The organism is Patiriisocius marinistellae (genome assembly GCF_009014635.1).
Lineage (GTDB): Bacteria > Bacteroidota > Bacteroidia > Flavobacteriales > Flavobacteriaceae > Patiriisocius > Patiriisocius marinistellae.
Genome location: NZ_BKCF01000007.1, coordinates 1 through 57,671 on the forward strand (window position 1 = coordinate 1; position 57,671 = coordinate 57,671).

Below are 57,671 nucleotides of genomic sequence, written 5' to 3' on the forward strand. Positions count from 1 at the left end.
AAAAGGCTTTAAGCAATATCTATAAAACGACAACCCCCGTTACAATATACTGTAGCGGGGGTTTTGTTTTAAGAGAAGAGCAATGAATACACTTCAATTTTTATGTAGCTCAAATTTCCGAAGAAAAATATAGGTAATTTATGTTGTTTGTTATTTTAAATAGCTTATTCGAAATTAATTTGCAATGATTAAGTAGCGACTTAAAAAGTTTTGGATGTTAAATTTAAGGGTGATTTAGTTCAAAAAATAAGGTTTGAATTTTCGATTGAAAATCCAAACCTTTAATTGATTCAGTCTTTAATTTTAATAAATAGTTATTGCTTTAAAGTGGTATATTTCGGAATAAAAAAACAATTTAAAATTTAAAGCCAAATGTTAATGCAGCATTACTGTAAATTGTATTGACTTTTATGGGAGTTGTTAATCCAGAAACACTTTCTAATTTGTCTTGTTCAGCTCTTGCGTAGGAAGCGTCAATGTTGTAACGACCCCAATTATAACCAAGTCCTAGTGAAAAACCGCTTAAACTACTCATAATGTCTTCATTAGCGTATGGGCTTTCTTCATATCTAAATCCACCTCGAAGACTAAAGTTTTTGACTCTATATTCACCACCTATTTTAATGGTTGAAGCTCCTTGAAGGTTGTTGTTTATTTGGGTATTTTGATTATTAAAAACGTTATCGTTAAATTCAGTGTCAAATTCTATATTTCCGTAGTCTTTGTAGGAGTAATCGATGCTAATAAGTCCTTTGTTTGAGAAAACATATCCAGCACTTGCTGATAAATTACCGGGGGTTCTTAGGTAATAGTCTTCAAAAATATTAATTATATTTGGATCGACTATAGTTAAAATATTTTCATTGTCTTCGAGTCTCGTTGAGCTAAGCCGTTGACTTGTTTCTTCGGAAATTTGATACCATGTAGGAGTATCGAATGTAAGACCAACTCTTAGGTTGTTAAATTTTCCAATAGCTCCAATTTGAGCTGAAAATCCTGATCCTAATACAGATAAATTATTTTCAAAACCTATGCGACTAATTGTGCTCCCTGTGTTAGAATTGCGTTCTCTAATTAGTGTGCTCTGATCATAGTCGATAACATGTGAATTAAGGTTAATACCAAAATAAAAATTATCTGTAAACTGAGTAGATAGATTGATTGTTAGTTTGCTGTTAACACCTTCAGAAAGAAATAAATATTCTTGTTGAACTGGTCCATTAGCAACATTTGATGAGTATGCTGTATTGTTTGAGTTTGTTGGATTAACAGGATCAAAAATAAAACCTTGATATCCAAGAAAAGCATTTTGTGCAGTGGTTCCTTCTGTGTTTCCTAAAAATGAATAAAGGCTTGAGATTGTTTCGTTGTTTTGTAATTCTAATAAATCTAACGAAACTCCATTTGCTTGATTTACAAAAAAGTTAGCAAGTGAGTTATTTCCTGTGCCATTTACAAAAATTTCATTATCATAATTCTTAGCTGCATTATAATTTAATCCAATAGTAAATTTTTTCCAATCAGATTCTTCGTTTCTATTTTTTATAACAAAGACTGCACCTGCTTGACCAAGATTGCCATCAGTCTCTACTGATTTTTGATTATTATTTAAAAAAGTGGTTGAATTTTCTTTATCATTCAATGCTAAAGTTGCCGCACCTTCAGATTTTAAAAACACAGAACTTCCAGCAGGGTTAGTGCTAATTGCACTAATGTCACCACCTAAAGCGCCAAATGCACCACTCATAGCTTGATACCTTGCTGTTCCAAAAATGCCATCTTGCGAATACCTAAGTGCATCATTTATATCTTGAGCGTTCATGAGGGTCATAGCAAATACCATCATGAATGAGAATAAAATTCTTTTCATAATTTATTTTTTAAAATAACTAATTAAATAAAGTTTAATTTCCTCTTCCGCCACCTCTACGACTACCGCCACTTCTTGACGTGCCGCTTGAGCGACTACTTCCACTTCTTGAACTTCTAGTTGATGAAGATCTTGTTGGTGATGAAGAACGTGAAGTATTTACTCTTGATCTTGAGGAACTACTTCTTCTAGACTGAACTGTAGGTCTCGTGCTTCTAGTAGTAGTATTTGGTCTATACGTACGTGTATTTCTTGATCTAGTTGATGATGCATTAGGACGAGTTCTAGAACTTTGGCTATTAGGTCGATATGTTGAAGTTCTTGAGCTTCTAGAAACATTGTTGTTTCTACTCTCTCTAGAAAATCTTGCGTTAGTTGTGTTTCTTCTTCCCCTTTCTGCCATATCTCTATTACTTCTTATCCCGTTATAATTTCGGGTGCTGTTTACTGTACGTCCGTTGTAATAATCTGAACTTCTTCTTCCTCTGGTGTAAGCATAACCATTGTATGCATTCCCGTAGTAAGGATTGTAATAATTGTTGTAATAACCTCCATTATAAATTGGGTATCCATAGCCGTAATATCCATAATAAGGGTATCCCCAGCCAAATCCAATACCATAGTAGGGACCACGCCAGTAACTTGAGTACCCCCATCCTGAACCATACCACCAGTAAGGCCTATTCCAGTAACCTCCATAATAACCGCTATTGTTATAAACATTAACAACAACTTCTCCCGAGTTTTCTCCCCAAGAAGCATAATCTTCATTATCAACTTCTTCAATAATAATTTCTCCCTCTTTATTTATTGATTCGGTAGTGTGATAAGCATCTATATCTGTGAATATTGCACCTTCGTCAGGCAAATCTTCATAAGAATCTGTTTTTGAGTTAAAATATTGTTTATAGTAAGAATCTTTTGATGTATTATCATCAGATTTGCTAGAAAATTGATTGTCGCTATTATAAATACCATCGTTAGCATTATAATCGCTATCTTGATGTGTTCCGCAGGATACAAAAAGTAGAGCGGATAACCCTATCGCAAATGAGGGGGTTGTTTTCTTTAGAATGGATAAAATGAGTTGCATAACGGTGCTGTTTTAATTGTTGAAACGTATAAAAATAATTAGTTTTGTCGAAACATACTAACATATAAATAGGTCGCAACATTTGTGCCAAACTTACAGCTTATGGCGAAGAACTTAACAAGTAGAGAAGATGATTATTCTAAATGGTACAATGAACTTGTCATAAAAGCTGACCTTGCAGAAAACAGTGGGGTTAGAGGGTGTATGGTGATAAAACCATATGGGTATGCAATATGGGAAATGATGCAAGCTGAATTGGACCGAAAATTTAAGGAGACTGGTCACCAAAATGCATATTTTCCACTTTTTATTCCAAAATCTTATTTTAGTAAAGAAGCTAGTCACGTTGATGGATTTGCAAAAGAATGTGCTGTTGTAACACATTACAGATTAAAAACGGCAGATGATGGGAGTGTAATAGTGGATGAAGATGCTAAGCTTGAAGAAGAGCTAATTGTTCGTCCAACTTCTGAAACTATTATTTGGGATACTTATAGAAAATGGATTCAGTCTTATAGGGATTTACCTTTGTTAATTAATCAATGGGCAAATGTAGTACGTTGGGAAATGCGTACGCGCTTATTTTTAAGAACAGCGGAGTTTCTTTGGCAAGAAGGACATACAGCTCATGCTACTGAAAAGGAGGCAATAGCTGAAGCAGAACAGATGATGAATGTTTATGCTGAATTTGTAGAAACTCATATGGCAGTGCCTGTTGTAAAAGGATTAAAAACCGAAAGCGAGCGTTTTGCGGGTGCTTTGGAAACATATTGTATTGAAGCGTTAATGCAAGACGGAAAAGCATTACAGGCAGGTACATCGCATTTTTTAGGACAGAATTTTGCTAAAGCTTTTGATGTAAAATTTGCTTCAAAAGAAGGAAAACAAGAACATGTGTGGGCGACATCTTGGGGTGTGTCTACACGATTAATGGGGGCGCTTATTATGACTCATAGTGATGATAACGGTCTTGTATTACCGCCTAAGCTTGCTCCACATCAAGTTGTAATTGTACCTATTTACAGAGGCGAAGAGCAATTAGAGCAAATTAGTGAAGTTGCAAATGGTTTAATGAAAGACCTGCGTGCAAAAGGACTAAGAGTAAAATATGATAACAGAGATACTCAAAAGCCGGGCTGGAAATTTAATCAATACGAGCTACAGGGTGTACCTGTAAGAATAGCTATTGGGCCTAGAGATATAGAAAATGGAACTTTTGAAGTAGCTAGGAGGGATACATTGAGTAAAGAAGTTATGCCTAAAGAGGCAATTGTGGAGAATATCACAGCTCTAATGGATGAAATTCAAAATAATTTATTTGATAAGGCTATTAACCATAGAAAAGAAAATACTACAACTGTAGAGACCTACGATGAGTTTAAAAAGGTAATTAAAGGAAAAGGGGGCTTTGTGCTTGCTCATTGGGATGGTACCACTGAGACAGAGGACAGAATTAAAAATGAGACTAAAGCAACGATAAGATGTATTCCTTTAGATGGGGACAATGAGTCAGGAACCTGTATTTTTACAGGAAAACCATCTGCAAGAAAAGTGCTTTTTGCAAAAGCTTATTAATTTTTTTTAAAAAAAAGTTATTTTGAGTTTGGAGCATTCAAAAAAGACTGTATCTTTGCAACCGCAAATAGCAAAAACTGGTCCGTTCGTCTAGGGGTTAGGACGCATGGTTTTCATCCATGTAACAGGGGTTCGATTCCCCTACGGACTACAAATTAAAGTAAACAAAATAAAATTATGGCGAATCATAAGTCAGCATTAAAGAGAATTAGAAGTAACGAAACAAAACGTTTACGTAATCGTTACCAGCACAAGACTGCTCGTAATGCAATGAAGCGTTTTCAAGAATTAGAAGACAAGAAAGAAGCAGAAAAAATGTTAGGTTCTGTAGAGTCTATGATTGACAGACTTGCTAAGAAAAACATTATTCATAGCAATAAAGCTGCTAACTTAAAGTCAAATATGGCTAAACATGTAGCTGCGCTATAAGTTATTGTTGTTTAAAAAAAAAACGCTTCTAGGAAACTAGAAGCGTTTTTTTTATATAATAATATGTAATTAGTGTTGAAGTAGCTTTAGTAAATTAGGTGATATTAAATAGGGAGAGAAAATTAATAAATAGTTCTCTAGATTTTAATTTTAATTACTGAGGCACAAGTGCACTGTAATCTCCTTGGTTTCTCGCAATATCTCTTACAATTGATGAAGATATATAAGAGTATTCTGGACTAGCGATTAAAAACAAACTATCCACGCCATTCACTTTTTCATTTGCTTGAGCAATAGTTTGCTCATAGGTAAAATCTGTTGGATTTCTTAATCCTCTTAAAATAAACTGTGCATTTTGCTCCTTACAGAAATTTGCTGTTAAACCCTCATAAGTTGCAACTCTGATTTTTGATTGCCCTTTAAAAGCATTTGTAATAAATTTCATTCGTTCCTCAAGTGAAAACATATGTTTTTTTGAAGCATTTGTTCCAATTGCAACAATAATTTCATCAAATAGGGGCAATGCTCTTTTAATAATATCAACGTGTCCTAAGGTAATAGGATCAAATGAACCCGGGAATACAGCTTTTTTCATAGTCTAAATGTAATTATTTTTTTGCCAAGGCATTTTCAATTAGCATACCAAAGAAGTCTTGTAGTGAAATACCTGCATCAGCGGTTTGTTTGGGGATAATACTTTCTTTTGAAAGTCCAGGGGTTGTATTGGTTTCAATAAAATATGGAATTCCGTTTTGAATAATAAATTCGCTTCTTGTAACTCCTTTCATATTTAAAATTTTATAAATCTTTAAGGCTTCATTCTTTACATTTTTTGTTTCGGAAGCCGAAATTCTTGCGGGAGTAATTTCTTGCGATTTGCCTAGATATTTTGCTTCGTAATCAAAAAACTCATTTTCAGAAACTATTTCTGTGGGGTTTAAAACATTTAAGCCTTCTGGGCTTTCATAAACTCCTATAGAAACCTCTGTGCCTACTAGAGCACTTTCTATAATAATCTCTGTGTCTTCTTTAAATGCATTTTCTATTGCCGGTAATAAGGCTTCAGTTGTGTTAATTTTTGAAATACCAAAACTAGAACCAGCTCTGTTGGGTTTAACAAAACAAGGTAATCCTACTTTTGCTATGATAATTTCTGGGTCTATCGCGTCACCTTTATTAATATAAAAAGAAGTTGCGCAATGAACCCCAAAATTCTTTAAAACAGATAGGCAGTCTCGTTTGTTAAAGCTTAAGGCAGCTTGATAAAATCCTGTACTCGTTTGTGGAATGTTCAATATTTCAAGATATGCCGCAAGGTATCCATCTTCGCCAGGTGTACCGTGAATGGTATTAAATACAACATGTGGAATGATGGTCTCATTTCCGAAGGTAAAGCCAAATGTACTTTTATCTATTAAAACATGTTCGCCGTTAGGCAATACACATTTCCAGTTATTTTTTAAAATATGGTAGTGATATATGTTGTATTTATTCTTGTCAAGTGACTCTGCTACGACGTTACCACTTTTTAGCGAAATTTCAAACTCGCTAGAATAGCCGCCCATGGCAATCGCTATATTTTTTTTACTCATAACAATTTGCGTATTATTTCGTTTTAACACTGTCTTTCTTCGGAAATTTTAAACTACAAAAATATTCTATAAAGGTAGAAAGATACTAACTTTAGGTTTCATATTTTTGCATCTTAATCCTTTACTATGTCTTTTTTTAAATTTTTGTTTACCAAAGCATTTTTGAAGCAGTTACTCTACGCATTAGTTGTTTTAATTGCCTTGACATTTTTGCTTTTATGGTGGTTAAAATTCACTACAAATCATGGGCAGTCTATTGAAGTTCCTAACTTGTCAAAAATGACGCTGGATAAAGTTGAAGAGGTGCTAGATGATTCTGATTTACGTTATGAAATCATGGACTCTGCTAATTATAATCCAGATTTTCCACGCTACTCGGTAATTGAGCAGGTGCCAAAGGCTGGTCATCTAGTTAAAGAAAATAGAAAGATTTATTTAGCTTTAAATCCATCGGGTTATGCTAAAATAGGTATCCCACAGGTTAAGGGGAAGACGTTGCGCCAAGCAGAGCCTACATTGTTGGCAATGGGGTTTAAAATTGGTAAAATTTCAAAACGTCCACACATTAGCGACCAGGTTTTAGAGTTGCGTCACAATGGTTCAAAAATTGAAGTTGGAGATGCGATTGAGAAAACATCAGAAATAGATATCATCGTAGGTGATGGTTCATTGAATAGAGTGCAGGAAGATGAAAATATTGATGAAAATTAAAAAATGATAGAAGAAACTCAAGGGCCAGAAAACCAAGATACGGGGAATGATGATTTGTATGAGCATTTTAAGTTTGTAGCAGATAAGGGGCAGCAGCCGCTACGCATTGATAAATATTTAATGAATAAAGTAGAGAATGCTACCCGTAATCGCATTCAAAAAGCTGCAAAAGATGGTAATATTCATGTTAATGATGTTGCTGTAAAATCTAGTTATAAAGTAAAAGCTAATGATGTAATTAAAGTGCTTTTTGAACATCCACCTTATGAGTTGTTGTTAACACCTCAAGACATACCAATTGATATTGTATATGAAGATGATGATGTACTTGTTGTAAATAAGGAGCCGGGAATGGTTGTGCATCCAGGACATGGAAATTATAGCGGAACTCTTATCAACGCATTAGTATACCATTTTGACAATTTACCTAACAATAGCAGCAATCGCCCAGGATTAGTTCATCGTATAGATAAAGATACAAGTGGTTTACTTGTGGTAGCTAAGACAGAAGCAGCAATGACTCACTTATCAAAACAGTTTTTTAATAAAACTACAGAGCGAGAATATGTTGCATTGGTTTGGGGTGCGGTAGCAGAAGAGGAAGGTACGATAGAAGGTAATATAGGGCGTCATCCTAAAAATAGATTACAAAATACAGTGTATCTTGATGATGAAGATCTAGAACGTAGCAAACCTGCTATAACACATTATAAAGTATTAGAACAACTAGGTTATGTTACGTTAGTTTCTTGTAGATTAGAAACAGGCCGAACACATCAAATACGTGTTCACATGAAGCACATAGGTCACACACTTTTTAATGATGAACGTTATGGGGGTGAACGTATATTAAAAGGAACTACGTTTTCAAAGTACAAACAGTTTGTAGATAATTGTTTTAAAGTATTACCGCGACAAGCACTACATGCACGTACCTTAGGATTTGTGCATCCCACTACAGGAAAGACACTGCGTTTTGAAAGTAAAATTCCAGATGATATAGAACAATGCCTCGAAAAATGGCGAAATTATTCCAAGAATAGTGTAGAATAAAAAATCCCGAAGTGATGAGCTTCGGGATTTTTTTGTGGTGTTTAATAGTTGTCTATTTTTTAATCCATTTTGCGGTATATGAAGATGAGCCATTCTCTACGGTAATAAAATAAATTCCGTTTGTGAATGCATTAAATTCATATTCTAATGGATTGTTTTTTTGAATGTTTGCAGTTTCAGTAAATAATAATTTACCACTAATGCTATGTACTTTTATTGCTGCATTATTGATGTCAAAAGGTACTGAAAGTTGAACAACACCTGTTGAAGGGTTAGGGGCAATAGTAAGGTTAGAGTTAATATCATTCTCAGAAATCCCTAAAAGTGCTTCGTGTAATAAACCGTCACGCAAATTACTTCCTTTGTAACCATTGCTTAAAATCTTACTCTCATCATAAGGAATGTTTAAGTTAAATGTATTAACAAATGTTGAGTCTACTGTTACACCAAAATTAAGTTTGTAAGAATTAGCCGTTAAATCCATCATTCCATCATTATCAACGTCCCCAAGAACTGCTCCATTAAGAAATGTAAACCCAGGAGTGCGTAGAGGGAATCCGTCAATTTCACCACTTCCATCAACTGAGTATGCATGAAGAAACCCCATGCCATCAGCATCTGTTATTACGCTTGAAAATATAACTTCAGGCACATCGTCTTCATTGATGTCTGCTATAGTAATTACACCTTCATTTCCACCATAATTCTCAACTGGAAAATTGGCTAAGTTTGAAGCATCTGGTGCTTGTCCATAGATAGTGGGTAATGGAGTTCCATCATTACTAGTGTTCCTATTTCCGAAGAATAACTCAAACGTTCCATCATCTTCTAAGTCAACTACAGTAGGAGTAGAGTAAGTCCATTCGTCAATAACAATTGGCCATCCGGGAGCATATGTTGCATCAGAATTTAATACATAAAAGCCAGGAGAGTCTCCATGATTAGCACCAATGATTTCAAGTGTTTCATTTCCGTCAAGGTCAACTAGCATAGGTGATTGGTATGAATATCTTTTTGTTGCATCAACTAATGGAAAACCAGGTAAGATAGCTCCGCTACTGTCAAAAGCATACATGCCCGCTGAGGATGCTGCAATAACGACATCCATATCTCCATCATTGTCAATGTCTCCTATTGATGGTGTAAATGCAGGTGTTGCAGGAAGCGAAACAGGCCAACCTGCATTAATCTCGTTTCCATCAATATTTAATGCGTGTACAAATCCTTGTGTTGAACCAAAACGTTCTCCGGTTACAATGTCTAACGTTCCATCTCCATCAACATCTGCGATAGCTGGCGCGTTAATCATCCATTTATCATTAAAATTTACAGGCCATCCAGGAAGTGGCTCCCCAGTATTATCCATTACATATACACGACCTACGGTTGTGGGATATCCAGTGTTAAAAATAATTTCTGGAGTTCCATCATCGTCTAAATCTGCAATACTTGGTGGTAATAAAATGGGCCCTTCAACTGGTTTTTCAAAAAAGATTGTACCATCTCCATTTAAAGCAAATAGCGTAGTATCAATACCGTATAAAATTTCGTCCACTCCGTCGCCGTTTAAATCTGCAAGCGTAACACCTCTAGAGTTTTTAATTCCTTGGTTTGCTGGTTTACCAAAAGAGAATAATAAGTCTGCAGCAACTCTATTTTTTTCTTGTGCTGGCAAAACAATATCAGTTGTAGTAATAGTGCCATCTTCAAGTAAAGTAGCTCTTTTACCCATTCTCTCTTGAGCGACTAACGGAAATATTGAAAGAATTGCACCAAAAGAAATTAGTAGTTTTTTAATTTTCATAATAGGAAGTTTAAATGTTTTTGCTAAAATTCTTAAATTTATCTTAACAGAAGTGTTAGATATCTGTTAAATTATGAGTTTTGTTTTATTGATGATGGTAGTAATTTTTGTTGTCGTAGATTCAGTTTTCTTTATAATTAGATAAATTACCTCGATATAAATTTTTGGTTACTTTCAAATTGTGACAGTATCTTTACTTACATAAATTGATGGTTTTTTTCTTCGGAAATTTTAATAAATCAATAGCTTTTATTCAATAAAAGAGTGTGAAAAGGTGTTATATTTCCGAAGCATTTGAAATATATTTAATAAGGAACATTCCAAAACAGAAAAATGAAAATAGTAGTATCACCAGCTAAGTCATTAGATTACGAAAGTAAATTGCCTACAACAAGAGGCACTCAGCCTAAATTTTTAGAACAAGCTGAAAAGCTTAATGCAAAGCTTGAAAGAAAATCAAAAAAAGCTGTGGGTGAGTTGATGCATATTAGTGATAAACTTGCTGAGTTAAATTATCAACGCTATAAGGATTTCAATGTGCCTTTTACTAAAAGTAATGCTAGGCCAGCTGCATTTGCATTTGCAGGTGATGTTTACACGGGACTCGATGCATATACTATTAAGGAAGAAAAAATTGACACCTTGCAAAATACGCTCCGTATTCTTAGCGGAATGTATGGAGTGCTTAGACCATTAGATTTAATGCAACCCTACCGTCTTGAAATGGGCACAAACTTGAGTATTAATAGAAAGAAAAATCTTTATGAGTTTTGGGGTGATAAAGTCACTGAGAGCTTAAATGAAGAATTAGAAGAAGACGAACTTTTTGTAAACCTAGCAAGTCAAGAATATTTTAAAGTGATAAACCCTAAACTTCTTAAAAATCAAGTTATTTCACCTGTCTTTAAAGATTTTAAAAATGGGAAACTTAAAATTATTTCATTTTTTGCTAAAAAAGCAAGAGGGAGTATGGCTCGTTATATCATAGATACAAATGCAAAAACACTAGAGGATATTAAAGGCTTTGATTATGATGAGTATCGTTACAGTGAGGAATACACAGAGAGTCCAAATGCGCCTGTTTTTATAAGATAATTATCTTTCATCATAAACATCCATATCCGCCATTTATTAATGAGGCTGCTACAAAATTAATTGTAGGTACGTTGCCTCCTCCACGATTTACGACAGGGGATTTAAAAGAACGTGATGTCAATTTTTGCTACGGAAGTCGAGACGGTCAATTATGGCCTATACTTGATGCTATTTTTAATTTGGATTTAAAATTTGAAACTACGCAATATGCCATTGACCAGCGTAAGGATTTTTTACTCAGAGAAAATATTGGTATTTGTGACATTGTAGCGTCTGCAATGCGAGAAAAAATTGACGCCAGTGATGTAGGAATGCAGGATGTTGAATTTAGGGATGTAGTTTCTGTTCTTCGGAAATTTCCAAAGATTGACACTTTGTTATTTACTGGGGGCAATAGTAAAAATGGACCAGAATATTTTTTTAGAAGACATTTAAAATTATATAATCTAAAACTAGAGCTTGTTGATAATAAGGTGCCACGAATTCATCAATTTAAACTTCCAGATTCAAATAGAGTTATTAAAACGGTTTCATTAACGGCACCTTCGGGAGCTGCAAATAGAGCTGTGGGTAGTTTGCTTGCTTATAAAGAAATGAAACAAAAATTTCCGAAGAAAAACACAATAGATTTCCGAATTGAACAATATCGACCTTTCTTTTTGGTCTGATTGTTATGTTATTGTAAACTTTCATCGATAATATTCAATGAGTTTATTAGAAAGGTTTAAATATTCTTAGTTTTGTTTTTATAATTTAAAAATATAATTATGAGACAAATTTTTACACTACTATTATTATGTGCATTTACGGTTTCCTTTGGGCAAGTCCTCAATGAAACATTTGATGATGCAACTGGATTTACAACATCTTCAGGTTTTTTTTCTGACGGAAATGGTGATTACCTTGGTATTGCTGGAGGAGTTGATGATTATGGTACAGGGACTGTTCCTAGTGCTTTAAAAGCATATACAGGATTTACAGGAGGTTTTTTAACAGGAATGGACCTTGATGGTGAAGGTGCTACTTTGCCTATTACTGTTCAGTGGACGGGACTTGATATAGCAGGATTAACAGATTTAAATTTTTCAGGTGCATTTGCTGAGTTTTTTGATTCCCCTGGAGATATTGACGAGGCAGATTTTATTTTATTTGAATATCAAATTGATGGTGGCGGTTATCAAAATCTTATATCATTTGTAGGAGCAGACTTTTCAAGTGGAACAAATAATGGTTTTTTTAGAGAAGATACTAATTTTGATGGTACAGGTGATGGTGGATTAATGGGTGATGCTGCAGCTACATTTTTAAAAACGATGACAGGAACTGGCTCATTGCTTGATGTAAGAGTGAGTATTAATTTAAATTCTGGTGATGAGGATTTTGCTATGGATGATATTGTTATTACAGGAACATCATCAATAGATACAACACCTCCAGTTATAACCTGTCCTACTAATATAATGATGGATAATGATGCAGGTCTCTGTGATGCAATTGTATCATTTATGGATGCAACAGCAACAGATGATACTGATCCTAATCCAACAGTAACTCAAACTGCAGGACCTGCTAGTGGAAGTACTTTTTCATTAGGTGATACAGATATTACGTTCACGGCAACAGATGCGGCAGGAAACATGAGTATGTGTACATTTACTGTAACTGTACTAGATGCTGAGGCACCAGTTGTTGTATGTGCAGCAAATATAAATGTTGATAATGAAGCAGGACTTTGTGGAGCTGTGGTTACTTATGATCCAATTATTTTTTCTGACAATTGTCCAGAGCCTACCATAACTGAAACAACAATAACAACGGGCTTTTTAGGTGGAAATGGATTTCATGGAAATATGTTTGATATAAATGCATTAAATAATATTACAATAAAATCTTTTGATGTAAACTTAACTTCAGCAAGTGGAGATTTTGAGGTATATTTTAAAACAGGATCTTATGCAGGGTCTGAACAAAATCCAGGAGACTGGACGTTAGTGGGTTCTGTTGCTGGTGTTACTTCTAATGGTCCAGATGTCGCAACGCCTCTTGATCTAGATTTAATGGTATCTCTTGAAGCTGGAATGACGTATGCATTTTATGTAACAAGTACCGGTGCAGACGTAAGCTATACAAATGGTGTGACGGAAGGTGCGGTATTAGTTTCTAATACAGATTTAGAAGTGTTAGAAGGTAGAGGTAATGAATATCCTTTTTTAGATAATTTCTCACCACGAAATTTTAATGGAAATATAATTTATACTACAGGAGGTTTTGGAGTTGCTCTAACATCTGGTTTGCCAAGTGGTTCTGAGTTTCCTGTAGGAACAACAACAGTTACTTATGAAGTTACTGATGCTGTAGGAAATGTAGGTTCATGCTCATTTGACGTTACAGTAAATGATGTAGAAGATCCTGTTGTTACATGTCCTGTAGAGCAAATGGTAGATGGAGATGCTAATGATATGTATGAAATTCCTAACTATGATGATAACGGTTTAGTGGTTGTTACTGATAATTGCCAAGGCTCAACAATATCACAAACTCCTGCTGCAGGAACTATGGTAGGTCTAGGAACAACGCAAGTTATAATTACTGCGACAGATGCAGCTGGGAATGTTGTTACGTGTAATTTTGATGTTATAGTTAACGAGCTTTTAGGAATAGGAACAAATAGCTTATCCAATGTGTCAATGTATCCTAATCCATCTTCGGGTATTGTTAATGTATCAACAAATGTGACTAAGTTAAAAGTTTTAAATTTACTTGGTCAAATAGTGCTAACAACTACAGAAAATAAATTTGATGTTAGTAGTTTAAAAACAGGGAATTATTTAGTTGAAATAACTACCAATGAAGGGACCGCAACTAAAAAATTGATAGTGCAATAATTAGTACTCACTCAGTAAGAAAAAGCCATCTTTATTAAAATAAGGTGGCTTTTTTTATTGCTGAAATTTCAGTCAAATTACTAAATCTTTACTGTAAAACTATATATTGCCTTAATTGCATTCTTTTAAACAGAAAATTTACGTTGTTTGTCTAAAAAATCATCAAATTGAAGATAAAACATTGCTATACTATTTATTTTGTTTAAATTAACACATTATTAACTTTTATACTTTATTAACTTAATTAATTGATTTATGAAAAAAATTACATTTATTTTAATTGCGCTCATGGTAACCACATTTTGTTGGACTATAAGTGCTCAAACGTATTCTGGAGCAGGAACACCTGTTGCTTTAGGCCCTAATTCAGGAGATGTTGGTTCTTCAGCAGCAACTGTGCCACTTACTGGTGTAGTGGGGCCAGGATCTGGAGAATTTACTCTAGATAATATAACATTAAGCCTTACTCATTCATTTGCAGGAGATATGGAAATTGTTTTAGTTTCTCCAGCAGGGACTAGAGTTGCTTTATGTACTGATAATGGTAGTTTTAACGGTACTGATACTAATCCTACATCACTTGTTTTTAATGATGCTTCTGCTAATGATGTCACAGGTTGGGATGGTGGCGCTCCAATGGTAGATTATCGTGCAGAAGGTGGAGCTAACATTTTTAATGTAGGCTTTGGTGACGGTCCAGGAGTAGATATGAATACCGAGTTTGCTGGAGAGACAGTAACTGGTGACTGGGTTCTAGAAATAAATGATGATGCTGGCGGAGATGGCGGTTCATTATTTAGTTATGAAATAACATTTGCAGCTCCTCCTGTAGGTTCACCCCCAGTAATCAACTGCCCAATGGGTGGAATGGCTAATACAGATGCGGGTGTTTGTGGTGCAGTAGTAAACTTTACAGCTGCTGTAGCAATTGACCCAGAGGATGGTGCAATCGCAACAACGCAAACAATGGGACCTGCAAGTGGAACAGTTTTTCCAGTTGGAGATACAACTATTGAGTTTTCTGCAACAGATTCTGATGGAAACACAGTTACATGTGAGACTACATATACTGTAATGGATATGGAAGCTCCTATGGCAATGTGTCAAGATGTAACTCTAGAATTAGATTTAATGGGTGTGGCTACAATTACTGCTGCAGATATTGATGCAGGTTCTTCTGATAACTGTGCTGTTGCTAGTGTTGTAGCTAGTCAAACAACTTTTGGTTGTGGTGACTTAGGTGCTAATATGGTAACATTAACTGTAACAGATGATAGTGGAAACGAATCTACTTGTATGGCTACAGTAACAATTACAGATACTACTGCACCAGTTATTACATGTATTGGTCAGCCAGGATTGGTTTCTGTATTAGAAGACTTTGAAGGAGCTACAATCCCAACGGGATGGACAACAGTAATTGAATCTGGTGGACCAGCTGATTGGATATTTGGTACAGGGGATATGCCTATAGGAGCAGATTTTCCAACTAATGCAGCAATATTTGATGATGATGGTGCTGGTTCAGCTCAAGTAGGAGAGGCAACTTTGTTTTCGCCAATATATGATTTAACTGGAGTAGCATCTGCTAGTATTTCTTTTGATTATGCTTTGCAAGACTTCGCTGGTGGAGGTGAAATTTTTGCTGAAGTTTGGGACGGATCTGCGTGGCAAGTTATTTTAACTGAAACTGAAGATCAAGACCCAATCAATTCTGGTGTTATCGATGTTCTAGCTTTCGCAAATGATGCATTTCAATTTAGATTTCGTTATGATGATAATGATACATTTGCATGGGGAGCTGGTCTTGATAACTTTATGTTGACCTATGATTCACCTGCTGCACCACTTGTACTTGATCTTGATGCTATGGGAATGGCAACTATAGATCCAAGTGACTTACTTTTATCTGTTGAAGATGCTTGTAGTGTAACAATTGAAGCAGGTGGAAACACAGGTGGTGGAATTCCAGCTGAACTTAATGTTGGACTTGCTGGAGGTAATGGACTTAACCCTGGTGGTAACTTTTTTGATATTAACGTTTTAAACGATGTTTCTTTTCAGTCATTTGACATGAATTTAGATGCCGGTTCAGGTAATGTTGAAGTATACTTTAAGACAGGAACGTGGGTAGGGTTTGAAAGTGATCCAGCAGCTTGGACACTAGTTGCTACTACAGCAGTAACATCTGCAGGTGAGAACTTACCATCACCACTCAATTTAGATTTAGATATTGATGTTGCCGCTGGTGAAACTGTTGCTTTTTATGTTGCTACACTTGACCTAGGAATAAATTATACTAATGGACCTGCTGGGAGCATGGTTGGGGATATATTAGTAAGTGATACTAATATTGAGCATCTTCAAGGTGGTGGAAAAACGTCACTAGCTGCAGGAACTCTATTCTCACCAAGAAACTTTAATGGAATCGTTCGTTATGAAACTCCAGATCCAACTTCTGGATTAGTATTTACATGTGATGATTTAGGTTCAAATTCAGTTGATGTGACAGTGACTGATGCAAGTGGAAACGTTTCAATGTGTACTGCAACTGTTATTGTTCGTGATGTTACAGCTCCAGAATTAGTTTGTATGGATGCTACAATTGAATTAGGTGCAGATGGTACGGTAACTTTAGACCCAATGACACTTATTGATATGGGAGCAACTGTTGAAGCATGTGGTATAATGTCTGCAGCAGCAGATATCACTGAATTCGACTGTGATGACATAGGCACTCCAGTTATGGTTACTCTTTTTGTGAATGATGCAGGTGGTAACTTAGCTTCTTGTAGTGCAATGGTAACTGTTGTTGATATGCTTGGACCAGTAATTACTTGTCCTGCTGATATTACGGTTGATCCAGGTGCTGGAAATGTGAACTATGAAGTTCCAGATTATTTCGCAACTGGTGAAGCTACAGCTGTAGATAACTGTACAGATCCTGTAACAATTACTTCACAAGACCCTGCAGCAGGTTCTTTCTTACCTGATGGAACTTATCCAATTACATTAACTGGTACTGACGAGTATGGTAATGAAGGTACATGTACTTTTATGTTGACTGTAGAAAGTGTTCTTGGAGCTAATGACAACATCCTTGCTGATGGAATATCATTATACCCTAATCCTGCTAATAATGTTGTAACAATTCAAAATTCTTCAACACAAGTTTTAGAAAATGCAATTGTTCATGATATTAATGGAAGAGTGGTTATGAATGTTAACTTAAAAGGTGCACAAGGAGATCAAACAATCGATGTTTCTGCGTTATCTGCTGGAGTTTATACAGTTCAATTAACTAGTAATGTTGCTAGCGTTGTAAAAAGACTTATTAAAAAATAAGCTTTATAGCAATTAGCAATAATAAAAGAACCCCTTCACTTTTAAAGTGAAGGGGTTTTTATTTAGTCAGGTTTTAAAGCTCCTTTAATGTTTCGAGGTTTTGTTTTAAACTTTCCTCGCTTGGGTCTTAATTTTCCATAAGAGCTAATATTGATCTTTCCTTTTTTGGTCTTCTTGTCACCCTTTCCCATTACTTTTTATTTTGTTGTTCCTTGATAGTTTTTTTATCAATGTCAAACTTATTTGTAGGTTGATTTGTATTCCCTGTAGGGTTTGTTGGGTTTGTTTGTTCGGTTTTTCTTCTGAATTTCTTATCCATAATATTAATTTTTAATTCATTTTTCAGTTCATCACTAAAGTATAAAAAATGAATCTTAATTTTTATTAAGAAATTACTAAACCTTAGTTAAACCTAACGAATTGATTTAATGAATTTTTTAATGCCCTTAAAACCTTCGTTAGATAACATTTTTATAAATGCACTACCTATAATTGCTCCTTTTGCATATTTTGTTGCAGAGTTAAAAGTGTCTGCATTACTGATTCCAAAGCCTAAAATCTGGGGGTTATTAAGCTTCATTTCAGAAATACGTTTAAAATAATCTTTAGTGCTTTTTCCAAAACCATGAGTTCCACCAGTCACACTGGCACTGCTCACCATGTAAATGAATCCATTTGAAACTGAATCTATTTCTTTTATACGATCATTACTTGTTTGTGGTGTGATTAAAAATACATTGATTAGGCCATAGTTTTCAAAAATTTCTTGATAATGTTCTTTATATTCAGCGACGGGTAAGTCTGGTAAGATCAAACCATCAATTCCTATTTCTTGACATTTTTTGCAAAAGTCTTCAACGCCATATTGTAATACAGGATTAAAATAGCCCATTAAGACTAATGGAATATCTATTTTTTTTCGAATATCCTTTAATTGATTAAAAAGTAGTTGAGTAGTCATTCCATTTTTTAATGCTTGCGTTGAGCTAGCTTGAATTGTAGGTCCATCTGCAAGTGGGTCGCTAAAAGGCAGCCCAATTTCAACCATATCAACACCACTTTCTTGTAATGCTTCTAGCACGGAAACTGTGTCATCAATTGAAGGATAGCCAGCTGTGAAATAAATGGATAGTATTTTTTTATTTTCTTTTAATTTTTCTGAAATTCTATTCATTGTATAGATTTTAAACACGTGATTTCCTATTGCTATATTTTAAAAAAAGATTCCGATAGTAGTCAAACGTACCTTTGTTTTAAATTTTAAAATATTATAAATTAAAATAATCAATGTAGGTATTTAAGTCTTTATCGCCACGACCACTTAAATTAACGACAACAATATCACTAGGTTTAAATTTTCTAGTTTCAAAAATGGCAAGGGCGTGACTTGTTTCAATTGCTGGTATAATGCCTTCGAGTTTGCTTAATTGTATTCCAGCATTCATTGCATCATCATCAGTGACCGAAATAAACTCCCCACGACCACTAGCAAATAAATGGGCATGCATTGGGCCAACTCCTGGATAGTCTAATCCAGCCGAAATTGAATAAGGCTCAGTAATTTGCCCATCCGGGGTTTGCATCAATAATGTTTTGCTTCCGTGAATAATCCCTATTTTACCTAGCGCTGAGGTTGCAGCGCTTTCTCCAGAGTTAACTCCTTTACCAGCTGCTTCGACTGCTATTATTCCTACTTCTGGAGTATCTAAATAATGATAATAAGCACCTGCGGCATTACTTCCACCACCTACACATGCAATAATAAAGTCCGGATTTTCATGCCCTTCTTTTTCTAGTAATTGACTCTTAATTTCAGAAGAAATAACACTTTGAAACCTCGCAACCATATCTGGATAGGGATGAGGTCCTACGACGCTACCTATAATATAATGTGTGTCTGCTGGGTTATTTATCCAGTCTCTAATAGCTTCGTTCGTTGCGTCTTTTAAAGTTTTGCTACCGCTAATGGCTGGAACTACTTTTGCGCCCAGCATTTTCATTCTTGCTACATTAGGCGCTTGTCGCTCGATATCAATCGCGCCCATATATACAATACATTCTAACCCCATTAAAGCACAGACAGTTGCAGTTGCAACACCGTGTTGTCCTGCTCCAGTTTCGGCAATAATTCGTTTTTTGCCTAAACGTTGCGCCATTAAAATTTGTCCTATAGTATTATTTACTTTATGCGCTCCAGTGTGACATAAATCTTCTCGCTTTAAGTAGATTTTTGTATTATGTTTTTCTGAAAGCCTCTTGGCAAAATAAAGGGGTGTAGGGCGCCCCACATATTCTTTTAATAAAGCATTAAACTCTTTTTGAAAAGAAGGTTCTTGCATAATTGAGATGTACTGCTGGCGTAACTCCTCCACATTAGGGTATAGCATTTCGGGGATGTAAGCACCACCAAATTCGCCATAATAGCCTTTATCGTTTACATTGTATTTCATAGCTTTTTATTATACTTCAATAAATTTAAGTTGACAAAGTATCCTAATCATTATAAATTTTACCGAAGAATTATTTAAGTTCTTCTATTAATTTTTTTAAGGCCAAAATGTCTTTTAACCCAGGTTTTAATTCAAATTTACTATTCACATCAATCCCATAAATGGGTAATGAGGATTTCTGAATTTTTTTTACTTCCGAAATTTCTGCTAACCCTATTCCACCACTTAAAATAAAAGGTGTTGTTGACGGATAATTTTCTAAAACAGACCAGTCAAAAGTAACTCCATTTCCACCTTTTTCTTTTCCTTTAGTATCAAACAAAAATTTTGAAACTAGATTTTCAAAACTTTCTAAAACCGAAAAGTCAAAAGTGTTTTTTATTGAAAACACCTTCCATATTTCTACCTCTTCTTTTTCAATTTTTTTCAAATTTAAATTAAGCAACGCCACAAATTTATTAGTTTGATTTCCGTGTAGTTGAATAATATCAAAATTAAATTTGTGCGCAAGTTCAATGATTTCCGTGACAGATTGATCAACAAAAACTCCCACTTTTTTTATTCCTTTTGATAGTTTTATTACTTCAGACTCATTGTAATTTCTAGGACTATTTCCGTAGAAAATGAATCCTAAATAATCAGGATGTAATGCTGCTATTTCAGCAACATTGTGTTTCATACCACATATTTTAATTTTTAAATCAATCATAATTGTTTGATGAATTTCAATGCGCTTTGACCAGGATTTTCAGTTTTCATAAAATTTTCTCCTATCAAAAAACCTTGAAAGCCATATTGTTTTAATTCATTAATAGTATCAACACTAGAAATTCCACTTTCAGAAACCTTGACAAAATCGGTAGGGATTTTTGAAGAAAGTTCTTTACTAATATCTATTGAAACTTTAAAAGTTTTTAAATTTCTATTATTAACTCCAAGCATATCTACAGTTGGAATGATTGATTTATTTAATTCTTCTTCATTATGGACTTCTAATAAAACATCTAGTGAAAGTGACTTTGCAATTGCTGAGTATTCTTTTAATTGACTTTCTGTTAAGGCGGCTGCAATTAAAAGTATTGCATCAGCACCATATGCTTTTGCTTCATAGATTTGATATGCGTCCACGATAAATTCTTTTCTCAATAATGGAAACTCAACTACATTACGGGCAACTAAAAGATCATCTAATGAGCCGCCAAAAAAATTAGTATCGGTTAAAATAGACATTCCACTTACTCCAGCATTTTGATATCCTTGAGCAACATCTGTAATTAATACTTTATCATTTATTACAGATTTGCTGGGCGAGCGTCTTTTATGTTCAGCAATTATTCCAGAACTAGAAGTTTTTAATGCCTCTGCTAGTGATTTAGTTTCTCTCAAAAAAAGAGCTGATTGTTTTAATACTGAAATAGGGAATGTAGCTTTCTTTGCTTTTACTTCTTTATGCTTGTAAGCAATAATTTTATCTAATATTGTCATTTGTTATTAACTTAACGCGATTAATGTATTAAGTGATTTTAAAGCACTACCAGAATGTAAAGATTTTTTCGCTTTTTCAATCCCATCACTTAGGTCGCACTTTTCGACTATTGATATGGCTGTGCCTGCATTAGCAAAAACTACATTGTTTTGTTCTTTTGTGCCGTTTCCTTTTAAAATATTCATAAAAATTTTAGCAGATTCAGCGACGGTTTCACCTCCATAAATGTCAGACTGTTTTTGTTTTTCAACTCCAAAATTTTCAGGGTGCAGTACCATTTCAGAAGAATTTGAAAGTATTTTTACATCACCTGTTAATGAAATTTCATCATAGCCATCCATAGCGTGCACTATGCCGTAATTTTTATCACTTTTTTGATAGAGATAGCCATACATACGCGCCAACTCTAAGTCGAAAACACCAACTAATTGATTTTTAGGAAATGCTGGGTTTACCATTGGCCCAAGCATGTTAAAAAATGTTTTCACTCCCAACTCACGACGAATAGGAGCCACGTTTTTCATGGCAGGATGGAAAAGAGGTGCGTGCAAAACACAGATGCCAGCTTTGTCTAAACTCCTTTTTAGAAAGTCCGAATCATTGCTAAATTTAATGCCTAAGTGTTCCATTACGTTACTGCTACCGCTAATGGAAGAAACTCCATAATTTCCATGCTTTGTAACTTTAATACCAGCGCCAGCGGTAACAAATGATGATACGGTAGATATGTTAAAAGTGTTTTTTCCATCACCGCCTGTACCACATAAGTCAATAGTGTTATATTGGTCAAGATCAACTTTGAGACATAAATCTAGCAATGCATCTCTAAATCCTTCAAGTTCCTCTAGCGTAACACTTCGCATCATATATACAGTTAAAAATGCGGCTATTTGTGAATTGTTATACTTTCCTTCGCTAATTGAAACAAGTATTTCTCTTGCTTCCTTTTTGTCAAGATGTTCGTGATTTATGAGTCTGTTTAATATTTGTTTCATTATTTAATGCTGTTTGTAATACTGTTTTATTTTTAGTCTACACAACGCAGGTTTCTTTAACCGCATAGGCTATTCTCAAATTAATTGCTTAGTTTTCCACTAATGCTCAACTTGAAAAATTTTATAACTTAACCCAATTTTTAATCATCAATTTTCCTTGCGGTGTTAAAACGCTTTCTGGATGAAATTGTACACCTCGTATATCAAACTCACGATGGCGTATTGACATTATTTGTCCGTTTTCGTCAATTGATGTTATTTCTAAAGCTGGTGGAAAACCCTCTTGACTGATAACCCATGAATGATAACGGCCTATTTCAAACGTTGTATCGATATCATTAAAAAGCGCTTCGTCTATTACAAGCTGAGTTGCTTGTGTAGAAACACCATGAAATACCTCGCTGAGATTTGAGAGTGTGCCACCAAAAACTTCGCCAATAGCTTGTTGTCCTAAACAGACACCTAAAATAGGTTTTTTGCCAGCATACATTTTTATTACTTCTTTTAAAAGTCCAGCTTCATCAGGAATACCTGGACCAGGAGACAGTACAATTTTATCGTATTGTTCTGGTAGCTCAATGTCAAATTTGTCATTACGAATTACATGCACTTCGCAATCAAATTCTTCTAAATAATGAACAAGGTTGTACACAAAACTATCGTAGTTATCTATTACTAATATTTTCATCTTTAATGCCCGTATTGAAGGGTGATTTTAATTTTGCGCGAAGGCGAATATTTTTACTTGCTAGGTGTATAATGTTTAAATTGTTTCTGCTAATTCTAATGCCTTTGTTAATGCTCCTAGCTTATTGTACACTTCTTGAAGTTCGTTTTCTGGTTTACTATCATTTACAACTCCAGCACCAGCTTGCCAATGTAACGTGTGATTTTTACTTACAAATGAGCGAATAATAATAGCGTGGTTATAATTGCCTTTAAAGTCCATAAACCCAATGGCTCCACCATAAAACTCCCTATTTATATTTTCATATTTTTCTAACAATTGTAGTGCTTTATGTTTAGGTGCTCCACTTAACGTTCCTGCAGGAAAAGTATCTGCAACAACTTGCATTGTGGGCGTATTTTTATTTTTTGTTGCTGTGACTTTGCTCACTAAGTGTATTACATGTGAAAAAAACTGAACTTCTCTGTAAGTGTCTACAGTTACATTAGTTCCATGACGGCTAAGGTCATTTCTGGCAAGATCTACTAGCATTACATGTTCACTGTTTTCTTTCTCGTCAACTGAAAGCTGCTTGGCTAGTTCAGCGTCTTGTAAATCGTTTCCTGTTCTTTTAAATGTGCCTGCAATAGGGTGGATTTCTGCAGTATCTCCTTTTACAACTAATTGTGCTTCTGGTGAACTTCCAAAGATTTTGAAATTTCCGTAATCAAAATAGAATAAATATGGGGAAGGATTTACGCTGCGTAATGCTCTATACACATTAAATTCATCACCCATAAATGGTTGAGAAAACCTTTTGCTCGGTACAATCTGGAATACATCACCACGAGCACAATGTGCTTTGCATTTTACAACTAAGTCTTTAAATTCTTCGTCTTTTAAATTTGTTGTTGGTTCTCCGTTTCTGGAAAAAGGGTATTCTGCAAAGTTTTTTGAATTTATAAGTTGTTCTATTTGCTCAATATTACTTTCTGTATTGTAATTATGAGAAAAAATATAAGCTTCATTGTTAAAATGATTGATAGCAATTATGTTTTGATATACCGCATAGTACATATCTGGTATTCCTAATATAGATTTGCTTTTGTCTATTTCAACACTTTCAAAATAGCGTACTGCATCATAACTTGTATAGCCAAAAAGTCCATTATTTATAAACTTTAAATTAGTCTCTTGTGCTGTAAATGACTCAGAAAATTTTTGGATGATGGCGGGCACATTAGGTGCTGGTTGTTGAGACGACGACAATTGTATTGTAGTTACGTTTCCGCAGGGAAAATGTTGTGTGATTTCCTCATTTGCTACTTTTATTGACGCGATAGGATTACAACAGATATAGCTAAAGCTGTTATCGTTAGCATGATAATCACTACTTTCAAGGAGTAAACTATTAGGGAATTTATCTCGCAAACGTAAGTAAACTGAGACAGGGGTGAGGGTGTCTGCAAGTAATTTTTTTGAATGCGTTTTTAGTTTGTAATTCATTGTTTGTTTTTTCTCTTGTTACTTTAATCCTGCATTTGCGGAAATAAAAAAAGCCTGTCTCGTGAAAGACAGGCTTATATGTTATATATAATGATGACCTAGTTCACGGACGTTGTCTGTAAATTATTCCACCACCAATTGTTTTGTGTTGTTCTCATTATTGCTTCAAAGATAGAAAAGTTATCCAATATTGAAAACATAACTTTTTTTTAATTTAAAACTTTAACGTTACATTAAGGTCAAAATTATCACTAATAGTATTGTCTCCTAAGTTATCGAAAAAACTACCAGAACCGTAACGAACTCCGTATTTTGTACGGTCAATTTTTAGTGATGTTGTTGCTTGATTATCTTCCATCTTTAAATCAAAAGTTATAGGCTCAGTAGTTTCTTTAATAGTCATATTTCCAGTTACTTTATAACCTCCATTCATCGCTTTAACACTAGTAAATACTAAAGTTGCAGTTGGGTGATTATCTGTGCCAAAAAAGTCTTCACTCTTTAAATGGCCTTCTAATTTTTCTTTTCCTTCTCCAGCTTTTAAATCTGTTACATTAATGCTGGTCATATCTACGACAAACATTCCTCCAGTTAATGTTGATCCTTCCATTTCTAAGGAGCCTTCCTTTAAATTTATAGTTCCTGTGTGAGATCCTAATACTTTTTTACCGGTCCACTCGATTGTGCTTTCTGAAACACTTATTTTTTTCATAGTATTGTTTGTAAATGCAGTTGCTCCCACGGCTACTGCTAAGATTAAAATTGATTTTACTGCTGTTTTCATAGTTTTAATTTTTAAAAGTCCTTAGTTTATCTAATAGGTTATTAAGTTGCTCGAGTTCATTAGCGTCAAGCGCGCTGGTAATTTTTTCGTTATTATTTTGAGTAATAGGATCTAGGGTTGTTAAAAGAGAAAGACCTTCTTTAGTAATAAAAAGCTCAATTTTTCTTCTATTAGATGCGCAAACCCTCCTTGTGACAAGATCTTTTTTAATTAGTTTGTCAATCAAGCGAGTAGTATTACTATTCCTATCAACCATGCGTTCTTGAATGGTTGATAGGTTTGCGGGGTTTCCTTTTTGTCCTCTTAAAATTCGTAGAACATTAAATTGTTGTGGAGTTATATCATGTGGTTTTAATATTTCTAAAAAAGATTCTTCCATAATACGACTTGTATACGCCACATTTATTGCCGTTTTTGTGGCAATGTTCATTTTGTGATTTGTCTGTATTGCTTGTTCTATATTCATAATATTGTATGTACAATAGTTGTATGTACAAATGTATGTTTATTTTATTTGTTTGAAATTTATTTTAACAAATATTTAATGGATGTCAGTTCGTTATTTACGTTATTAGTTATAACATTGTTTATCATTATAGGTTTATTTAGACATTTAAATTACAGCTTGTTAGTTTTTTAGCTAAAGCCGAAATATGCAGTTAATCACTTATAATACTGTATTTTACAGTTAAGGGGTAGGGTAGGATAACAACTAAATTTTATAGAACTAATGAAATTATATAGTATTATTATTTTTTGTTTTTTATTAAGTTTTAGCTCATGTACAAATACTAAAAAGAAACAAAGTAGTGTAAATGAGTTGGAAGATGTTTCAGATATTGAAATTTCCGAAGTAAAAAAAAGTCGTGTGCCTTCTTATAATTTTGAAGAACTTTCAAGGTTTTTAACTAAACAGAATGACACTACATATGTTATTAATTTTTGGGCTACGTGGTGTAAACCATGTATCGCCGAGCTACCAGCATTTGAGAAATTAAATGCAGAGGCAGCTTCAAGAAAAGTAAAAGTACTATTAGTGAGTCTAGACTTTCCTGAAAAAGTTGAAAATCAAGTTATTCCATTTCTTGATAGAAATGGGATTAAAAGTGATGTTATTTTACTTGATGATGCAGATGCAAATAGCTGGATACCTAAAGTTGACTCAACATGGAGTGGTGCAATTCCTGCCACTCTAATATATAAAAAAAATACGCGTAAATTTTATGAGCAATCATTTAACTACGAAGAATTAAAAACAGAAGTAGAAACATTTAATAAATAGAAATTATGATTAAAAAAACAAATATTTTTTTGAAATTGGCTGTTGTAGCAGTTACAGTTTCAACACTATTAGCCTGTAACAATCAAACTAAAGACGTCTCAAAAGAAGTTACTTTAGATAAAGTTGTTTTAAAAGAATCAACTTCAAAAGATTTAAGCATGCAAGTGCGAGACGGTAAAATCATCAAAGGTTATAAAGTGGGAGATGTTGCTACAGATTTTAAGTTGAAGGATGTTGATGGAGAAATGGTGTCGATGGCAGATTATAAAGATGCCAAAGGCTATATTGTTATATTTACGTGCAATACATGTCCATTTGCTGTAGCTAGTGAAGATCGAATTAATGCATTAGATAAAAAGTATAAAGTACTAGGTTATCCTGTAATCGCAGTGAATCCTAATGACCCAAAAGTACAACCAGATGATACTTATGAGTTAATGCAAGCAAAAGCGAAAGATAAAGGATTTACATTCCCGTATTTATATGATGCCAACGATAAAGTATATGCAACATATGGAGCTACAAAAACGCCACATGTGTACTTGCTTAAAAAAGAAGATAATGGTAACGTTGTAAAGTATATAGGAGCAATTGATGATAATGTGCGTAATGCATCCTCTGTAAAAGAAACTTTTTTAGCAAATGCAGTTGATGAGTTGTTAGCTGGTAAAGATGTAACTGTAAAAGAAACTAAAGCGATAGGTTGCTCAATTAAAGCTTAAAAAAAAATTTAATTATTTTTAAACCGAACACTTATAATAAGTGTTCGGTTTTTTTATGAAATTTTAATTCGATTGATTAATTTTACTTAAATTTTAAGAAACACATAATATGGCAGATTTAACACAACAACAATGGCGTGAGCAATTAGAAAAAGATGATAATGCAATTATCCTAGACGTTCGCACGGAAGCCGAAGTAGAAGAAGGGTATATTCCTAATGCAAAACATCTAGATATTATGAATGCGGGTAGTTTTATGGATGGTGCTAAAGAACTTGACCCTTCAAAAAATTATTATGTGTATTGTAAAGCAGGAGGGCGAAGTGCCCAAGCATGCATGATATTAAACTCAATAGGATATAATAATACATTCAATTTAATGGGAGGATTTTCTCAATGGAATGGAGAAACAACAATGTAATGAAAAGTTTTTTAAAATTAATAATAGCACTTTTCCTTTGCGTAGGAATAATTTCTTGTAATAATAAAAATGCTTCTAAAAATGCAGATGGCAATACGGTACAGGGAGGTAAAATTGTAAAAGTGCTTGCTCCCCAGGCAATGCATGACGTTTTAAAAGATAACCCAAATGCTCAGTTAGTTGATGTTCGAACCACAGACGAATTCAAGGTGAGTCATTTAAAAGATGCACAAAACATTTGTGTTACAGACAATGATTTTAAAGAAAAAGCTGAAAATTTAGATAGAAATAAACCCGTTTATGTGTATTGTAAAAGAGGTGGGCGTAGTGCTCGCGCAGCAAAAATTTTACAAGAGATGGGATTTAAGGAAATCTATGATCTAGATGGCGGAATTACTAAGTGGGAGGGAGAGGATTTTGACGTAGAACAATAGTTTAATTTCCCCCCAAAAAAAGACCTTATAATATTAAATAAATATTATAAGGTCTTTTTGTATATAGTATTGTGGGTAATTATAGCTAATTATTTGCATTAACAAACATTTCTATAGTGTTTAAAGTTTCTTGACCTCCCCAGATAAATTGTAACATCATACCAAAATGCCCTTTTTTCTGTTTTATAAATTGTACATCTGGTTGAAATTCTTTTAATTTATTTACAAAATCATTATTTGTTTTTGCGATACTTTCAATAGTTTTAGTGCCTTGAAAAATCAAAAATGGAGGGTTTTCTTCGGAAATGAAATAGATGGGAGATGCGTCTTTCCATATTTCTGGATCATTAGTAAATGTACTTTGATAGTCATAAAAACCCCCTTTTTTAGGTGGGTTAATTGTATTAAGCCAAAACATATCTAAACCAGCCGCATCATTCAAAATAATTCCTGAAATACTTTTTTGATCAATACCATATTTAGGGTTTATTACAGAAAGTGCAGATAGATGCCCTCCCGCTGAGTGGCCATTCATAAATATCTTATTAGGATCACCGCCATATTGTACAATATTTTCTTTTGTCCATTGAATACAAGCAGCAATTTGTTGCGCTTGGTGGTCATAGGTTACATTTGGACTTAAGGTGTATTCTGGAACAACGAGAATGATATTTCTTTTAGCAATATCTTTTCCATAAAAGGCATAAGTGTCTTTGTCTCCACGATTCCAATTACCACCATGTGCAAAGATGATTACAGGCATTGCAGTCTCGGGTTTTTCTTTTAGAGTGAAGATGTTGAGTTTGGGGTTGCTGTCTTTAGTAAGTAATTCGGTAGGTAGATAATCTAAATTCTTAATACGTTTGACTGGTGAGCAGCTGGTAGTAAAAAGTATTAGAATTAAGAGTAAAATACTGTGTAGTAACCTCATATTCAAATTTGTTAAATACAATTAGTTGATATTTTGGTAATTGGAGATTCGGTGAGATAACTTAAAAATATGTAATCTCTATGATTATAAAAACGCCATCACTTTTATCTTAGGTGATATGTTTTGACTTTTATCACTAAGAGTAGATTCGGTCTTAATAATAAATTTTTTACCTATGTAATTACCGTTTTCAAAATTTTCATCCTGAAGTAATTCATTATGGTGTTCACTAAGTTGAATAGCTTTGCCTGTGTTTGAAGTGAAAAAGTAGTGTTCGCCTTCATGGCCGTCAAAAGTGATTTCAATATTATTTGGTATAACCTCTTTAGAATTATTGTTAAAAAATAACCCTAGTGACATTGTTGTTAAAAGCAGGAAGGTTTTCATAATACTTCATTTAAGATGAAAGATGCAAATGCATCGTATTATAAAAATAAGGACTTTAAGAGTTTAGAAAATTAACTTTAGGAGGAGTTTGTGATTGATGGTTAATAAAATGCCAAATATTAAATTTAATATTTGGCATTTATTACTTTAAAAATTATTTATGCTGTCAATCTTCCTTTGAGTCTTTTCTCAATTTTCTTCTTTTTTTCTGTTAGACGCTTCATAGTGTCCATTAATTGAGAATCTTTTGTTTTTTTGTAAATCTCATTGATTGCTAAAATAAGCCTTTTCGCTTCTCTCGATGCCGTAACACGGTCACTCATAGACATATGGCTCATTTTTTCTTCTTCAAATATTGCAGCTTCTTGTAGGATATCCATTGCTTCAGAATTTTGTTTGTTAACAATTTTTCCAATATAATTAAACAAATGGCATTGAGCAAAATATTTAAGAATACTTTAGGGTTTAAGTGGTGCAAATTTTAATCGCAGCAAATTTCCGAAGTGAGAAAATATATTGATAAACAGGATTTGAAAACTTTGATTCTCCTATTCTATTTCTGAAATTTTAGTTTCATCATCAATTATAGTTTCTGTAAAATCATCAATTGGTGGAGGAACTAGAGGGTCTAGCATCTCGATAGCTTTTTGTAATACTAATGAATTAGGGAAAGAAATGTACTCGTTATTATCAGTTCGCATATAAACGAAGAATGCGGTGATATCTTTTACAACACCCACCCATTCATAATCCTTATCCACTATACGTATACGATCACCAATACGTACTGGATGATTGAAAAATAGTATAATGCTTGAAGTCAAATTTGACAATATGGACCATTGTGCAAAAAAACCCACGCCTAATACTGCAAGAATTGAGGAGATGAAAAAGATAAAGTCTTTAAGGCCTATCCCCCAAATAAATATAAGAACAATACAGGTTATTAAGAAAAACAGGATATAACTTAAATTGAGAATAACTTTTTTGCGATTGGGGTCAATTGCTTTTTTCTTAACAAAACGTTTGATAACGCGCTTTGCAAGTTGACTTACAAAAAGTAATATTACTATGGCAATTAGGGTGCCTAAAAGTTGTTTTGGGTAGTTAATCATTTAAATATATGCTTATGACTGTAATAGGCAAATGTCATAAATACTTTTCACTACGCCAAGCTATAAGAAACAGTTATTTTATCAAATAAATCTTCTTTGTTTACGGGCTTTGAAATGTATTCATTCATTCCTAATTCAAATACCCGTTGTCTTGTTTTCTCAGTAGCATCTGCGGTAATCGCAATTATGGGGATGTTCAATTTATCTGCGCCTACTTCGCCATTTCTAATTTTCATTGTGGCTTCATATCCATCCATCAATGGCATTTGTAAATCCATTAAAACAATATCATAATTTATGAGTTTCAATGTATCAAGTGCTTCTTGGCCATTACTAACTACGTCAAACGAGATGTTTATATTGCTAGAAAGCATTTTCTTCATAACCATTTGATTTAGCTTATTATCTTCAACCACTAAAATATGAAAATTAAGATTTTTAAGTGCGTCTGTAGCATTTACTTTTTTAGGCTCTTCTAGTATTTTTAGAGGTATATCTAGACACACTTTAGTTCCATCATTTACTTTACTTTCAATTTTTAATTTCCCATTAAACAATGTTATTAAATTTTGAACAATTGATAAACCTAGTCCAATACCGCCAAATTTTCTATCATGCTTTAGTCGCATTTGACTATAGCTATTAAAAACATTGCGTTTACTGTTTTCATCCATTCCTATACCGGTGTCTAATAACTCAAACGAAAACATACAAATTTTGTCTGGTTTAATTAAACATTTTAGTTTTAGATTAATAAAACCCTCATGTGTAAACTTAACAGCATTGCTTAGTATGTTGTTAATTATTTGTCCAAAACGTTCAGCATCACCATATACAAGTTTAGGAGTGTTGTCGTCTATCAAAGCAGTGTAGTTAAGTCCTTTGTTTTTTGCTTCTAATTCCCAATTACTAGAAATTTGATTTAAAAGAACTAAGGGATTGAACTCAGAAGGTCTTAGGACAAGCTCATTTTTTTCAATACGTTCAAAATCAATAATATCGTTAACATTACTTAATAAGCTAAAAGATGCGTTTTTAATGATGTTGAAAGATTCTCTTTGGTCAGAATCAAAATTTTCTTTGAAAAGTTGGTCGTCAACAATTCCTAAAATAGCATTAATTGGAGTGCGTAGTTCATGGCTTAGGTTTGACATAAAATAAGATTTAAGCTCACTAACTTCTTCAGATTTTTGAAGTGCTAATTCTTGCGATTTTTCTTTTTCTAAACGCAATGTTCTAATCAAGTTAGTCATAGAGAGTGATAAAAATATTACCTCAAATGCTGAACCAAATTTAGCGCTATTCAAAGTATAAAAATTATTAGGTAATAAGCTAAGGTTATTCATTACAAAACCTAATAGACCTATAACAAGAAAGAAAATACCAATGGAGAAATATATGTCTACTTTAAAACGCTTATATCGTAGTGTGAATAACGATGCGAGTATTAATATTAAACTAAATAATCCATTAAGATTGCTTATAGGATAGGTAAGTGCAAGTGTGTTTTTATTGATAAAAATAGCAAGGAATAATACACCAATGATACCGTAAGCAACATTATAAAATTTCTTAAACATTTTTAAATCTTGAGCGATATTTAAAAAGTGCTCACAATATTTTAATAAAAAGTAATTGGAAAATAGAGCAGTGATAAGCACTAATCTGCTATTAAAATACCCACCACCAGTAAACACATATTTATATAAAAAACCATCGAGTGCAGCTTGCATAAGTGCAATGGATAAAACATAAAAACCATAATAAAAGAAAGACCTTTCTTTTAGACTGGTATAAAAAAACAAATACATGAGGCCAGCAAAGACAAGGATACCATAAAATAAACCAAAGAAAAGTTGTTGTTTACTATTTGACTCATAAAACTCTTCGCTTCTCTTTAAATTAAGAGGTACATTAACAGTTTCTCCATCACTTTTTATTTTGAGATAGAAATCTTGTGTATCGTTTTTAGGTATAGTTATTTTGAAAACGGTTTGACGTTGACTTTGAGATCTATCCTCAAATAATAATTGATCTCCACTATTAAAAACTTTTATCAAATCTTCATCAATCTGGTATAGGTTAACGACATCTGTCACAGGTCTAGCTGTCTCTAAATAATAACTTTGTTTTTCTTTTGAGCTATTTTTAAGACTAAATTTTACCCAATAAAAATCTGTTGTAAAACCTAGACTATGATTTTCATTTAAAATAGAATCGTATTTTAAATACTTATTTTCAATTACATCGTTTATTGAATAATCATTTTCTCCAGCATTTGTAAATTGAGCATATTCAAACAATTGACCTTTGTCAACTTCTGGATCAAATGGAAGATTTTGTGAAAAAAAATTCCAAGTACTTAAAAATAAAAAGAAGTGTAAAACTTTCAATGCATAAATAGGTTGATGGAGCTAATATACAAGAAAAAGATAGTTGAGGTTAGATCATCTTGTTAAAAATGCAAAAAAACGATATTTTAACTTATTAGAGTAGGTTATATCCTACTTTTAAAGTGCAGCGTATTTACAAATTAATTAAGATTTCCGAAGCCATAAAAATAAAATAGTAATTTCTCTACTGTAAAATGTAATTAATACTTTTTTTCTAAAAATACGCCCCTTTTTATGCCCCCATTAAAATAAAACCCCGTAAACATTGGGTTTACGAGGTTAAAAGTGGAGCCGGAGGGATTCGAACCCTCGTCCAAACGTGCACTATTACAGCTTTCTACATGTTTAGTTTTTATTTAAATTTTCGTGAGCTTGCCGGTCAAAAACTACCAACGCACCCCTTATTCTAAATTAAGTGTCTCAAGGATGTCTAGACACCACCCTCAATAGGTTTACTTTTACGAAGTCACTATATCGATTGCCGTAAACCAAGGCTCTCGAGTGACTTCCTGCTTGTCTACCTTGTAGACCGAGGCGTAATCTTACTATGATTCAGATTATGCAGCTAGGGCGTAGTTATTCTCGCCGTTTAAAAAGTGTGAAAAATGAGATTTAAGAGCTGTTTCCCAGCGCTCTACATGCTTACTATACTAGTTGACTCGCTGTCAAAACCAGTCGGCCCCTTTTTTTAGTATTCAGTTTTCAAAAGTAATACTCAGTGTAAACTGGTAAATAGCTTTATCAATACTGAGATTATTTGAGCGTGTCTTTTTTTCGCCTATAGCTCAAAAAAGTCGGGCTATTCGCTTTATCTTTTATACCCTAAAGAGGTATAAAAGGATGCCGCTGCTATCCCTCACGCAGCCTTTGCGCGCATACCTTCAAGTTGAAAAACCTTGTAGGATTCCCGCAATGGGTTCGCAAAGATACAAGTTTATAAGTATCTTTGATTCATAATAAAAACACAAAATCTATACCAAATGCCAATCACTTTTGCTATCATTAAAGAGCGTAAAAATCCGCCAGACCGTCGTGTCGTATTCTCACCATTAAAACTGAAAGAAGCTGCAGCCCAATTTCCTGAGGCCAAGTTTATTGTAGAGTCAAGCGATGTGCGTATTTTTAATGATGAACAATATAGAGACGCAGGATTTGAAGTAAAAGAGGATGTAAGTGAAGCAGATGTAATGCTTGGAGTCAAAGAAGTTCCTGTAGAAGCATTAATCCCTAATAAAAAATATTTTTATTTCAGTCATACCATTAAAAAGCAACCCTATAATAGAAAATTATTGGTGGCAATGCTTGAGAAAAACATTGAGATGTACGACCACGAAACAATTGTTAAACAAAGTGGAGCACGTTTAATAGGTTTTGGAAGGTATGCAGGATTAGTTGGCGCTTACAATGGATTTAGAGCATTAGGAATAAGAGATGGACTTTTCAATCTCCCAAAAGTTGAAAACTTACCAGACCTTGATGCTGTTAAAGCCCAACTTGATAAGATTAAACTTCCAGCAATAAAAATTTTATTGACAGGAACAGGCAAAGTAGCAAAAGGAGCAAAAGAAATACTAGACCATCTAAAAATTAAACAAATTAGTGACGCGCTGTATCTCACCGCAACATTTACAGAGCCTGTTTATTGCATAGCAGATGTTATGGAATACAATAAACGTAAAGATGGTAAAGTAGGTGATAAATTTGCATTTTATAAAGATCCCACTCCCTATGAAAGTAACTTTATGCCATATGCAGCACAAACAGATTATTTTATTGCTGGACATTTTTATGGTAATAATGCACCTTATTTATTTACTAGGGATAATGCAAAACAAGAAGATTTTAAAATTAACTTGATTGCAGATATTTCTTGTGACATTGACGGGCCAGTGGCTGCAACCATAAAACCATCAACTATTGCAGATCCTTTTTACGGCTACGACCCACAAACAGAAAAAGAAGTGGCAATGGATGCTAAAGGGGCAATCACCATGATGGCAGTAGATAATTTACCTTGCGAATTGCCTAAAGATGCAAGCGAAGGTTTTGGAGAGATGTTTTTAGAAAATGTTATCCCTGCTTTTTTTAATAATGATGAACGTGGCATTTTAAAAAGAGCAAAAATGACTACAAAAGAAGGGACGCTAACTGAACGTTTTAATTATTTAAAAGACTATATAGCGTAATGATAATTAAGTCATAATGTATTTTATCGATGTTAATTGCGTAAAGACAGTCATTTTTGCCCTTCGTCGAATTTATTTGTTTTAAGGTAAGATTTTTTCTTACATTGCATAGTCATATCGATAAATCCCCACATTTATCTGTAAATACTACTTATGAAAGTTAAACTACTTCTTTTAATAATTATGTTCCCTCTTGGGCTTTTGTCACAAGTGGGGATTAATACAGATAATCCACAAGCAGATTTAGATGTTAATGGATCTATGCGTATTGGCAAGCGAGTTATGGAAAACATACAGGCTAAAAAATTATTAGGTGTTGATGAAAATGGGATGATCATTGAATTAGAATTAGATGATAATATTTACATTGATGGAAACAAAGTTAGATCTGACTCTCGAAGGTCAGGTATTTATAGATTGCCACTAATTAATTTATCATCGTTGCATGACACTGGAGGTATAGTTTGGCCAGGTGGTACAGGAGAAGATAGAACTGTAATTCGTATTGAAAATCTTTCTGGAGACTTATTAATGACTGGTATTGATATGTCAGTATTCTCAACATTAATGGATGCTCATGGTTATACAATGTCTTTATATAATGTGAGTGGTGAACTTACTTTGAAAAGTGAGGATTCAAACTCATTAAATCAAAATCAATTTATTTTAGGGGATGGAAATGATGTAAGTTTGAAACAATATGAAATGGTTAAAATTATGTATGATGCATTCTTAGAACGTTGGGTAGTGATGAGTAAGCATTAATGCTTATGTGTATTTAGAACAAAAAAAGTACGATTATTTAATCGTACTTTTTTTGTTCTAACAAGTTTTACTAAATCTAGGTTTACTAGTTACAAAAAAATTATAATCTTAAAAGTAAGTTCACGTATCCATATGGATAGGTTGAAAGATTTCTTAGTTGCAATATTATTTATTTTTTTTAATAAATAGTTGTCGATTTTAACCCCAAAAGTAAACACATTTAATAATCTACATATTTCTATAATGAACACATTTATGTTATTAATTTATAAATAATAGTTCACAGAGGAATTCTATTAATAATTTTAGGTATTCTATTTATAGCATATTAAGGGTAGCAAGTATTTAAGATTAATTCAGCCAGAAAGAAGTTTGCACAATCTTAGAGTAAAAGACCAATTTGAGATGGAGCTTTTTTAAAAAGTAAGCACTGTTATTACTTAAATATAATTAGTGATGAAAAATTAAGCGAGTATATAAAAAATAAAATAAAGTAATGTGATATTTCACTTAATACTAACTAGTTATATTTATTTTTAGAGAAGCTTCTCAAACCTTGCGTATATTATAGTTACTAATAATTGACATGAAATTTCAAAATTACCGAGCATTATAAATTATACCAAAAAGAAATTAGATATTTTTTGTTATAAACAAGTTGATATTTGAAATACGCAACTCATTTTAAGAAAAGCATTTACTTCTTATTTTAAAAGTTTAATTAAGGTGTTTAATTAGTGTTGAAAGAAATAAATCAATAGAATATGGTTTAATTATAACACCATTCATCAAATTAAAAGAATGATCTCCTACTACTTTTTCTTTTTCAACTGCTGTTAAAGCTAATATAGGAACTGTTTTATTAAATTTTCGTATAGCTTCTGTTGCCTCAAAACCATTCATTTCTGGCATATTAATATCCATTAAAACTAAATCAATATTATTATCGGTTTCTTCTAAACTTATTATTGATTCCTTTCCGCTTCCTACTGTTAAAACATCAGCTCCGTATTTTTCAATAAACTTTTTAGTTACGATTTGATTTATTTTATTATCATCAACAACAAGTATTCGGTATCTTTTTAATAATAAAGAATTTGGTTTAATTTGATTTGTTTTATTTTTTATAGGAAGTAAATTTTCCAATTTGAATTCAAGATTGAAACTGATAGTTGTTCCTTGGCCAGATTCACTATTGATATTTATATTGGAGTTTTTTTCATCAAGTAATTTTTTCACAATAGGTAATCCAAGTCCTGTACCCATAAAATCTTGACTTTGTGATGATGGTTTTAAGCGGTCAAATAAATGCATTTTTTCTTTTGGACTAATACCTGGACCATTATCTTTAATATGAAAAGAAATCTCTATTGTATTGTCTTTTTGTTTAATTTTTTCTAGAGTTATATTAATTAAACCATCATTCGTGAATTTGCTAGCATTATTAATGAGGTTTATTAAAATTTGAGCTAAAGTAGCTCTATCACCAATTAACACATCTGGTATATCTTCATCAATTAAAATTGAATATTCATTAGGGTTTAGCTCGCTTAACGGTTTGGAGGATTCAACAATATTCTCAATTAAATTGCGTACTTTAATTTTCTCATTTTTTGTTATATTGATTTCGTTATTCTCAATTTGATTAAATTGAAGAATATTATTTACAAGTGTCAATAAATATTCGGCTGAAAATCGCAATGATTTTATATTGTCATTTTTATCTTTAAATTGATTTTCCTCTAATAAAATATCTGAAATTCCTATAATGCCATACATAGGAGTTCTTAATTCATGAGTAATATTTGAAAATAATAAACTTTTTGCTTTTGAAAGTTCATCACTTCGATCCTTTTCTTCAAGGTATTGTTTGTTTTTAATAATAAGATTAGCTAATAGTTTTCTCCTTTTAAGATAGGAATAGAGTAGAATTAATGAAAAAACAAGCAAAATACTAGATGCAATCTTTATCCATAAAACAGAAGTTTCTTGTTTTGCATTCTCAGCTTTAATTTCACTTAAATATATTTCTTTTGCAAGCTGATCTTTAATTTCATTTACTTTAAATTTAGTTGTAACATTTTGAATTGCCTCTAATTTATCCTTCTCATACTTTTCTAATTCTAGAGTGTCTAATTTTGTTTGATAAGTATAAGCCTCCTCATAAAATTTAAATTTTACAGCATTTTCAATTATATTTTCGTAGACAGCAATTATACCATCGGTAAAATTAATATCTTCTAGAATTAAAAGACTTTCTTTAAAATTATCTTTTGCTTTTTCATAGTTTCCTGTTAAACTATAATATCTTCCTTTACTAAGTTTAAAACCTCCTATAAAACCAACAAAAGTATTATCAGTGATATTATTTTCAAAATTGTCTAAATATACCTTGGCGTTTTCGGGCTCATTGAGGTCTAAATAAAAATTGGAAATATTTGCGTTTAACGTCTGTAACTTATTGGTGTTTTTAATTTTTTTGGCTAAAGGAATTAAATTTTTATAAAGTTTAATTGCTTCTCTTTTAGAATCGTCACTTTCTTTTGATGCTATATAAGTAGCAAAATCTAATTGAGTAGCAATGATTCCTACAGTATCTTTGTTTTTTTTTGAAATTTGTATTCCTTCATAGAATATATCTTTAGCCATAACAGTATCCTCTATGGCCAAATAAGAGTTTCCTAAATAGGTTGAGATTTGATGATATTTATTATAATAATCATTCTCTTTAGAAAGTTTTCTAGCAAGTTCCCCATATTCTATAGAATTAGCGTAGTTTCTAGAAAAGTATTGTTTTGAAACATATTTTACTAATGTATCAATTCGTGAAGTTTGTATTGTGTCATTAGCTTTCTCAATACTCGATTGAGAGTATAAAGCAATAGGGAAAAATAAGAAAATACACGTTTTTGTGAAATTCATCAAACAAATGTATCTATAACAATTGATATAAATAAGTTAAAATTTAACATTAATCGGTTTAAATGCATCTTTTAATATAAACCATAAATTTTAAAAAATTCTAAAGCGTCTTATTAATGGTCTTTGAATTTTAATTTTTTTTAGATTTAATCTCAATTTTTGCGACAAAAACGCTTTTAATCGGATTTATGTGTATTTCATAGAAATTTTTAGTTTATTTGTTTCAATATTAATGAATTAAAATTTCAGAATGAAAAACGACTACTCGGTTAATGTTCTTTTTGTATTATTATTCTCTTTATCAAGTCTTATCTTAAATGCTACTACTAATAATGTAGCATTTAGTGAAACTTTTAGTGATATAGAAGATTGCAATATTAGCATAACCTGCCCCCCGAATCAAACTGAATCTGCAACGCCTAGTTGTACATTTCAAATACCAGATTATACTGGTTTAGCCACAGTAAATGATGCATGCGCATCACCTACATTTACACAGAATCCACCTGCCGGTACTATGGTATCATTGGGTGCTTATACAATAACAATATCTGCAGATGACGGTACGAATTCTGTAAATTGTGATTTTGATATTTTGGTTATTGATACTACATCTCCAACATTAACATGTCCCATTGACCAAGTTGAAATTTTTGATGAAAATTGCCAATTTGTATTGCTTGATTATACTTCCTTGGGGAGCGCTACAGATTCTTGTAGCCCAGGTAGTATACCTATTACACAAACACCACTCCCTGGAACTGTAGTATCTGGAACTACTACAATTTTTTTGTTTGCAACAGATCAGGCTGGAAATACCGGTGCTTGTACGTTTGATATTATAGCGAGTGACATAACACCACCAACAATTATTTGTCCAGCAGACAGAGATGAAAGCGCAAATTTAAATTGTGAATTTGTAATACCAGATTATTCTGGACTTGCTACTGCAAATGATAATTGTGGAACACCTACTTTTTCGCAAATTCCTATACCAGGAACTATTGTGGGACTAGGCGTTACATTAATAACAATGTCTGCGACGGATGGAGTTAATAGTTCACCTTGTACTTTTAATATTACAGTCAATGATAATAGTCCACCAATAGTTGTTTGTCCAGAAAATCAACTTGAAGATTTTGATATTAATTGCGAATTTATTCTTCCAGACTATACTAATATGGCTGTAGTTACAGATGCGTGTCACCCTGGTCCATATATTTTAAGTCAAACTCCACCAGAAGGAACGGTTATTTATGGAAATACAGTTGTAACAATATTTGCAGAAGATAATGTAGGTAACATAGGGTCTTGTGCTTTTCAAGTGATCCAAAACGATGTTACGCCACCAGTAATTGCATGTCCATCAAATCAAACCGAAGAGGTAAATGCAGATAATTGCATGTTTGTAGTGCCAGATTATTCTGGACTTGCAGTGGCTTCAGATAACTGTAATGATGTATTAATAATCACACAAAGTCCGGCTGCGGGTTCAATGGTAGGTCTAGGAACAACTACTATTACCTTAACTGCAAATGACTTGAATAATCAAACTTCATGTACGTTTGATATTTTAGTTGAAGATACAACGGCACCAAATGCAGTTTGCGCATCGCCCTTTAATGTTTCATTAGATGCAGCCGGAATTGCTACAATAACAGCAGCAGATGTCGATGGAGGCTCAACAGATTTTTGTGATATTTCATTAATGACTATAGACATAACTAGTTTTACTTGTGATGATCTAGGTCCTAATGCTGTAACGTTAACAGTAGAGGATAACTACGGAAATATTAGCCATTGTACAACTACGGTTAATGTTCAAGACCCCTTATTTGTTTGTAATCAGCCTCCAGTAGCACTCTGTCAACCAGTAATTGTGTCTGCTAATGAAAATTGTGAAGGTGAAGCAACCGCAGCAGATTTTGATGCGGGTTCATTTGATCCAGATGGAATGGCAACAATAATCACCGTAAGCCCTGAAGGACCTTATCCATTAGGGATTACAAATATTACACTTACAATTGATGATGGTGCTTTTGTAGCTACATGTAACACAACGATAACAGTTGAAGATACAACACCACCTATAATGACTTGTTTAGATAATCAAGTTGAAAGCACAACAATAAATTGTGAATTTGTAATACCAGATTATCGTTTGCAGGCTATGGCTAGTGATAACTGTAATACACTTACGGTAACTCAAATTCCTGCGCCAGGAACAGTTGTTTCACTTGGTACTACAGAAATTGAGATCACTGCAAATGATGGTAGTAATGAGATTACATGTTCGTTTGACTTAAGTGTAGTTGATAACACTGCGCCTACAGCAATATGTCAAAACATTACAATACAATTAGACGCAAACGGAATTGCAGTTATTGATGCTAATGATATAAATGGAGGCAGCACAGATAATTGTGGTACTGTTTCCGTAGCTATTAGTAATAGTACATTTACATGTAATGATATAGGAGAAAACACAGTAGTCTTTACAATAACCGATAATGCAGGGTTGACTAGCGAGTGTAATGCAATAGTAACAGTAGAAGACAATATTGCACCTCAAGTAGTGTGTCAAAATGTAACAGTAGTTCTAGATGCAAACAATGAAGCTCAAATAACAGTTGCAGATATTGATGCTGGAAGCACAGATAATTGTGCAATAGTTGAATATACTCTGGATATCATAGATTTTGATTGTTCTATGGTTGGAGACAACGAGGTAACACTTACTGTAACAGATGTTAGTGGAAATACTTCAAGTTGTTTAGCAATAGTAACAGTTGAAGATGCAACACCGCCAACAATGACTTGTTTAGATAATCAAGTTGAAAGCACAACAATGAATTGTGAATTTGTAATTCCAGATTATCGTTTACAGGCTATGGCTAGTGATAACTGTAATACTCTTACGGTAACTCAAATTCCTGCGCCAGGAACAGTTGTTTCACTTGGTACTACAGAAATTGAGATCACTGCAAATGATGGTAGTAATGAGATTACATGTTCGTTTGACTTAAGTGTAGTTGATAACACTACGCCTACAGCAATATGTCAAAACATTACAATACAATTAGACGCAAACGGAATTGCCGTTATTGATGCTAATGATATTAATGGAGGCAGCATAGATAATTGTGGTACTGTTTCCGTAGCTATTAGTAATACTACATTTACATGTAATGATATAGGGGAAAACACAATAGTTTTTACAGTAACCGATAATGCAGGGTTGACTAGCGAGTGTAATGCAATAGTAACAGTAGAAGACAATATTGCACCTCAAGTAGTGTGTCAAAATGTAACAGTAGTTCTAGATGCAAACAATGAAGCTCAAATAACAGTTGCAGATATTGATGCTGGAAGCACAGATAATTGTGCAATAGTTGAATATACTCTGGATATCACAGATTTTGATTGTTCTATGGTTGGAGACAACGAGGTAACACTTACTGTAACAGATTTTAGTGGTAATGTTTCAAATTGTACTGCTATTGTAACTGTTCAAGATACACAATTGCCAGTTGCAATATGTCAAAATATTACCGTTCAATTAGATGAGTATGGAATAGCAACAATCTCTCCTTCAGAAATAGACAATGGAAGTACAGATAATTGCGCAAACTATACACTCTCAGTAGATGTAGATACATTTGACTGTAGCAATCTAGGAGCCAATGAAGTGTTTTTTACAATCACAGACGTTCAAGGTAATACTGCTACATGTTTATCAATAGTAACTGTAGAAGACGTATTACCACCCGTGCTTAATTGTCAAAATATAACGCGTAGTTTAAATTCAGACTATGAAGTATTTATTGATATTTATGATATATCTATTGATATATTAGACAACTGTTCAATAGTAAGTACAGAAATTAGTGTAGATACTTTTAACTGTTCAAATTTAGGAGAAAACGAAGTGACTATTGTAGCAATTGATCAAAGCGGAAATGAATCAACATGCACAGTAACGGTAATGATAGAAGAAGGTGTTTTTGCTCCAAATGCAGTTTGCGAAAGTGTAACAGTACCATTACAACAAGATGGAACAGCAACAGTAATGGCAATTAATTTTGATGCAGGTTCAACAGGTACACGTTGTTTTAACCCCTTTAGTATTGATAGGGATTTCTTTACCTGTGATGATATAGGAGCGCCTATCCAAATTGAATTTACAGTATATAATGCCGCTGGTGAAACAGATACATGTATTGCATTTGTTAATGTAATTGATGGTCTTGCACCTCAAGTATTTTGCCCAGAAAATCAATCTGTAGTTTCTAATGGACCATATTCATTACCAGATTATTTTGCCACGGGTGAAGCTATTGCAACAGATAATTGCTCGTCTAACGTAATTACATCTCAAGATCCAGACCCTGGAACTTTATTAGAACAAGGGGTGCATACTATTACATTAACAGCAGAGGATATGAACGGGTTTGAGGAAGAATGCGAATTTACGGTATACATTGATGATATTTTAGGTGCAGACAATCCACAAGTTTCTTTAGAAACATTAATTATGTACCCTAATCCAGCAAATCAAATAATTAATATTAGTAATCCTCAATTTATAGATATTAAGGAGGTTACAATTTACGATATTAGTGGAAGAGCTATAATTAACAAGCGCATTTCTGAAATGAACGAACTTCTCACAATAGATGTTTCAAACCTACAGAGTGCTACTTACATGGTAATTATAACAACAAATAAAGGACAAGTTGTTAAACAACTCGCTAAGGAATAACCATTATTAATTTAGATAAAAATGCTCAGTCCTTCTTTAGGATTGAGCATTTTTATATCCTTTAAACATCACCCACAATAGAACTCCACTACCTATTGTTGTTATTAATGCAATAGGGTTTGTAATGCTAATAATTATGCTTTTAAATAAATTGATTGGGTTTTGTAGTAAATCCCAAGAATTAAAACGTAGAAATCTTCCTAAATAAATACCAAATCCACATAAAAAATGTGTGCAAAAAATAATAACTGAGGTTCTTTTTTCTGAAATGTGCCGTTGTAAAAACATTTGTATTTGCATTACAGAACATATATACCCATAGAGACCACTAATTGCAAAACTCCCAATAACCATACTATCCAGCCAAAGAATTACATCCTCACTTCTTTGTAAATGAACAAGGTCTGTCACAATATAAGGGGCATTGGGTAAAAACAATAACCATGCTCCAAAACCCAAAATTTTCACACTTTTAGATAGACCTTTTCGATAGAGTAGTGCTGATGAAATGCCATAGGGTATCCATGCTAAAAATAAATTCCATACGAGGAATAATAGAAAAAACGAATGTGTGATTTTCATTCTTAACATTAATAGAAACAAACTTGTCCCTAATAACAACACTGCGTAAAATAGTATTGTAAAATTTTCAATTACTACTGATTTAATTTTTTCCATTGGGTGTAAATTTTTCAATGAGTAGTATAGGTAAAATGCCAAGTGTGTATGCCAACAAATCCCAAGGGTCAAAATGAGACCCAATTATAATTTTTATAAACCTATTTTGGATGTTTAACATTTCAGCAAGAGAAAAATATTGTGCTATCTCAACGGTAAACGCAAAAATTAAAACCCAAGCTGTTACAGTTATAATATTGTGACGTTTAAAAAATTGCACAAAACAATAGAGTAGTGGAATGACGAGCACATCTCCAAGAAATCCTCGTATAAATGAGTGGAAATAGAATGTTGCTATTGCAATTTCGGTGATTAATAGCAGGATGAATATTGTTAAGTATCTCTTCATTTTATAATAACTTTAGGTCCCTTAAATTTTGGTTGTACATTAAAAATAATATCAAATACAGCTTTTGTTCTTGCTAGATATTCTCTAAATTCTGTTTTTAACCCGTATGAATTTGAAACATTTTGAGCATTAAAACCTATAAAATTCAAGTCATATTGGGAAGCTAGATAAATAGCTCTTTGATTATGGAATTTTTGCGAAATGATAATTGCCTTATTAACATTAAAAACCTCTTTTGCTCTTATTATAGAGTCTAGAGTCCTAAAACCAGCAAAATCTAAATAGATGTGATGTTCTGGGATTCCCAGTGCTATTAAATCATTTTTAAAATCTGAAGGCTCATCGTAGCCCCTTCGACTGTTGTCACCACTAACTAAAATGCGATTTATTTTTCCTAATTTGTATAGGTTGACAGCTGCATTAAGTCTATGAGTGTAATAGCTGTTTACTTTTCCGTTGGCGGTAAATTTTCCTGTGCCTAGTAATATTCCCACTTCATGTTTTGTAATATTGTTAATATCTGTAAATGTCTTGCCTTTAGCCGAAAAAGACACAAAATGATAAGATGTTAAGACACAAAAAATAATTGAAATGAAAAAGAATATGGCTTTTGTTCTCATGCTTTTCATATTAAAAATGCAAAAACAAGCGAAGCATAAACGTATGCAATGGGGAGGTTAATCAATAAAATACCTATAGCTTTAAAGGTTTCTTTTGGGTCTTCTTTGAGTAGTAAACCTATTAACAGCACTGCCACAAAAAATACATTACATATTACTGCAATACAGAGGTAATAAAACCCTACCATAGTGACTCCATTGAGATCCCTAAATATTGTTTGTAATATTAATAGTAAGGTGCCAATACTAAAAAAGAATAATGCTAGACTGCTTGCGCCTTTAACTTTGTTTTTCATAATTGAGGGTATTTAAATATGGTTTTATAAGTGTTCTTTCTGAAATAATAATGCTTCGGAAATTTTTAAAATTTAAAGAAAGTACTGCTTTGTAATCATAATGATGAAATGAGTTGATCTGCTTTCCAAAGCGATACGAACTCAAATAATATCTTAGATAATCTGGAAGTATTAATGTGCCAAGCAATAGTACACCGTAGAGATATGGGGTACGTTTACCATTGCCAAAACAACAATACTGTAGAGCAATTTCATCTTCTACGTTTGTTCCATAACCTGTTAATACGTGATAGGCATCGTGACGTTCTACTTTAGGTATTAGGTGAAAATTTCGTTCTTTTAAGAAGCTGCCTAGGTGATATCCAAATGTATCAGAACTCATATTTAATAACATTTCAGTAGAGATGCCCCACGCTTTTTTCTTTTTGAATTTGCAGTACAAACTCATGGTAATTTCAAATAACTTATTGATTAATTTTTTTCTTAATTGTAACATAAAGTACTTTGTTTTTCAAAGTGAATATTTTAAAAAAATACTCAATGTAAGTTGAGCACAATTTTAGTTGTTGTTTTCTATTTCCGAAGTAATTTTTCTAATGCTTCAATATGCTTTTTAAATTCTGCTTTTCCTAATGGGGTAGTACTATATCTTGTATTTGGTTTTCTGCCTATAAACTGTTTTTCTACATGTATGTATTTTTCCTTTTCAAGCGATTTTAAATGACTCGCTAGATTACCATCAGTCACGTCAAGCAATTCTTTGAGTCGGTTAAAATCTGCATCTTCATTTACCATCAAAATGGACATAATGCCAAGACGAATGCGGTGATCAAAAACCTTATTTATATTTTCAATAATTCCCACTACTTCTTTTTTTCTGCTATGAGCATGATAGCACCATAGATGATGTGCATTGCTCCAAAACCGAGCATCCATAACCAAAATCCATACCCTGGAATAATGGCACAAATAAGTCCTAAGATAATTTCTATAAACCCTAAATATCTAATGTGGCCTATGCTATATTTAGCAGCACTAACTAATGCCAGTCCATAAAAGATTAGCATTAACGCACCTGTTTGTCCATATTTTTGTTGTCCTAAGATGATAATTATATAAATTCCACCAGTTATTAATGGAATTAAAAAATTGATTAAAAGGCGTTTTGTAGTGTCGTCCCATATTTCGACTCCGTCTTTTTTAGCTCGTCGTGTTGTGATAAAGACAGCAGTCAAAATGCTTAAAAATGCAATTAAAAATAAGTCTAGCATGATGAGCTTAAAAATATATCCATCAAGTATTAAATATTCTCGCGCACTATTTGTAACAATATAATAAGCCACTATACCACCAATAACAGCATACACTCCAGCCATAATTCCTGCCCAGCCACTTAAAGATATAAAACGTGAAGACTTAGTCATCAAGTTTTTGATTTCGCTGAGGTCTTTTAAATAATCTTGCTCACTCATTTTAAAGTACTTTGAAATACAAAGTAAATGTATATTTTAGAATTTTGCTATACTTTTCTTCGGAAATTTTAAAAAAAGGGGAAAAACCCCTATTGATTCAGGTATTTATCCTCTTGTCCATATTTGAGAAGTGCTGCATCTTTGTTTTATATTAATTTAATGCTATATAAATTGGGGAGTTTATAAGCGATATTGATACGAAAAGGTTGCTAGAAATAGCAGCCTTTTTTATTTTTAGTAATTAATACACAAATATGAATCCAGCCGAAAACTATATCCTCAATAAACCCGAACCATTTAAAAGCATGTTGCTTCAGCTTCAAGTGGTGATTGAGCATACGGTGAAAGACCTGGATTTAGTGTATAAATGGAGCTTACCTTGTTATTGGTATAAAGAGCATAGCGGCTTTTGTTATCTCAATCAAACTAAAAATTATGTAGATGTTGTTTTTTGGCGTTCTGCATATTTAGATATCTATCCTGAGCATTTAAAACCGTATGGGAGAAAGGCATTAAAATCATTACGCTACTACAAACAAGAAGATATAGACGAACGTGTACTCATCGATATATTACTCGAGGCACATTCTCATAGAGAGAAGTCATTTTATAAATAGTATTATAGACTCTTAATCACTTTTCTAATCGCTGTCAAATCTGTCAGCAATTTTTCAAGCCTGCTCAGGTCGAGCATATTTGCGCCGTCACTTTTTGCATTTGTTGGGTCAAAATGAGTTTCGATGAAAAGTCCGTCGGCGCCGGTGGCAATTCCAGCACGGGCTATGGTGCTTATCATTTCGGGTCTCCCGCCTGTAACACCTTCACTTTGATTGGGTTGTTGTAAACTATGAGTAACATCAAGAACAACGGGAGCATATTCTTTCATTGTAGGAATTCCACGAAAATCCACAATCATGTCTTGATAACCAAACATAGTACCTCTGTCTGTAATCCAAGTTTTATCACTTCCAGAATCTTTTACTTTTTGAACAGCGTGCTGCATAGCTTCTGGGCTCATAAACTGTCCTTTTTTAAGGTTTACAACTTTACCCGTTTGAGCAGCCGCAACAACTAAATCGGTTTGGCGTACTAAAAAAGCTGGAATTTGTAGGACATCTACATAAGCAGCAGCCATCTTAGCATCGCTTACTTCATGAATGTCTGTCACTGTTGGAATGTCAAAAGTTTCTGAAACTTTACGAAGAATTCTTAGTGCCTTTTCATCCCCTATTCCTGTAAAACTGTCTATACGACTTCGGTTTGCTTTTTTAAAACTTCCTTTAAAAATATAGGGTATGTTTAGCTTATCAGTAATACCCAAAACTTTTTCGGCAATTCTAAGTGCCATGTCTTCTCCTTCAATGGCGCAGGGGCCTGCGAGTAGAAAAAAATTATCTGAATTAGCGTGTTTTATCTTTGGAATCTCTGAAAGTTGCATAGCGTTTTTTTTGATGTGTAAATATAGTAAATACATCAAACTTAGATTGATAATAACGAGGTAAGAGGGTGGTAAAATTTCCGAAGAAATTATACCTATATCTTTAGCTTCAAAATATCACGCCTCAACATGCAAGTAATTAATTAATTAGCAGTACTTTTGCACCGTCAAAAAAGGCGCTTGAAAATAGAATATGTTTCAACGTTTTAATTGCCACTTAATTAAATAGTTAACCGCCTTAGCGGATATTGAAGATGAAAGTTATAAATATTGCAATTATTGCTCACGTAGATCATGGTAAAACGACCTTGGTTGATAAAATTATGTATCACTGTCAGTTATTTCGCGATAACCAAAATACAGGAGATTTAATCTTAGATAATAATGATCTTGAGCGTGAACGTGGAATTACGATAACGTCTAAAAACGTATCTGTAATGTACAAAGACACAAAAATTAACATTATTGATACCCCTGGTCACGCCGATTTTGGTGGAGAGGTAGAGCGTGTATTGAATATGGCAGACGGTGTTTGTTTGTTAGTGGATGCATTTGAAGGGCCTATGCCACAAACACGTTTTGTTTTACAAAAAGCTTTAGATCTTGGTTTAAAGCCTTGCGTAGTTGTAAACAAAGTTGATAAAGAAAACTGTACGCCAGAGCTAGTGCATGAAAAAGTATTTGACTTAATGTTTGAGCTTGGTGCAGAAGAATGGCAATTAGATTTCCCTACAGTTTACGGTTCTGCAAAGAACAACTGGATGAGTGATGACTGGAAAGTAGAAACAGATAATGTTGAACCATTATTAGATATGGTTTTAGAAAATGTACCTACGCCTAAGTTTGAAGAAGGAACTCCACAGTTATTAATTACATCTTTAGATTTCTCTTCATTTACTGGACGTATCGCTATTGGGCGTTTAACTCGTGGTACTTTGAAAGAAGGTATGCGTGTTTCATTAGTGAAAGCTGATGGTACGATTACAAAAACTAAAATTAAAGAATTACATACTTTTGAGGGGTTAGGCCGTTTAAAAGTGGAAGAAGTTCATGCAGGTGATATTTGTGCATTAGTTGGTTTAGAAGGTTTTGACATTGGAGATACAGTGGCAGATTTTGAAAATCCAGAGGGTTTAAAAACTATTGCGATAGATGAGCCTACAATGAGTATGTTGTTTACAATTAACGATTCGCCTTTCTTTGGGAAAGATGGAAAGTTTGTAACATCTCGCCATATTAGAGAACGTCTTGAAAAAGAATTAGAGAAAAACTTAGCAATGCGCCTGGAAGAAACAGGAAGTGCAGATAAGTTTTTAGTATACGGTCGTGGTATTCTACACTTATCGGTTTTAATCGAGACAATGCGCCGTGAAGGATACGAATTGCAAATTGGTCAGCCACAAGTAATTATCAAGGAGATTGATGGGGTTAAATGTGAGCCAGTAGAGGAATTAACAATTGATTTGCCAGAAAGTGTAAGTGGAACTGCAGTAAACCTTGTGACAATCCGTAAGGGTGAAATGGTATCTATGGAAGCGAAAGGTGATCGTATGATTTGCGAATTCATCATCCCATCTAGAGGTATTATTGGTTTGCGTAACCAGTTATTGACTGCTACGGCGGGTGAGGCTATTATGACGCACCGTTTTGTTGAGTATCAGCCTATGAGAGGTGGTATTCCTGAGCGCCAAAATGGATCTTTAGTTTCAATGGAGAACGGAAGTGCCATTCCTTATTCTATTGATAAATTACAGGATAGAGGACGTTTCTTTGTAAATCCTAATGAAGATATTTACGAAGGACAAGTTATTGGAGAAAACACACGCCAGGATGATATGGAAGTGAACATTACCAAGACTAAAAAACTATCTAACGTACGTTCAAGTGGAGCAGATGACAAGGCAAAAATTGTCCCAGCTATCAAATTCTCTTTAGAAGAAGCGTTAGAGTTTATTCAAAAAGATGAATATGTTGAGGTAACGCCTAATCACCTACGTATACGTAAAGTGTTTTTAAAAGCTACAGATAGAAAGAGGAATAAAATCTCTTAATATTTCTTCGGAAATTTTAAGTACAAATTATATTTTAATCTGCATTACACATTGCCTAAAGGTATTAGTGTAGTGCAGATTTTTTAATTGCAATTATGGCGTAATTATTTTCAGAATATTTATTTAACTGACATAATTACCGATTATTTAAACTGATACAAAAGATGTTTTTTTTTGTATTCTTCATCTCCTATTTTACTATTATCAAAGGACTAAGGAGTGATTATTAGGTTCGTTAAAGTATCTATCTAAAAGTTATAAAATATACGCTATATCTATGGCTTGGTTTTAGCACCTGCTGGGAGTATTATAAAAACATAAATATTTCCTGCATAAAAATTATGCAAAAGAGTATTTTTTGAAATTAAAAAGTATAGAATGACACAAGTAAAAGAGAACAACACAGTAAAAGTAAATTACACAGGTAAATTAACTGATGGGCAAGTTTTTGACAGTTCTGAAGGAAGAGAACCGATTGAAGTTACTTTAGGACAAGGACAGTTAATTCCTGGTTTTGAAAAAGGGTTGATCGATATGAAGTTAAATGAAAAAAAGACTATTTCTATTCCTAAGGAAGAAGCATATGGAGACGTTAGAGATGAGCTAAAGCAGGAAGTGGCAAAGACAGATCTTCCTCAAGATATGACACCCGAAGTTGGTATGGGCTTAGTATCTAAAACGCCAGATGGTCAAGAAATGAATTTACGTGTTGTAGAAGTGAAAGACACAAGTATTGTCGTAGATGCAAATCATCCATTAGCTGGTAAAGACCTTGTTTTTGATCTTGAAGTAGTAGAGATTAAATAAGCAAAAGTTGCCTAATATATAGGTGATATATTCAAGTACTTGAAATCCCTTCTGAATTTTATTCTGTAAGGGATTTTTTAGTTATCATGTTCAAGTTATAGGTATATTAATTTTTTCTCAAAAAAATAATCGCTTATCAATAAAATTGATAAGCGATTATTTGAAGTTGTGCAGAATAAAACACTTTTTATCTAATCACAATAAGGACAACTTGCACCATAACTTTCAATTGCATCACAAACATATTCAAGTTCTGTTGTCTGTCCTAGACATTCATAAAGTTGAGCAGTTTGGCAAAATTGAATGATTTGTCCTTCAGTAGGGCCGTTATAAACTAAATTTCCACAATCTATATTACCTCTGCCATTATTACTGCCGCCACCATTGTCTGGTGTATATATAGGTGATAAGGTATTACTGTCATTGATGTCAAATTCTACATCAAGAGTATGATCTTCAGCACTTCTTCCAGAAGTGAGTGATATGGAATAACTACCTTTTATTTTGTGAATTCCAGATTCACTATTTCTCACAACTTCAATTATATTAAGGCTATAATCAGTAATTATTATACTAGTATCTTCTATTGGGTCAAAGCCAAAATCATCCTCGGTCGCTAGAGTATACCTTGTAGAAGGGGTTTGTATTTCAAAACGTGGACTTTTTAAAGTTGATTAATTGCCTGGTTCTGGGTCCATATTGCTGTTTAATAAATACCTACGCTTTGAAAAACTTTGTTGGTATTATTAGGAACATTAGACGAGGCATCTAAACTTAAACTAAAAAGCGATGAGTCTTCATAAAAATTGAAAACATTACCGCTAATATATGTTTCTCTTTCATATCCAAAATCATACCCCACTTTTAATTCATGGGTTTCTTCATTAAATATAATATTGAATAAATTACTTGATGTTGGCAGTCCACAATTATCACAGTCATCTTCCTCACATGAAAAGAATGTTAAAACTGTTACTAATGCTAAAATAGTACGAAACTTCATATTTAGTTATTTAAAATTTACACAAATTAATAATTTGCCAATTCCTAAGTAATAATCATTAATGGGTATATTTTTCTTAAAAAAATAACACCGAAAATAAATCTATCCCTCAGCCCAACAAAAACCTACATTTTTCGTTTATTTGCTAACAGAATTAAAACTATGCATTTATTATATTTTGATCCCGGTCTGGGAATGATGATTGTACAAGCTGTAGCAGCGGGAGTTGCTGGTGTTTTGCTTTTTTCTAAAGGAGTAATGTACAAAATAAAAGGTTTTTTTGGCATGAATAAGGACGAAGACGATACTTACGATTCTATTGATGTTGATGAAAATGAGGATGGGAAAGATGACAAAAAACAATAAGACACACGAGGCTTCGTTTCGTGATCCATCAGGCCACATGTTTTATGATGACGATACACTTAGAAGGAGAATAAACCCTATCTATTTTAAGCAATATAATGCGCTAAAGGACAGTGGTTTTTTTGCCACACTTTTTAAAAATGAATTGCTTATTCCTCATAAAGAAAATAGCGTTTTTGAAAATGAAATTATTATTACTCCAGAGCCCATTCCTTTTATTACGAATCCTTATGAGTGGAGTTTTGAGCAATTTAAACATGCAGCGCTACATACTTTAAAGCTTCAAAAATATGCTTTAACTAAAGGGTTTATCTTGAAAGATGCATCTGCTTATAATATTACATTTCATAAAGGAAAGCCCATTTTTATAGATACACTCTCATTTGATTTTTATGAAGAAGATACTCCGTGGAGGGCCTACAAACAATTTATAACGCATTTTTTTGGACCGTTAGTTTTAGCTAGCTATCATGGCACCGAAATTTTCAAAATGTTGCAAACACATATTGATGGGATTCCTGTAAAGTTGATTTCATCATTGCTTCCTGGGAAGACAAAATTAAGTTCTACGATTTACACAAACATCCATCTAGCTGCAAAGATGGAGAGCAAGCATAGCGAAGACTATAAAGCCGAAACTAAGATTGCAAAGCTTTCTAAAAAAGCACAAAATAATATTCTAGATAATCTTTTTAATTTTATTAAAAAGATGAGTCTTAAAGAAGAAACCGAGTGGGGTAATTACTATGATAAAACAAATTACAACGACGCAGCTTTTCAAGGTAAAAAGGAGCTTATTCAAGACTGGGTAAGTAATTTAAAACCACAGCGATTGATTGACATGGGGGGTAATGACGGGACTTTTGCTCGTACAGTGCTTTCTCAAGTGCCAAACGTTATTGTAACAGATATTGACAGCAATGCTGTAGCCTATAATTACAAACAAGTACAAGAACATAAGGAAACAAATATGTTGCCTTTTGTATGTGACGTTTTACAACCAGCACCAGGAATTGGATTTAATAATACAGAACGTAATTCCTTAATTGATAGATTAGCAACTTATGCGCCAGATGTTACAATGGCACTTGCTTTAATCCATCATATTACGTTGAGTGGTAATGTTCCATTTAATAAATCTGCAGAATTCTTTTCAAAATTTTCTACACATCTTATTATTGAGTTTCCTACTAGAGAAGACTCTTGGGTGGAGAGCTTATTAGTTAGAAAAAGAGAATTTATAAACCACTTTGATTTTTATAATCAAACTGAATTTGAACAGGGTTACGGACAATACTTTGACTTAGAAAAAAAGGTGGAGGTTAAAGGCACAAAGCGCATTTTGTATCTTTACAAAAACAAACAAAATGGCATCGCCTAAGAAAGAGAGTTTTTTTGTAGCGTTTTTAAAACCTAATAACGTTTCTCCATTACTTGCTGCAATTGCTGCCGGGTTGTATCCAATTTTCTTTTATTATTCAAATAATTATCCTCTGGTGAATACTTGGGGGCATTTTGGGTATTTTTTATCAATGTTTATTGGAGTTCCATTTGTTGTTTTTCTTTTTGCAAAATTGATTCAAAAAAAAATAGTACCTGAAAAGTTTAAAAAATACATCTTTCCATTTTTAAACATTTTTATATTTCTTTTTTTGATGAAAGTTTGTTTATACGCAGGCATTCAAAAAAAAATGATTGTAGTAATTTTTTTCATTGCTATTGTAGCTGCATATTTACTTCATAAACATTTGAAGAAAATTATTGCACTACAACTTATACTTGCCATCATAGCAGGATTTTCGCTTACTCAACATATAGTAAAACAATTGACATACGATACTTCTTGGATGCAACAACCAGATGAAATCGCCAGTGCTACTTTTAAGAAAAAGCCCAATATATACTATATTCAGCCAGATGGCTATGTCAATTTTTCTACATTAAGAAAAGCCCCATATAATTATGACAATACTAAATTTGAAAATTTTGTGGCAGCAAATGGTTTTGTTCACTATCCTAATTTTAGGAGTAATTACGCGGCTACACTTTCATCAAATAGTTCTACATTTATGATGAAGCACCATTATTATAATGGTGAGAAGAGTTTTAATGAAGCGCTCAATGCACGTGATATAATTATGTCTAAAAACACAGTTCTCGATGTATTTAAAGGCAATGGGTATAACACAACTTTTTTAGGAGAAAAGCATTATTTGTTAATGAATAAACCCACCCTGGGTTATGATAATAGTAATATTATAGTTTCTGAAATTCCATTTATTGGAACAGGTTTAGGTAAGCAAAGAAACGTAGTGCAGATATTAGATAGTTTAAAAGTTAACAACGCAAAACCTCAGTTTTTTTTTATTGAAATGTTTAATCCAGGGCATATAGAAGGAAGAGAATCAATAAGTGATGGGAGCAAAATTGAGCGAGAAGAGTGGCTTGAAAGTTTAAAAAAAGCCAATGAAAACCTAACACAGCTAATTACTGTAGTTAAAAAAAAAGACCCTAATGCACTTATAATAATCATGGCAGACCATGGTGGGTTTGTAGGAATGAATTTTACGGAGCAGATTTATAAAAAAACACAAGATGCTGGCATTATAAACTCTATATTTAGTAGTAATTTATTGATTCATTGGCCTAATAATGAAGCACCAAGTTATGATGAAAAACTGGTGAGTAGTGTAAACTTATTTAGAATATTGTTTTCTTACCTTTCAGAAAATGAACAATATTTGACTAATCTAGAAGATAATAGTAGTTACGTTATATTAAATGAAGGAGCTCCCAATGATGTTTATAAATATATTAATGATGCTGGTGATATTACACTAGAAAAAGTTTTTAAAAATTAATTAATATGTTTTTAAACTTTTTAAAAAACGATAAAGTTCCTCAGTTACTTGTTGCCATTGCAGCGGGTTTATATCCGTTTTTTCATTATTATAGTAGCAATCTAGATTTGGCAGATTCTTGGTTTCAGCTATTTTTTCTAATTACTGCTTGTTTTGTAGTTCCTATTACTTTGGTCTTAGTTTCAAAATATATTTTTAATCTTTCTTTTCTTCAAAAGTTTCAAAAATATAGACTCGCTGCTATAAACTTTGTTTGTTTTTCTGGATTGTTGAGTATGCTTATTTTTCTTTCAAACAAAAAAGTATTTGTTCTCGTTATTGTTATTGCAGCACTTTTTAGTTTGTTGCTTAATAAATATTTAAAAAAGATTGTACTGCTTCAGATTATTATAGCTGTAATGAGCCTCTTTACATTAATACCTAAGTTGTTTTTCGCTTTTAATTATAATAATAGTTGGACACAAATTACACCAAAACTTGAAAATATTACTTTAAATAATAAACCTAATATCTATGTAATACAACCTGATGGTTATACGGATTTTGAGGTAATGAAAAAGGCACCTTATAATTATAGTGATACAAAGTTTGAAGATTATTTAATTGAAAACGATTTTATAAATTATAAAAATTTCCGAAGCAATTATTATTCAACATTAACATCAAACGCTTCTATGTTTGCAATGAAGCATCACTATTATAAAAATACATATTCAGGAAATTTGAAGACGTTTGGCGCTCAAGAGGTAATTGTGGGTAATGATAATAATGTGTTGAAAATATTAAAGAATAACGACTACAAAACACATTTAGTAACAGACAATTCTTTCTTTACAGTAAATAGAAAAACAGCATTATTTGATCACAGTAATGTGGAAGGCAAAACAGAAAAGATATACGACTCAGGAGGTATTCACAATGTAGATATTGTGACAGATTTTAGAAATTTAGTTAAAAATCAATCTGCGTCATCAAATTTTTATTTTATTGAGAAAACGCTTCCTAGCCATATTGCATACACGCAAGCATCATCGCAGGGAATAGAAAAGGAAAGAGAAAATTATTTTTCACGGCTTAAAAGCGCAAATTTATGGCTGAAAGAACTTATTTCAATTATTAATAAAAATGATAATAATGCGTTGATAGTTATTGTGGCAGACCATGGCGGTTACGTAGGATTAAAATCTGTAAAGGAAGTTGAGACGAGACAGCTTACAGCAATTGAGACAAAATCTACATTTAGTAGTTTGTTAAGTATTAAATGGCCTCAAAATAACGAGCCTAAAGGCTTTAATTGTAAGACGAATGTCAATCTGTTTCCTTATATTTTCTCATATTTGGCAGATGATAAAAATATTTTAAATGATCTTGAAGTAGATAATAGCTATCTTCCATTATATGAAGGAAGTAATGCTGCTTATTTTCAAGTGCTTGACGAAAATTACAAAGCGTATTACGTGCCAATTGAGTAACAAAAAAAACCTAAAATATCTTTACAGTAAGGAAATATAAGAAAGAAGATTTCTCTCAATGGAACGCATTTATTGCAAGCGCAAAAAATGCGACGTTTCTTTTTGATAGAGGCTTTATGGATTATCACAGTGACAGATTTAAGGACTATTCATTAATGGTTTTTAAAGATGACAATTTGTACGCTGTACTTCCAGCAAACGTTAAAGATGGAGTAGTTTATTCGCATCAAGGATTGACGTATGGGAGTTTTGTGCTTCAAGAAAAAGCAAAATTGTTATATGCTTTTGAGGCTTTTAAAGCTCTTTTAAAATTTCTTTCTTCGGAAGGAATACAAACGTTAGAAATTAGAAATATCCCTACGTTTTATAATAGTTTACCCGCAGATGAGCTTTCCTATTTTCTTTTTAAAGCTGAAGCCCAACTAGTAAAAAGAGATGCGCTAATGGTTATAGATACTACGCATAATTTAGGGTTTCAAAAAAATCGAAGAGAAGGTATAAATAAAGCAATTAGAAATGGTTTAAAAATAAAAGTAGAAGATAATTTTGATAGTTTTTGGAATGAAATTCTTATTCCCAATCTCACAAAAAAACACGG

At 33.0% G+C, this 57,671-nt stretch carries 55 protein-coding genes, 1 tRNA gene and 1 other RNA gene (1 of these 57 running past the window's edge); 24 read left to right on the forward strand and 33 right to left on the reverse strand.

The features are described 5' to 3' along the window. Positions 1-355 precede the first annotated feature (355 nt). On the reverse strand, positions 356-1,870 hold the full coding sequence (locus tag GB234_RS13815) for an OmpP1/FadL family transporter (RefSeq protein ID WP_151895177.1): 1,515 nt from the start codon (positions 1,868-1,870) through the stop codon (positions 356-358). 34 nt (positions 1,871-1,904) lie between these two features. Then, positions 1,905-2,963 (reverse strand): hypothetical protein, encoded by a 1,059-nt coding sequence (locus tag GB234_RS13820; RefSeq protein WP_151895178.1) that lies wholly within the window; start codon positions 2,961-2,963, stop codon positions 1,905-1,907. A gap of 102 nt (positions 2,964-3,065) precedes the next feature. Between GB234_RS13820 and proS the strand changes: the two genes are divergently transcribed. The 3 genes from proS to rpsT all read left to right on the forward strand — a co-directional run bounded on the left by proS (position 3,066) and on the right by rpsT (position 4,967). After that, a complete protein-coding gene (proS, locus tag GB234_RS13825; RefSeq protein ID WP_151895179.1) occupies positions 3,066-4,538 on the forward strand; it encodes a proline--tRNA ligase in 1,473 nt (490 codons plus the stop codon). 79 nt (positions 4,539-4,617) lie between these two features. Next, a tRNA-Glu gene (locus GB234_RS13830) sits at positions 4,618-4,689 on the forward strand. Between the two features lie 26 nt (positions 4,690-4,715). Next, entirely contained in the window at positions 4,716-4,967 is a 252-nt protein-coding gene (gene rpsT / locus GB234_RS13835) for a 30S ribosomal protein S20 (protein ID WP_151895180.1), read from the forward strand. A 154-nt stretch (positions 4,968-5,121) separates the two neighbouring features. On the opposite strand, the gene coaD is transcribed toward rpsT, so the two are convergent. Together coaD and GB234_RS13845 are read right to left on the reverse strand one after the other, a co-directional pair. Next, on the reverse strand, positions 5,122-5,562 hold the full coding sequence (gene coaD, locus GB234_RS13840) for a pantetheine-phosphate adenylyltransferase (RefSeq protein WP_151895181.1): 441 nt from the start codon (positions 5,560-5,562) through the stop codon (positions 5,122-5,124). Between the two features lie 13 nt (positions 5,563-5,575). Next, complete coding sequence (locus tag GB234_RS13845) at positions 5,576-6,559, reverse strand: D-alanine--D-alanine ligase (protein ID WP_151895182.1); 984 nt, start codon at positions 6,557-6,559, stop codon at positions 5,576-5,578. 162 nt (positions 6,560-6,721) lie between these two features. On the opposite strand from GB234_RS13845, the gene GB234_RS13850 reads away from it, so the two are divergent. Then, entirely contained in the window at positions 6,722-7,270 is a 549-nt protein-coding gene (locus GB234_RS13850) for a PASTA domain-containing protein (RefSeq protein ID WP_308645070.1), read from the forward strand. A 3-nt stretch (positions 7,271-7,273) separates the two neighbouring features. Next, entirely contained in the window at positions 7,274-8,323 is a 1,050-nt protein-coding gene (locus tag GB234_RS13855; protein WP_151895184.1) for an RluA family pseudouridine synthase, read from the forward strand. Between the two features lie 52 nt (positions 8,324-8,375). Here the strand turns inward: GB234_RS13855 and GB234_RS13860 are convergent, their stop codons facing one another. Continuing rightward, positions 8,376-10,127, reverse strand: coding sequence for a T9SS type A sorting domain-containing protein (locus tag GB234_RS13860; protein WP_151895185.1), 1,752 nt, complete (start codon positions 10,125-10,127; stop codon positions 8,376-8,378). A gap of 333 nt (positions 10,128-10,460) precedes the next feature. Between GB234_RS13860 and yaaA the strand changes: the two genes are divergently transcribed. The 4 genes from yaaA (at position 10,461) to GB234_RS13880 (ending at position 17,452) form a co-directional block, all read left to right on the forward strand. Beyond that, positions 10,461-11,222, forward strand: a complete 762-nt coding sequence (gene yaaA, locus GB234_RS13865; protein ID WP_151895186.1) for a peroxide stress protein YaaA — start codon at positions 10,461-10,463, stop codon at positions 11,220-11,222. 2 nt (positions 11,223-11,224) lie between these two features. Continuing rightward, entirely contained in the window at positions 11,225-11,890 is a 666-nt protein-coding gene (locus GB234_RS13870; RefSeq protein ID WP_151895187.1) for a uracil-DNA glycosylase family protein, read from the forward strand. 99 nt (positions 11,891-11,989) lie between these two features. Then, on the forward strand, positions 11,990-14,107 hold the full coding sequence (locus tag GB234_RS13875) for a T9SS type A sorting domain-containing protein (protein WP_151895188.1): 2,118 nt from the start codon (positions 11,990-11,992) through the stop codon (positions 14,105-14,107). Between the two features lie 255 nt (positions 14,108-14,362). After that, entirely contained in the window at positions 14,363-17,452 is a 3,090-nt protein-coding gene (locus GB234_RS13880; RefSeq protein ID WP_151895189.1) for an HYR domain-containing protein, read from the forward strand. A 62-nt stretch (positions 17,453-17,514) separates the two neighbouring features. On the opposite strand, the gene GB234_RS13885 is transcribed toward GB234_RS13880, so the two are convergent. From GB234_RS13885 to GB234_RS13930, 11 genes are all read right to left on the reverse strand, one after another. Next, entirely contained in the window at positions 17,515-17,643 is a 129-nt protein-coding gene (locus GB234_RS13885) for a 30S ribosomal protein THX (protein WP_151895190.1), read from the reverse strand. Beyond that, positions 17,643-17,771, reverse strand: a complete 129-nt coding sequence (locus tag GB234_RS15290) for a hypothetical protein (RefSeq protein ID WP_262714116.1) — start codon at positions 17,769-17,771, stop codon at positions 17,643-17,645. Before GB234_RS15290 ends, GB234_RS13885 begins: the two co-directional genes overlap by 1 nt. 93 nt (positions 17,772-17,864) lie before the next feature. Next, on the reverse strand, positions 17,865-18,626 hold the full coding sequence (gene trpA, locus GB234_RS13890; RefSeq protein ID WP_151895191.1) for a tryptophan synthase subunit alpha: 762 nt from the start codon (positions 18,624-18,626) through the stop codon (positions 17,865-17,867). A gap of 94 nt (positions 18,627-18,720) precedes the next feature. Next, positions 18,721-19,902, reverse strand: coding sequence for a tryptophan synthase subunit beta (gene trpB / locus GB234_RS13895; RefSeq protein ID WP_151895192.1), 1,182 nt, complete (start codon positions 19,900-19,902; stop codon positions 18,721-18,723). A gap of 70 nt (positions 19,903-19,972) precedes the next feature. Further along, a complete protein-coding gene (locus GB234_RS13900) occupies positions 19,973-20,611 on the reverse strand; it encodes a phosphoribosylanthranilate isomerase (RefSeq protein WP_235906148.1) in 639 nt (212 codons plus the stop codon). Next, positions 20,608-21,387: an indole-3-glycerol phosphate synthase TrpC gene (trpC, locus tag GB234_RS13905; protein ID WP_151895194.1), complete on the reverse strand. Its 780-nt coding sequence runs from the start codon at positions 21,385-21,387 to the stop codon at positions 20,608-20,610. Before trpC ends, GB234_RS13900 begins: the two co-directional genes overlap by 4 nt. A 6-nt stretch (positions 21,388-21,393) precedes the next feature. Further along, positions 21,394-22,383 carry an anthranilate phosphoribosyltransferase gene (trpD, locus tag GB234_RS13910; protein ID WP_151895195.1) on the reverse strand — a complete coding sequence of 330 codons (990 nt, stop codon included), beginning with the start codon at positions 22,381-22,383 and terminating at the stop codon, positions 21,394-21,396. A gap of 121 nt (positions 22,384-22,504) precedes the next feature. Further along, positions 22,505-23,071 carry an anthranilate synthase component II gene (locus tag GB234_RS13915; protein WP_151895196.1) on the reverse strand — a complete coding sequence of 189 codons (567 nt, stop codon included), beginning with the start codon at positions 23,069-23,071 and terminating at the stop codon, positions 22,505-22,507. Positions 23,072-23,146: 75 nt separating this feature from the next. Continuing rightward, positions 23,147-24,556 (reverse strand): anthranilate synthase component I family protein, encoded by a 1,410-nt coding sequence (locus GB234_RS13920; protein WP_151895197.1) that lies wholly within the window; start codon positions 24,554-24,556, stop codon positions 23,147-23,149. Positions 24,557-24,770: 214 nt separating this feature from the next. Beyond that, complete coding sequence (locus GB234_RS13925; RefSeq protein ID WP_151895198.1) at positions 24,771-25,340, reverse strand: YceI family protein; 570 nt, start codon at positions 25,338-25,340, stop codon at positions 24,771-24,773. 4 nt (positions 25,341-25,344) lie between these two features. Further along, a complete protein-coding gene (locus GB234_RS13930; RefSeq protein ID WP_151895199.1) occupies positions 25,345-25,806 on the reverse strand; it encodes a MarR family winged helix-turn-helix transcriptional regulator in 462 nt (153 codons plus the stop codon). A gap of 264 nt (positions 25,807-26,070) precedes the next feature. Here GB234_RS13930 and GB234_RS13935 point away from each other — a divergent pair, with 264 nt between their 5' ends. From GB234_RS13935 to GB234_RS13950, 4 genes are all read left to right on the forward strand, one after another. Next, positions 26,071-26,622, forward strand: a complete 552-nt coding sequence (locus GB234_RS13935) for a redoxin domain-containing protein (protein WP_151895200.1) — start codon at positions 26,071-26,073, stop codon at positions 26,620-26,622. Between the two features lie 5 nt (positions 26,623-26,627). Continuing rightward, positions 26,628-27,344, forward strand: a complete 717-nt coding sequence (locus GB234_RS13940) for a thioredoxin family protein (protein WP_151895201.1) — start codon at positions 26,628-26,630, stop codon at positions 27,342-27,344. A 109-nt stretch (positions 27,345-27,453) separates the two neighbouring features. Further along, a complete protein-coding gene (locus GB234_RS13945) occupies positions 27,454-27,765 on the forward strand; it encodes a rhodanese-like domain-containing protein (RefSeq protein WP_151895202.1) in 312 nt (103 codons plus the stop codon). Then, positions 27,765-28,199 (forward strand): rhodanese-like domain-containing protein, encoded by a 435-nt coding sequence (locus GB234_RS13950; protein ID WP_172966898.1) that lies wholly within the window; start codon positions 27,765-27,767, stop codon positions 28,197-28,199. Before GB234_RS13945 ends, GB234_RS13950 begins: the two co-directional genes overlap by 1 nt. 85 nt (positions 28,200-28,284) lie before the next feature. On the opposite strand, the gene GB234_RS13955 is transcribed toward GB234_RS13950, so the two are convergent. The 6 genes from GB234_RS13955 to ssrA all read right to left on the reverse strand — a co-directional run bounded on the left by GB234_RS13955 (position 28,285) and on the right by ssrA (position 33,708). After that, on the reverse strand, positions 28,285-29,130 hold the full coding sequence (locus tag GB234_RS13955) for an alpha/beta hydrolase (RefSeq protein ID WP_151895204.1): 846 nt from the start codon (positions 29,128-29,130) through the stop codon (positions 28,285-28,287). Between the two features lie 84 nt (positions 29,131-29,214). Continuing rightward, positions 29,215-29,517, reverse strand: a complete 303-nt coding sequence (locus GB234_RS13960) for a hypothetical protein (RefSeq protein ID WP_151895205.1) — start codon at positions 29,515-29,517, stop codon at positions 29,215-29,217. Positions 29,518-29,675: 158 nt separating this feature from the next. After that, complete coding sequence (locus GB234_RS13965) at positions 29,676-29,897, reverse strand: hypothetical protein (protein WP_151895206.1); 222 nt, start codon at positions 29,895-29,897, stop codon at positions 29,676-29,678. A 168-nt stretch (positions 29,898-30,065) separates the two neighbouring features. Next, positions 30,066-30,632: a mechanosensitive ion channel family protein gene (locus tag GB234_RS13970; RefSeq protein WP_151895207.1), complete on the reverse strand. Its 567-nt coding sequence runs from the start codon at positions 30,630-30,632 to the stop codon at positions 30,066-30,068. Positions 30,633-30,682: 50 nt separating this feature from the next. After that, positions 30,683-33,025, reverse strand: a complete 2,343-nt coding sequence (locus tag GB234_RS13975; RefSeq protein WP_151895208.1) for a hybrid sensor histidine kinase/response regulator — start codon at positions 33,023-33,025, stop codon at positions 30,683-30,685. Positions 33,026-33,308: 283 nt separating this feature from the next. Further along, positions 33,309-33,708, reverse strand: a transfer-messenger RNA (tmRNA) gene (ssrA, locus tag GB234_RS13980). 303 nt (positions 33,709-34,011) lie between these two features. On the opposite strand from ssrA, the gene GB234_RS13985 reads away from it, so the two are divergent. Both GB234_RS13985 and GB234_RS13990 read left to right on the forward strand, forming a co-directional pair. Continuing rightward, on the forward strand, positions 34,012-35,211 hold the full coding sequence (locus tag GB234_RS13985; protein ID WP_151895274.1) for an NAD(P)-dependent oxidoreductase: 1,200 nt from the start codon (positions 34,012-34,014) through the stop codon (positions 35,209-35,211). 153 nt (positions 35,212-35,364) lie between these two features. Further along, on the forward strand, positions 35,365-35,976 hold the full coding sequence (locus tag GB234_RS13990; protein ID WP_151895209.1) for a hypothetical protein: 612 nt from the start codon (positions 35,365-35,367) through the stop codon (positions 35,974-35,976). Positions 35,977-36,693: 717 nt separating this feature from the next. Here GB234_RS13990 and GB234_RS13995 read toward each other — a convergent pair. Next, a complete protein-coding gene (locus GB234_RS13995; RefSeq protein WP_151895210.1) occupies positions 36,694-38,898 on the reverse strand; it encodes an ATP-binding response regulator in 2,205 nt (734 codons plus the stop codon). Positions 38,899-39,148: 250 nt separating this feature from the next. On the opposite strand from GB234_RS13995, the gene GB234_RS14000 reads away from it, so the two are divergent. Then, positions 39,149-43,660, forward strand: coding sequence for a T9SS type A sorting domain-containing protein (locus tag GB234_RS14000; RefSeq protein ID WP_151895211.1), 4,512 nt, complete (start codon positions 39,149-39,151; stop codon positions 43,658-43,660). 36 nt (positions 43,661-43,696) lie between these two features. Here GB234_RS14000 and GB234_RS14005 read toward each other — a convergent pair whose 3' ends face one another. From GB234_RS14005 to GB234_RS14035, 7 genes are all read right to left on the reverse strand, one after another. Next, a complete protein-coding gene (locus GB234_RS14005; protein WP_151895212.1) occupies positions 43,697-44,338 on the reverse strand; it encodes a DUF1361 domain-containing protein in 642 nt (213 codons plus the stop codon). Continuing rightward, entirely contained in the window at positions 44,325-44,687 is a 363-nt protein-coding gene (locus GB234_RS14010) for a ribosomal maturation YjgA family protein (RefSeq protein ID WP_151895213.1), read from the reverse strand. The genes GB234_RS14005 and GB234_RS14010 overlap by 14 nt, the downstream gene beginning before the upstream one ends. Further along, a complete protein-coding gene (locus GB234_RS14015) occupies positions 44,684-45,307 on the reverse strand; it encodes a SanA/YdcF family protein (RefSeq protein ID WP_151895214.1) in 624 nt (207 codons plus the stop codon). The genes GB234_RS14010 and GB234_RS14015 overlap by 4 nt, the downstream gene beginning before the upstream one ends. 5 nt (positions 45,308-45,312) lie before the next feature. Next, entirely contained in the window at positions 45,313-45,603 is a 291-nt protein-coding gene (locus tag GB234_RS14020) for a hypothetical protein (RefSeq protein WP_151895215.1), read from the reverse strand. Continuing rightward, the gene (locus tag GB234_RS14025) at positions 45,587-45,985 is read right to left on the reverse strand and encodes a ubiquinone biosynthesis protein COQ4 (RefSeq protein ID WP_235906149.1); all 399 of its coding nucleotides are present in this window, start codon (positions 45,983-45,985) and stop codon (positions 45,587-45,589) included. Before GB234_RS14025 ends, GB234_RS14020 begins: the two co-directional genes overlap by 17 nt. A 191-nt stretch (positions 45,986-46,176) precedes the next feature. After that, on the reverse strand, positions 46,177-46,467 hold the full coding sequence (locus GB234_RS14030) for a winged helix-turn-helix domain-containing protein (RefSeq protein ID WP_172966899.1): 291 nt from the start codon (positions 46,465-46,467) through the stop codon (positions 46,177-46,179). Then, positions 46,467-47,075 carry a hypothetical protein gene (locus tag GB234_RS14035; RefSeq protein WP_151895218.1) on the reverse strand — a complete coding sequence of 203 codons (609 nt, stop codon included), beginning with the start codon at positions 47,073-47,075 and terminating at the stop codon, positions 46,467-46,469. The genes GB234_RS14030 and GB234_RS14035 overlap by 1 nt, the downstream gene beginning before the upstream one ends. 254 nt (positions 47,076-47,329) lie before the next feature. Here GB234_RS14035 and GB234_RS14040 point away from each other — a divergent pair, with 254 nt between their 5' ends. Continuing rightward, positions 47,330-47,692 carry a DUF1801 domain-containing protein gene (locus GB234_RS14040; protein ID WP_151895219.1) on the forward strand — a complete coding sequence of 121 codons (363 nt, stop codon included), beginning with the start codon at positions 47,330-47,332 and terminating at the stop codon, positions 47,690-47,692. A gap of 2 nt (positions 47,693-47,694) precedes the next feature. Here GB234_RS14040 and kdsA read toward each other — a convergent pair whose 3' ends face one another. Next, entirely contained in the window at positions 47,695-48,513 is an 819-nt protein-coding gene (kdsA, locus tag GB234_RS14045; RefSeq protein ID WP_151895220.1) for a 3-deoxy-8-phosphooctulonate synthase, read from the reverse strand. A gap of 254 nt (positions 48,514-48,767) precedes the next feature. Between kdsA and typA the strand changes: the two genes are divergently transcribed. Continuing rightward, positions 48,768-50,564, forward strand: a complete 1,797-nt coding sequence (typA, locus tag GB234_RS14050) for a translational GTPase TypA (RefSeq protein WP_151895221.1) — start codon at positions 48,768-48,770, stop codon at positions 50,562-50,564. A 378-nt stretch (positions 50,565-50,942) separates the two neighbouring features. Continuing rightward, positions 50,943-51,371 (forward strand): FKBP-type peptidyl-prolyl cis-trans isomerase, encoded by a 429-nt coding sequence (locus tag GB234_RS14055; protein WP_151895222.1) that lies wholly within the window; start codon positions 50,943-50,945, stop codon positions 51,369-51,371. 191 nt (positions 51,372-51,562) lie between these two features. Here GB234_RS14055 and GB234_RS14060 read toward each other — a convergent pair whose 3' ends face one another. Together GB234_RS14060 and GB234_RS14065 are read right to left on the reverse strand one after the other, a co-directional pair. Continuing rightward, positions 51,563-51,904: a hypothetical protein gene (locus GB234_RS14060; RefSeq protein ID WP_151895223.1), complete on the reverse strand. Its 342-nt coding sequence runs from the start codon at positions 51,902-51,904 to the stop codon at positions 51,563-51,565. Between the two features lie 173 nt (positions 51,905-52,077). Beyond that, positions 52,078-52,374, reverse strand: coding sequence for a hypothetical protein (locus GB234_RS14065; protein WP_151895224.1), 297 nt, complete (start codon positions 52,372-52,374; stop codon positions 52,078-52,080). A gap of 162 nt (positions 52,375-52,536) precedes the next feature. Between GB234_RS14065 and GB234_RS14070 the strand changes: the two genes are divergently transcribed. The 5 genes from GB234_RS14070 to GB234_RS14090 form a co-directional block, all read left to right on the forward strand. Further along, on the forward strand, positions 52,537-52,740 hold the full coding sequence (locus GB234_RS14070; RefSeq protein WP_151895225.1) for a hypothetical protein: 204 nt from the start codon (positions 52,537-52,539) through the stop codon (positions 52,738-52,740). Next, positions 52,724-54,121 carry a class I SAM-dependent methyltransferase gene (locus GB234_RS14075; protein ID WP_151895226.1) on the forward strand — a complete coding sequence of 466 codons (1,398 nt, stop codon included), beginning with the start codon at positions 52,724-52,726 and terminating at the stop codon, positions 54,119-54,121. The genes GB234_RS14070 and GB234_RS14075 overlap by 17 nt, the downstream gene beginning before the upstream one ends. Further along, positions 54,108-55,601 (forward strand): sulfatase-like hydrolase/transferase, encoded by a 1,494-nt coding sequence (locus GB234_RS14080; protein WP_151895227.1) that lies wholly within the window; start codon positions 54,108-54,110, stop codon positions 55,599-55,601. The genes GB234_RS14075 and GB234_RS14080 overlap by 14 nt, the downstream gene beginning before the upstream one ends. 5 nt (positions 55,602-55,606) lie before the next feature. Beyond that, on the forward strand, positions 55,607-57,073 hold the full coding sequence (locus tag GB234_RS14085; protein ID WP_151895228.1) for an LTA synthase family protein: 1,467 nt from the start codon (positions 55,607-55,609) through the stop codon (positions 57,071-57,073). Positions 57,074-57,189: 116 nt separating this feature from the next. Further along, a protein-coding gene (locus GB234_RS14090) for a GNAT family N-acetyltransferase (RefSeq protein WP_235906151.1) crosses the window boundary here: on the forward strand, positions 57,190-57,671 show its 5' portion. The gene runs 391 nt beyond the window's last position; only the first 482 of its 873 coding nucleotides appear in the window; it begins with the start codon at positions 57,190-57,192; the stop codon falls past the right edge of the window.

Excerpts from the sequence above, each read along its gene's own strand:
- GB234_RS13815 (WP_151895177.1), bottom strand. The coding sequence starts at position 1,870 with ATGAAAAGAATTTTATTCTCATTCATGATGGTATTTGCTATGACCCTC.
- GB234_RS13820 (WP_151895178.1), bottom strand. The coding sequence starts at position 2,963 with ATGCAACTCATTTTATCCATTCTAAAGAAAACAACCCCCTCATTTGCG.
- proS (WP_151895179.1), top strand. The coding sequence starts at position 3,066 with ATGGCGAAGAACTTAACAAGTAGAGAAGATGATTATTCTAAATGGTAC.
- rpsT (WP_151895180.1), top strand. The coding sequence starts at position 4,716 with ATGGCGAATCATAAGTCAGCATTAAAGAGAATTAGAAGTAACGAAACA.
- coaD (WP_151895181.1), bottom strand. The coding sequence starts at position 5,562 with ATGAAAAAAGCTGTATTCCCGGGTTCATTTGATCCTATTACCTTAGGA.
- GB234_RS13845 (WP_151895182.1), bottom strand. The coding sequence starts at position 6,559 with ATGAGTAAAAAAAATATAGCGATTGCCATGGGCGGCTATTCTAGCGAG.
- GB234_RS13855 (WP_151895184.1), top strand. The coding sequence starts at position 7,274 with ATGATAGAAGAAACTCAAGGGCCAGAAAACCAAGATACGGGGAATGAT.
- GB234_RS13860 (WP_151895185.1), bottom strand. The coding sequence starts at position 10,127 with ATGAAAATTAAAAAACTACTAATTTCTTTTGGTGCAATTCTTTCAATA.
- yaaA (WP_151895186.1), top strand. The coding sequence starts at position 10,461 with ATGAAAATAGTAGTATCACCAGCTAAGTCATTAGATTACGAAAGTAAA.
- GB234_RS13875 (WP_151895188.1), top strand. The coding sequence starts at position 11,990 with ATGAGACAAATTTTTACACTACTATTATTATGTGCATTTACGGTTTCC.
- GB234_RS13880 (WP_151895189.1), top strand. The coding sequence starts at position 14,363 with ATGAAAAAAATTACATTTATTTTAATTGCGCTCATGGTAACCACATTT.
- GB234_RS13885 (WP_151895190.1), bottom strand. The coding sequence starts at position 17,643 with ATGGGAAAGGGTGACAAGAAGACCAAAAAAGGAAAGATCAATATTAGC.
- GB234_RS15290 (WP_262714116.1), bottom strand. The coding sequence starts at position 17,771 with ATGGATAAGAAATTCAGAAGAAAAACCGAACAAACAAACCCAACAAAC.
- trpA (WP_151895191.1), bottom strand. The coding sequence starts at position 18,626 with ATGAATAGAATTTCAGAAAAATTAAAAGAAAATAAAAAAATACTATCC.
- trpB (WP_151895192.1), bottom strand. The coding sequence starts at position 19,902 with ATGAAATACAATGTAAACGATAAAGGCTATTATGGCGAATTTGGTGGT.
- GB234_RS13900 (WP_235906148.1), bottom strand. The coding sequence starts at position 20,611 with ATGATTGATTTAAAAATTAAAATATGTGGTATGAAACACAATGTTGCT.
- trpC (WP_151895194.1), bottom strand. The coding sequence starts at position 21,387 with ATGACAATATTAGATAAAATTATTGCTTACAAGCATAAAGAAGTAAAA.
- trpD (WP_151895195.1), bottom strand. The coding sequence starts at position 22,383 with ATGAAACAAATATTAAACAGACTCATAAATCACGAACATCTTGACAAA.
- GB234_RS13915 (WP_151895196.1), bottom strand. The coding sequence starts at position 23,071 with ATGAAAATATTAGTAATAGATAACTACGATAGTTTTGTGTACAACCTT.
- GB234_RS13920 (WP_151895197.1), bottom strand. The coding sequence starts at position 24,556 with ATGAATTACAAACTAAAAACGCATTCAAAAAAATTACTTGCAGACACC.
- GB234_RS13925 (WP_151895198.1), bottom strand. The coding sequence starts at position 25,340 with ATGAAAACAGCAGTAAAATCAATTTTAATCTTAGCAGTAGCCGTGGGA.
- GB234_RS13930 (WP_151895199.1), bottom strand. The coding sequence starts at position 25,806 with ATGAATATAGAACAAGCAATACAGACAAATCACAAAATGAACATTGCC.
- GB234_RS13935 (WP_151895200.1), top strand. The coding sequence starts at position 26,071 with ATGAAATTATATAGTATTATTATTTTTTGTTTTTTATTAAGTTTTAGC.
- GB234_RS13940 (WP_151895201.1), top strand. The coding sequence starts at position 26,628 with ATGATTAAAAAAACAAATATTTTTTTGAAATTGGCTGTTGTAGCAGTT.
- GB234_RS13945 (WP_151895202.1), top strand. The coding sequence starts at position 27,454 with ATGGCAGATTTAACACAACAACAATGGCGTGAGCAATTAGAAAAAGAT.
- GB234_RS13950 (WP_172966898.1), top strand. The coding sequence starts at position 27,765 with ATGAAAAGTTTTTTAAAATTAATAATAGCACTTTTCCTTTGCGTAGGA.
- GB234_RS13955 (WP_151895204.1), bottom strand. The coding sequence starts at position 29,130 with ATGAGGTTACTACACAGTATTTTACTCTTAATTCTAATACTTTTTACT.
- GB234_RS13960 (WP_151895205.1), bottom strand. The coding sequence starts at position 29,517 with ATGAAAACCTTCCTGCTTTTAACAACAATGTCACTAGGGTTATTTTTT.
- GB234_RS13965 (WP_151895206.1), bottom strand. The coding sequence starts at position 29,897 with ATGGATATCCTACAAGAAGCTGCAATATTTGAAGAAGAAAAAATGAGC.
- GB234_RS13970 (WP_151895207.1), bottom strand. The coding sequence starts at position 30,632 with ATGATTAACTACCCAAAACAACTTTTAGGCACCCTAATTGCCATAGTA.
- GB234_RS13990 (WP_151895209.1), top strand. The coding sequence starts at position 35,365 with ATGAAAGTTAAACTACTTCTTTTAATAATTATGTTCCCTCTTGGGCTT.
- GB234_RS13995 (WP_151895210.1), bottom strand. The coding sequence starts at position 38,898 with ATGAATTTCACAAAAACGTGTATTTTCTTATTTTTCCCTATTGCTTTA.
- GB234_RS14000 (WP_151895211.1), top strand. The coding sequence starts at position 39,149 with ATGAAAAACGACTACTCGGTTAATGTTCTTTTTGTATTATTATTCTCT.
- GB234_RS14005 (WP_151895212.1), bottom strand. The coding sequence starts at position 44,338 with ATGGAAAAAATTAAATCAGTAGTAATTGAAAATTTTACAATACTATTT.
- GB234_RS14010 (WP_151895213.1), bottom strand. The coding sequence starts at position 44,687 with ATGAAGAGATACTTAACAATATTCATCCTGCTATTAATCACCGAAATT.
- GB234_RS14015 (WP_151895214.1), bottom strand. The coding sequence starts at position 45,307 with ATGAGAACAAAAGCCATATTCTTTTTCATTTCAATTATTTTTTGTGTC.
- GB234_RS14020 (WP_151895215.1), bottom strand. The coding sequence starts at position 45,603 with ATGAAAAACAAAGTTAAAGGCGCAAGCAGTCTAGCATTATTCTTTTTT.
- GB234_RS14025 (WP_235906149.1), bottom strand. The coding sequence starts at position 45,985 with ATGAGTTCTGATACATTTGGATATCACCTAGGCAGCTTCTTAAAAGAA.
- GB234_RS14035 (WP_151895218.1), bottom strand. The coding sequence starts at position 47,075 with ATGAGTGAGCAAGATTATTTAAAAGACCTCAGCGAAATCAAAAACTTG.
- GB234_RS14040 (WP_151895219.1), top strand. The coding sequence starts at position 47,330 with ATGAATCCAGCCGAAAACTATATCCTCAATAAACCCGAACCATTTAAA.
- kdsA (WP_151895220.1), bottom strand. The coding sequence starts at position 48,513 with ATGCAACTTTCAGAGATTCCAAAGATAAAACACGCTAATTCAGATAAT.
- typA (WP_151895221.1), top strand. The coding sequence starts at position 48,768 with ATGAAAGTTATAAATATTGCAATTATTGCTCACGTAGATCATGGTAAA.
- GB234_RS14055 (WP_151895222.1), top strand. The coding sequence starts at position 50,943 with ATGACACAAGTAAAAGAGAACAACACAGTAAAAGTAAATTACACAGGT.
- GB234_RS14065 (WP_151895224.1), bottom strand. The coding sequence starts at position 52,374 with ATGAAGTTTCGTACTATTTTAGCATTAGTAACAGTTTTAACATTCTTT.
- GB234_RS14070 (WP_151895225.1), top strand. The coding sequence starts at position 52,537 with ATGCATTTATTATATTTTGATCCCGGTCTGGGAATGATGATTGTACAA.
- GB234_RS14075 (WP_151895226.1), top strand. The coding sequence starts at position 52,724 with ATGACAAAAAACAATAAGACACACGAGGCTTCGTTTCGTGATCCATCA.
- GB234_RS14080 (WP_151895227.1), top strand. The coding sequence starts at position 54,108 with ATGGCATCGCCTAAGAAAGAGAGTTTTTTTGTAGCGTTTTTAAAACCT.
- GB234_RS14085 (WP_151895228.1), top strand. The coding sequence starts at position 55,607 with ATGTTTTTAAACTTTTTAAAAAACGATAAAGTTCCTCAGTTACTTGTT.